Here is a 57671-nt window from a genome sequence, read left to right as displayed (position 1 = left end):
CTTCAGGCCTGCGCAGCCGTTCGTGTTCCAGGGAATCTAGTCACAGGTCGAATGCCAGCAGGTCGTGCCCGGTGGCGGCGCGCACCACGCGCCGGTACAGCACGTTGCCGCTGCCGGCGTTGGTCAGCGCCACCAGCGCGCGCTGGCCGCGGGCGTCGCCCAGCGCGAAGTTCTTGAAGATGCCGCCGTTGCTGCCCGAGTGGTAGAACACCGGGCCGCGCGGCGTGGCCTCCAGGTTCCAGCCCAGGCCCTTGTCGGTCCAGCGGCCGGGCACGTCGATCTGCTTCGTCAGCATCGCGGTACGCGTCGCGTCGGCGATCTGCCATGGCTCGCGTTGCGCGCGCACCATCGCCGCCATGAAACGCGCGTAGTCGACCGGCGTCGTGCGCAGGCTGGCGGCGGCGTTGGCAAGGATGTCGCCAGGCCAGTTCACCAGTCCCTTCGGCGTGATCGCCTGCACCTCGGGCAGCGCGCGGACGGCATCGTCGTAGCGCCATGCCGACAGCGGCTTGCCCCAGCGGTCGGCGACGACCTGCGCCGCGTTCCACGTGTCGCGCAGCATCTGCGGCGGCATGCCGGGTTCTTCGTCCTCGACGGCGCGATGGCCGTAGACCGAACGCGCGGCGAGGTCCCTGCTCCACGTGTAGCTGCTGTCGCGCATGCCGGCCGGTCCGAACAGCAGGCGCTGCATCGATTCGTCCAGGCTTTCGCCCGTGAGTGTCTCGATCACCAGCTGTAGCCAGAAGATCGCCTCGCCCGAGTAGTCGATGCGCGTGCCCGGCTTCACCGCCGGCACCAGTTTCTCGGTGGCGGGATCCTTGCGCCAGTTCGGCAGGCCGGTGGAATGGCGCAGCACGTCGCGCGCGGTCACCAGGTCCACCCACGGGTGGTCGGCCAGGTAGTCCATCCGCCGGTAGCGCACCAGCGGCGCATCGAGGTCGATCACGCCCCGGTCGGCCAGCTGCAGCACCAGGTAGGCGAACACCGGTTTGCTGAGCGAGGCGTCCTCGAACAGCGTGTCGTCGGCCACCGGCGTGCGTGTTTCCGCATTCATTACCCCAAGGCTGCGCGACCACACCACCTCGCCGCGCTCCACCACCGCCATGCCGATGGCGGGCACGCGCAGCGCATGCATCAGGCGGGGCAGGTCGGCGAGGAAGGCATCGGGCGGAATCCAGCCCGCGGCGTCATCGCAGGCGGCGGCACGTGCCACGTGGGGCCAGGTGGCTGCCGCCAGTGCTGACAGGGTGGTGGCCCTGAGCCATTGGCGGCGTGGCAACGAAGACGGCAGGGAGTGACTCACGCGGCTTGGCTCCGGGAGAACGGGTGGCATGCAGGTTGACGAACGAAAGCGCCGGAACCCTGCCCGCGCGAGCTGGAACAGCGCGCGCGGTGTCCGGTTCCGGCGAAGGTGCGCGAATTGTGAAGGGTTACTCGCTGACGGCAACGAAGCGAGTCAGTGCCTGGAGGTCGTGCCGTTGCGCGGACTGTCGCGCGGTACCCGGGGATCGCATGACAGGCGGCGCGAACGTGGATACGGCTGTTGGATGGACTCCGTGAAGGGTGCCGTTCGGTGGCCGAGTCGCTTGAGAAGTGGAAGAGGAATGAACTGATGAAAAGTGTCCACCTTGCGTTGGCATTCGCTGCCGCCGTGTGCATGGCCGTACTGGCGCCCAAGGCGCACGCCCAGGCCGGCATCGGCGTGGAGCAGGCGACCACGTTCACCGGGACGATCGGCTCCAACAAGGGCGACATCGGCAGCGGACCTTTGCGCTGTCCGGCGGGCACGGTGCTGCGCGGGGGGTACCACCGCGACAAGGCCATGACCAATGAGTTCGCTAGCTCGGCCAAGGGCATGACCGTCCGGGTCGGTCTGTACTGCGGAGGCATCACCACCGATGGCAGCACGGTCACGGTGCAGGACCGCTACCCCAATGGATTCCCGGATGTCCGGTCGTCCGTTTACCCGTTTCCTGGCACGGAACAAGACGGGTATTGCCCGGCAGGCCAGATTGCGCAGCGCATGTCCGGCTACGACCGCGACTGGAGCAACCAGTTCCCGTGGTCGTCCTCCCTCCGCCTGATCTGTCGCCCCCTTGTCCTCAATGCCAACTCATGGGTGCAGGTCAATACCGCCGCTGCGGAGACGCCAGTGCAGATTGGCGTCAACGAGACGGTACCCGAATATACCGCGCCACACGTGCTGCGCGGACCCTTCTGTCCCAACACGGCGGACAGCGTGACGTCGGGCCTGTACCTGCAGGCAGGTGGTGTGGGCTGGGACGGCATCAACGTGTTCTGCGGCACCTTCCTGCAGGCGCGGCATTCGGCGGTCATGACCTTCACCGACTTCGCGTGGTCGCGGGCGCTGGGGGGCGCGGGTTGGCTGGTCAACCTGACCCGGGGCACGCTTGGGACCGGCTTGGACAACGGGGCAGGCATGTCGGGCGCGGACCGCACACCGCATGCGTCTGCGGCAGCAAACACCAATGTCTTCCAGAACGGGCGCGAGATCTACGTGTTGCCTGGCAGCAACTACCGGGCAGAGGTGAGCCGGGCGCCCACGGGTGTGGCGGCCAACAGCTACGTCACGTCGGGCACCTGTCTGACCGGCATTGCATTGAGCAACCAGCAGGACGCTTCGTGCACGCTCAACGTCAACGGCCTGCCGGACATCGGCGTGAGCGTGGTCACCACCCCCCTCGACTACAGCTATCCGGGTCAGGCACTGAATTTCACCGTCACCGGTACCAACTACGGCCCGGGTGCGGTGGCAGGGACAGATGGGTTCACCCTGGCCACGACGCTGCCGGCGGGTTTCACCGCCACCGCAGTGCCGGGCTGCACCGTCGCCGGCCAGGTCGTGACCTGCGCCATCACCACGGCGGTGGCCGCAGCCGCCACGCCGGGTGCAAGCGGTGGCAGTGTGTCGTTCACGTTCCCCGTGACGGTGAATGCATCGACCGCCGCAGGCACCTATAGCGCCACCCTGCGGCTGGGCCGCAGCGTGCCCGACAACGATGCCGACCCGGCCAACGACGACTTCAACACCGCGAACGACGTGGCCACCGGTAGCCTGGTCCTGGCGCAGTCCAGCCGCATCAGCCTGCGCAAGGCGCTGCCCAGCGGACGTCTTGCCAGCGATCACCAGTTCACGTTGAACATCACCGCCGGCGCGACCACGGTCACCGCCACCACGACCGGCAGCACGACCACCCCCACCGAAGTCGCCACGTTGGCTGCGGCCATACCGGGGACGGCCTACACCTTGTCCGAAGCCATCACGGCTGGAAGCCTGGCCAACTACACCAGCACCTACAGTTGCACCAATACACGCGCCAACGGGCAAACCCCCAGCGGCAGCGGCACGAGTTTCAGCGTGACGCCGGTGGCGGGCGACAACCTGACCTGCACCTTCACCAATGTCGCCCCGTCGCCGCCGCCGTTCACCTGCGATGCCACGCTCTACCTCAGCCAGGCGGACCGGCTCTACACCATCAACCGCACCAGCAATCCGTTTGCCTACCCGGCGCTGGGACCCGTCGGCACCCCGTTCAATGCCATGGGGTACAACCCGCGCGACAACTATCTCTATGCCTTGAGGAACGGCGGTGCCAATGCCGCAAGCGCCGAGCTCTACCGCATCGGCGGCGATGGCGTGCAGATTCTGCTGGGTGCGGTGGCCGGATTGCCGACCACCGGTGCCTACTTCAGTGGTGCGTTCACTGCCGCAAACGACAACGCGCTGTACGTCATGGACGGCGCCAACGACACCCGGTGGTACCGGATCGATGTCGCCACGCGCGTGGCCACGGCGCTCACGCTGAGCCGGGCGCTCTACGTGGCCGACTTCGACTACGCCAATGGCGTGTTCTATGGCGTAGAGACGAATACCGGACAACTGGTGTCGATCAACCCCGGCGATGGAACCGTGACCAATCTCGGTACCCCGGGACCCAGCGGGGCGATCGGAGCATTCTGGGCCGACAGCGGCGGCCTCTACGGCGCACTCAACGGAGGTGGCTTCTATCGCTACGATCCCGTCAGTGGCGAACGGACCCTGATTTCCAATTCCCCGACCACGAATTCCAACGACGGTGCCCGCTGCCCGCTGGGAACGCCCCAGGCCTTCAATGCCGATCTGGCGATCACCAAGACCGACAACAGCCCCACCTACACGCGTGGAGCGAACGTGGTCTACACCATCGTGGCGAGCAACAACGGTACTTTCGGCGCACAGAACGCACGAGTGCAGGACGCGCTGCCAAGCGGCATCACCACGGCCTCATGGACCTGCGTCGCGGCAGGCGGTGCGGTCTGCCGCAGTGCGAGCGGTACCGGTGCGATCGATGCCCGCGTCGACCTGCCGGTCGGCGGCACGGCCACCTTCGCACTGACGATGGCCGTACCCGCAAGCTTCACCGGAGACCTGGTCAACACGGCGACGGTGACGGCAGGCGCGGGTACGGTCGACCCCTTGCCGGACAACAATTCCGCCACGGACACCGACGTGGCTTCCACCGCGTTGACGTTGCGCAAGGCCCTGCCTGACGGCCGCAGGGACGAGACAGATCAGTTCACGCTGACCATTGCCGGCACGGGTGCGCCGACGCCGCAGACGACGAGCGGCAGCGGAACGACGGCAAGCGGCACGGTGACGCATGCAGCCGCAACCGCGGGCTCGACCTACACGCTGTCGGAGACCGGTGCAGCCGGCGCCATTCTGGCCAACTACACCAGCACCTACAGTTGCACCAATACGCTCCCCAATGGGCAGGCACCCGGCGGCACCGGCACGAGCTTCAACGTGACGCCGGTGACCGGCGACGCTCTGACCTGCACCTTCACCAACGTACCCCGGCGCGCGGATGTCTCCATCCAGAAGACGGCGACGCCGAATCCGGTCGTCAGTGATGGGCTGGTGGAGTTCACCCTGGTGGTGACCAACCATGGCCCTGCGGCGGCCGACGGTGCGACGGTGAGCGATCCCGCCGCGGCAGGGCTCGACTGCATCGCCGCGGGCCTGCCAGCCCCGACCTGTTCGGCGACCGGCGGCGCCGGTTGCCCGGCATCGTTGACGCCCACCGGGCTGCAGTCCGGCGTCGCCATCCCGGCGCTGCCCAATGGGGGCGCCGTCACCATCGGACTCACCTGCCGGGTCACGGCCAGCGGCATGCCATGAGCGATGCCTGCCGCTATCGCATGCCGCGCCGTCAGCCGGGATGGCAAGCCCGACGCTGCGGCGATCACGCGTAGTACGCGGCGGGATGGCATTGCGGCCAGGTCGACCTGGCGTCCCGCGCATGCCTGCGGGTATCGCAACACGCCGCTGTATCCGCCAGCGGATGTCCGGCTTCCGGTCCGCATCGCGACACTACCTGGTTGTCCCAGTCGTTTCCGGGGCGAAGGCATCGTCGAAACGCGATGCGCAATCCAATTCGGGGAGTGTGATGAGAAAGGCGGGTGGATCCATCTTGGACGGGGAGCGGAGTACTTCGCTGGGTCACTGGGCTAACCGGCGCATGCTTCCGGGTTCGCTGGCCCTGCCGACGATGGCGACAGGTTCCAGGGGCAGGAAGGGAATGGATGACTGCGGCACGCACGCGGAAGCGAGCGGGCCGGAGCGCCCCCGGGCGTCAGGACTCGCGCTCGCCGGTTACGTCATGCTGCTGCTCTGCGGCCTGCTGTGGTGCGCACATGCGCAGGCGCAGACGGCCACCTATTCCCACGGCAACAGTGCAACCGCCACGGGCGCCGGCACTGGCGGCACGCCGTCACTCAGCTTCAATGTCCAGGCCGGTCAGAACCGCGTGGTCTTCATCAATGCCGTCTTCGAGCGCGAGCATTGCAGCAACAGCCTCGATCTGGGCGACGAGAAGAACTGTACCAAGCAGGCCAACTGGGCGTCGCCGAGCATGGTGAGCACGAATGGCGCCGATGCGCAGATTACCTTCAACATCAGTGGCCCCGGGGGTTCCCTGTCGTTGCGCAACCCATTGGACACGAGCGAGGGCGATCTCTACTTCGCTTACGCCCATCGTTCGTCGGGCAGTCTTCCCGCGACCATTCCCCTGACGGTGTTCTCGCAGGAAGTCTATCCAATCGTGCTGTACGAGCGTCAGTTGCGGACTCTGCTCGGAGGCGCCACGTCCGGTACCTTGACCATCACCTTGCCGGTCTCTGCCTCGGGCTTCAATGCACCCCGGCGCACGGGAGACGAGGCGCTCCTGTCTGCGTTGCAGTTCAACCATGTCCTCCAGCGCATGGATGGAAACCGCGCCAATGGCGTCGTGCGCTCGGCGGTGGTGTTCGCCAATTGCGGCGCATCATCGGGGAACAACTATGTGGGTGGGCGGGCAGTCCAGAACTGGGTCTGTCCTTCCGGAGGGGCGCTCACGCCCTACGACGCCGGGCAAGCACCGGGCACCGGCGATGGCGTCCTGCAGTTCGGCTTGAACGGCTACTCCCGCAGCGGCGGTCCGCACGGTTTCCAGACCGTATCCGGCTTCACCGAGGTGCACAGTCCTGAGGTGATCAACACCAACGTCGGCACTTGGCTGGGGGGCACCGAAGCGGACGGGTTCAGCACCACCTACCAATGGGCGAACAGCGGCCTGGGCACGGCGGGCGCACCCGCGCTGACCGCTCGCGCGCCATCCGATACCACGGGTGGCTTGCGGACCATTTACACCATCCGCCGACCGCGTGTGGATCTTTCCATCACCAAGACCGATGGCATCACCACGATGCTGTCGGGCGCAAGCACCACCTACACGGTGGAAGTGACCAACCAGGACACTTCCTCCGCCATGGCGTATGCCGACGGCGCGGTCGTGAGGGATCCGGCGGCCACGGGACTGACCAAGACGGCGGTCAGCTGTACGGCAGCCGGTGGCGCGGTCTGTCCCGCGGGGCTGACGGTTGCGGCACTGGAGAGTGGCGTGACCATCGCCACGTTCCCGCCGGGGGGCACGCTGACCTTCAGCGTCACCGCCACGGCAGACGCCGGGACGACGGGCAGCGTGACCAACACGGCCACCGTTGCGCCGCCGACGGGTTACACCGACGTCAATTCGAGCGACAACACCGACAGTGACACCAATACGTTGCTCATCCCGCTGACACTGAGCAAGACCTGGGCCAATGCTGCGGTCAACGACAGGGTGACGATCTCCCTGACCGGCTCACCGGCACCCAGCGGCGGTGCCGCCCTCGTTGCCGTGGCGAACACCGCGAACGAAACGGATACCGGTACGACACCTTACGGCGTGGTGGCGGGACGGACCTATACCATTACCGAAGCCTTCAACGTCGGCGCGGCGGCGGGCTACATCAAGACGTTGACCTGCACCGGCAACACGGGCACAGGCAACGCGCTGACCTACACCGCCAACGCGCTCAGTGGCACGATCAGGGTGGGCAGCACGGCCACGGCCATCACCTGCACCTTCAGCAACACCCGCCTGCCGCAACTGACCCTGGTCAAGACAGTCACCAACGACAACGGCGGCACGCAGTTGCCGGCGGCGTGGACGCTGTCGGCCGCCGGCCCGACCAACATCAGCGGAACGACGGGTTCAGCGGCCGTGACCAATGCAACGGTCAACCCCGGTACGTACGCGCTGTCGGAAAGCGCAACGCCCACCGGCTATGCCGCCAGCACCTACAGTTGCGTGAAGAACGGTGGTGCGGCGGTGTCGGGCAACAGCATCACGCTGGCCGCGGGCGATATCGCGACCTGCACGATCAACAACAACGACCGCCCGGCCACGCTGACCCTGGTCAAGACCGTGACCAACGACAACGGCGGCACGCAACTGCCGACGGCGTGGACGCTGTCGGCCGCGGGGCCGAGCAACATCAGCGGCACGACCGGCACGACGGCGGTGACCAACGCGACGGTCAACCCCGGCACGTACGCGCTGTCGGAAAGCGCAACGCCCACCGGCTATACCGCCAGCACCTACAGCTGCGTCAAGAACGGCGGTGCGGCGGTGTCGGGCAACAGCATCGCGCTGGCCGCGGGCGATACCGCGACCTGCACGATCAACAACAACGACAGCAATCAGACCGATGTGTCGATTACCAAGACGGCTTCCGCCGGCACGGTGGTCCGCGGCGATGAAGTCATCTTCACGCTGCTGGTGCGCAACTTCGGTATTGCCGCCGCACACGACGTGGTCGTAAGCGATCCGGTGGTGGCGGGACTGGACTGCACCGCCGCCGGCTTGGCCGCGCCCACCTGTTCGGCGACCGGTGGTGCCAGCTGTCCAGCGTCGTTGACGGCCAGTGGCCTGCAGTCGGGTGTCGTCATTCCGGCGCTTCCCAATGGCGCCACCGTCAGCATCGGCCTGACCTGCCGTGCCACGGCCAGCGGCATGCCGTGACGTGGCGACGCAGGCGACATCCGCCGCACTACGCATTGGGCAGATCCTGTCGCTGCGCTTGACGCACCGCCGGTGCCGGGCGTAACGTTCGTCCCCGCCAAGGTTTCCATCGCTTCATCCCAATGAAGCGATGGAATTAAATGGGAAGCCGGTGCGGCCTGTTCCATGGGCCAATTCCGGCGCTGCCCCGCAGCGGTATTTGGAAACGAACCTCGCCAACAGCACTGGTCCACGCGGACCGGGAAGCGGCGGGAAGTAGGCCAGCGCACCCGCGCCCGTCCATGAGTCCGAAGACCTGCCCTGGCCGGAGGACACGACTGTCCTCCGATTGACCTGGAGCTTCCGAGGGGAGGTGGCCGGAGCCCGCATCCGTGCGCGCCTGCCCGGATGCGTCCTCCTGCGCCCGACTTCGGCACTCCGGCTCGCCCGCGGGGGCGAAGGTCGCTGGCGTGGCGGGTTCCGGTCCGGTGCGCGGTTCCTTCGTTCCTCATCCGCCACGCATGAGGACACGCACCATGACCACCGTTACCACCCTCGGCTTCCCGCGCATCGGCGCGAAGCGCGAACTGAAATCCGCCCTGGAAAGCTACTGGCGCGGCGACACCACCGCCGATCATCTGCAGCACACCGCACGCGACCTGCGCCATCGCCACTGGCAGCTGCAACGCGATGCCGGTGCCGATGTCGTGCCATGCAACGACTTCTCGCTGTACGACCACGTGCTGGACATCGCGTTCCTGTTCGATGCGATTCCTGATGCCTACCGCACGCTGGCGGATGCCGATCCGCTCGCAGGCTACTTCGCACTCGCGCGCGGCGTGCAGCGCGACGGTACCGACCTGCGTGCGCTGGAAATGACCAAGTGGTTCGACACCAACTACCACTACCTGGTGCCGGAGCTGCACGCGGACCAGGATTTTCGTCTGCGCGGCGACAAGCCGGTGGCGGAGTATCTGGAGGCACGTGCCGCCGGCCATGCCGCGCGGCCGGTGCTGCTGGGGCCGGTGAGTTTCCTGCTGCTGGCCAAGACGGTGGATGGCAGTGATCGCTTCGCGTTGCTCGACCGCCTGCTGCCGGTATACGCGGACCTGCTGGCGAAGTTGCACGACGCCGGCGCCGACTGGGTACAGATCGACGAGCCTTGTCTGGTACTCGATCTGGGCGAGGCGACCCGTGATGCATATCTGCGCGCGTACGCCGTGCTGGCGAAGGGCAAGCGGCCGTCGCTCCTGCTCGCCACGTACTTCGGCCGCCTCGGCGACAACCTGCCGCTGGCCTGCGCGCTGCCGGTGGACGGCCTGCACGTCGACCTGGTGCGTGGCAAGGAACAGCTGGACGAGGTGCTGAAGCAGCTGCCGAAAGGGCGCGTGCTGTCGGCGGGACTGGTCGACGGCCGCAACATCTGGCGTACCAACCTCGACAACGCCTTGATCCTGGCCAGGTACGCGCAGGGCCACGTGGCCGGCAACGCGCTGTGGCTGTCGGCGTCGTGCTCGCTGCTGCATGTGCCGGTCGACCTGGCGGGCGAGAAAGCGCTGCCGGTCGACCTGAAGTCGTGGCTCGCGTTCGCGCGCCAGAAGATCGAGGAGCTGCGCCTGCTCGCCGATGCGCTGCGGGATCCGCGCGCCGCCGATGCAGCCCTGGCGCTGGCGCGCGACCGCATCGAATCGCGCAGGCAGTCCGCACGCGTGCACCGTCCCGAGGTCGCGACGCGGCTCGCGTCGCCGGAGGCGGGCGATATCGATCGCGACTCGCCGTATCCGCAACGCCGCATCGCGCAGGCGTCGCTGCTCGGGTTGCCCGCGTATCCCACCACCACCATCGGTTCGTTCCCGCAGACCCATGAAGTGCGCGACGCGCGCGCGCGCCACAAGGGCGGCAAGTTGACCGATGCCGACTACGAGGCCTTCCTGCGCGAGGAAACCGAGCGCTGCGTGCGCCTGCAGGAAGCGATCGGCATCGACGTGCTGGTGCATGGCGAATTCGAGCGCAACGACATGGTCGAGTACTTCGGCGAGCAGCTCGACGGCTTCGCGTTCACCAAGAACGGCTGGGTGCAGAGCTACGGCTCGCGTTGCGTGAAGCCGCCGGTGATCTACGGCGACGTATCGCGTCCCACGCCGATGACGGTGCGCTGGTCGCAGTACGCGCAATCGCTGACCGACCGGCCGATGAAGGGCATGCTGACCGGGCCGGTGACGGTGCTGCAGTGGTCGTTCGTGCGCGACGACCAGGCGCGTGCGCAGACCTGCCGGCAGATCGCACTGGCGCTGCGCGACGAAGTGCTGGACCTGGAAGCGGCCGGCATCCGCGTCATCCAGATCGACGAGCCGGCCCTGCGCGAAGGCCTGCCGCTGCGTCGCGCCGGCTGGCGGGCCTATCTGGACTGGGCCGTGGAATGCTTCCGCATCACCGCTGCGGGCGTGGCCGACGACACCCAGGTGCATACGCACATGTGCTATTCCGAGTTCAACGACATCATCGATGCGGTGGCGGCGATGGACGCGGACGTGATCTCCATCGAGACCTCGCGCTCGCGCATGGAACTGCTGGACGCATTCGTGAAGTTCCGCTATCCCAACGAGATCGGACCGGGCGTGTACGACATCCATTCGCCGCGCATCCCGACCACCGGCGAAATGATCGACCTGCTGGAAAAGGCGCGTGCGGTGCTGGCGCCCGAGCAGATCTGGGTCAATCCCGATTGCGGCCTGAAGACGCGCGGTTGGCCGGAGGTGCGCGCGGCGCTGGAACGCATGGTGCAGGCGGCACGCGTGTTGCGCAGCGCCTCCGCGCAGGCGGCATGAGAAGCGGCAGGCCCCGGTCGGTGCCGGGGCCTGCAATGGACGGGTCGTCATTGGACTCGCGCAAGGTCGTAAGGCGGCATGCCTGTTAGGCTTCAATGCCCTCCGCGCACATGCATCCGCAATGTCTTCCCCGTTGCCCGCTTCCACTGCCCTGCTGGTGATCGACCTGCAGCCCGATTTCATGCCGGGTGGCACGCTGGCCTGCCATGACGGCGATGCCATCGTGCCGGGCATCGCCGCACTGCTTGCATCCCGCCGATACGGCACCGTCGTGGCGACGCAGGACTGGCATCCGCCGGGGCATGCCTCCTTTGCTTCGAGCCACGCAGGACGCGCGCCGTTCGACACGATCATGCTGCACGGCCAGCCGCAGGTGCTGTGGCCGGACCATTGCGTGCAGGGCACGCCGGGCGCGGCGCTGGCGACGGGCGTGGATTGGACGCCGGTCGACCTGATCCTGCGCAAGGGCACGCGTCCGCAGGTCGATTCGTACAGTGCCTTCCGGGAAAACCATGGCCCGGACGGCACGCGACCGAGCACCGGCCTGGCCGGCTGGCTGCGCGAGCGCGGCATCGAGGACGTCCACGTCTGCGGCCTGGCGCGCGACTACTGCGTGCTGTGGTCGGCGCAGGACGCGGCGGCGGCGGGCTTCCGCGTGCGGTTCCTGTGGGACCTGACGCGGCCGGTCACGCCATCGGGTGACGCGCCTACCCAGGTTGCGCTGGCATCAGGCGGAATCGCGATCGATCGTCACCTCGGGACGGAGCAGGCTACGGACTGAGCATGCGCGCCGTGGCTGCGCGCGCATCGTCAGGGCCACGCCAATGGTCTGGCGACGGCACCGCCGGCCTGCTCGATGTCCTGCCAGCGGCGCTCGGCCTGCTCACGGGAGGCGTTGCAGAACATCGCGCCAACCTGGGAGAGCTTGCGCAGGCGCTTGTGGGCGCTGGCGACACAGAACACCTCGCCGGGAAACACCTCGCCGTTCGGATAGCACGCGACCGGCTCGAAATCGATCCAGACCGGGTTGCTGGTTTTCACGCTGCCGAGCAGTGCGGTCAGCGTGGTCGCGAGGGTTGCCGTACCGGTCGGCGTGCCCGGGAATTCGCGCAACGGCGCATGCAGGACGAGCGGCGTCGGATGGGTGGTCGATACCTGCGCGCTGCAGTAGTAGTGATGATCGGTGCGTGCGGTGGGTGTCGTGGTGCCGGTATCCGGCGTGGCGACGTCGGCCGGCGGCAGCGTGATGGTGAGCGTGTGTGCCTGGCGGTCGCGCCAGATGCGCAGTGGCGCTTCGACGCCGGGCTGCAGCCGGCCGACCGCCGCCGGCAGGTCGGCAGGCGCCACGACGGTCTGGCCAGCGATGTCCAGCACCACATCCATCGGCTTGATGCCGGCCCGCATCGCCACGCTGCCGGGCACCACCTCGACGATCCAGGCGCCCTGTGTCGATGGCAGGCCAAGACCCTGTGCCAACTCCGGTGAAATCGCGTCGATGCGGACCCCGAGGCGACCCTTGGTCGCAGGCGGTGCCGCGATGGCTGCCGGCGTCGTGACGGTCGCTGCCGCGACGGGCCGTCCGGTCGGCCGCCACGCCACCTCGGTGTATTTCATGTTGAAGCCTTTGAAAAGACGCACCAGCTGCTGGTACGCGTGCTGCGCTTCGTTCGCCGTGTCGTAGGGCGTGCAGCTGCCTTGCACCGGCAACCCATGCGCCTCTACCACCGACTGGAACTCGGCGCTGTAAGCGGAGGCCTGCGCATGCATGGCCTGCAGCGCGTCCGTACCGGAGACCGGCATGGCGAACACGCCACTGGTCACCGTGCGGCTGCGGTCGCTGCGGTCCGGGATGTCGACCTGCGTGGCCTGGCAGAGGAAATGCCGCATCACCGGCGCCGTGTTCGCAAGGCGGGTGGCGGGCGCGTAGGCCGCTGGTGTCCAGGCAACCTCGCGCCACTCGCCGATCTTCACGAAGTACAGGCGCTTGTCCCAGATCGAGCGCTGCTCTTCGCGGAGCGCACGCGCTTCGTCCTGGCTGGCCGTCACCGAGCACATCTTGTTGCCCTGGCCACCCAGGGTGCCGACGTGCGCCAGGAACTCGCCCGCCAGGTCCATCCCGCGCCTGAAGCCGCCGGGATCGTCGGCACCGAATGTCACCGGCACGACGGGCGAGGCCCAGATGGTGGCCTGCGCGCGGCTGGTGTCGGTGACGCTGCAGAACGCGTAGCCCTGCTGCGTATCGGGCACCGCCTGCGCGTGGACGGCGCCCGGCACCAGACTACCGGCGACGAGCGCCAGCAACGCGAAACGATGCATGTTCAACCCCCGTGTTGGCGCGCCGCGTGAGCGCGGCGCCATCCCCGCAGCGACACTAGCGCGTCGCGAGCGCGTCCACCAGCGGGGAAAACCGGTCAGTCCTGCGCGATCGCAGGCGCCAGCGGCGGTGCCTGGGTCGGCCGGCCCAGTGGATCGAGTGCGATCATCACGAAGTGGCCGCGCGTGCACAGCTTGCGTTCGCCGGTCAGCAGGTTCTCGGTGATGACTTCCACGTCGACGTTCATCGAACTGCGCCCGACCTTGACCACGCGCGCCACCACTTCCACCAGGTCGCCCTTGTGGATGGGCTGGTTGAAGTCCACCTGTTCCGAGCGCGCAGTGACCACGGTCGTGCGCGCATAACGCGAGGCGGCGATGAAGGCCGACATGTCCATCCACGCCAGCGCCTGTCCACCGAACAGCGTGCCCAGGTGGTTGGTGTGGTCGGGGAAGACCATGTGCAGCAGGCGCGCCTCGATGGGGCGTGCTTCGGCGTTGGGAAGGTCAGTCATGGCGGTGCTCCGGTGTGCGTACTCCCGATGGGAGGATAGCGCGGGCATGTCATGGGCTGGTGTAGGAGCGACGTCAGTCGCGACCGCGATCCGACGGACAACCATGTCGTGCGGTCGCGACTGACGTCGCTCCTACAAAAGAGCCGGCCGTCCCAGGATCGCTTAGCACTCTTGGGCCTCGCATTGCGTGGACCGAGCGGCCGCAGGTAGGCTGCGGGCATGAAGACCACCCTCTCTTTCGCGCTGGTCGCGACGCTCGCCTCCGCCTGCCTGGTACCCGCCTTTGCGAAGGAACCCATCAAGCCGGAAGACATCTACGCGCTGTCGATGGTGACCAATCCGGTCGTTGCACCGGACGGCAAGCGCGTGCTGTTCACCCGCGCCGCGTTCGACCGCGCCCAGGATCGCCGCACCGGCGAGCTGTGGCTGGCGCAACTGGATGCGCAGGGCGCGATCACCGACCGGCGCCTGCTGGTGGCGCGCGACATCGGTCCGCGCGAGGCCGTGTTCTCGCCCGATGGCCGTCGCATCGCCTATGTCGCGACGTCCATCGACAAGCCGCAGATCTTCGTGATGGTGCTGGCCGAGGGCGTGGGTCAGCCCGTGACGACCGGCGAACTGGCGCCGGGCAACCTGCGCTGGTCGCCCGATGGATCGCACATCGCCTTCATCGGCCGGGAAGAGGCCAAGCCCGTCTCGATCCCGGGCATGCCGGAGAAACCGAAGGGCGCCGAGGCAGCGGCGGACGCCAAAGTCATCACCGACCTGTTCTGGCGTTTCGACGGTGCCGGCGAGAGCAAGCCCGGCGCGAATCACCTCTATGCAGTGGAGGTGGCGACGGCCGCCGTCACCCGCATGACCAAGGGCGACACCAACCAGATCGACAGGACCGGCATCGCCTGGATGCCGGACGGCAGGCACGTGGTCGGCAGCCATACCGTCGACCCGATCAACGGGCCGCTCGAAAGCGATCTCTATCTCTACGACGTCGCCGGCAAGGCGCCGAAGAAACGGCTGACGTCGCGTGCCGGCAGCGAGTACGGTCCGGAAGTCTCGCCCGACGGTCGCCGCCTCGCCTTCGTCGGCAACGAAGCGTCCACCGCGTTCTACGACATGCCGCGCTTGTGGACCACGACGCCCACGCCGGATGCGCCGATCAACGCCCTGGCCGCCGACCTCGATCGCCCGGTGGCGGGGATCGCGTGGCGCGAAGACAGCGCCGCCCTGCACACGCTGTACTACGACCGCGGCGTGCAGCGCATCGCGACCATCGATGCCGCCAGCGGTGCGCGCACCCCGGTCGTGGAGGTGGTGGGTGGTACGCGCCTCTATCTTCCGTCGTCGGGCGGACAGTTTTCGGCCGCGCAGGGTACGTTCGCCTACACGACCAGCTTCACCGACCGTCCCGCCGGCCTGGGCGTGAGCCGCGGCGATGGCGAGACCGGCGCGATCGATTTCAACCGCGCGTGGGCCGACGGCAGGACACCCGCACGCATCGAGGAAGTCACCGTGGCCAGCCGCGCCGACGGCCTGCCGGTGCAGGGCTGGATCGCGTTTCCGCCCGGCTTCCAGGCCGGCAAGCGCTATCCGCTGATCCTGGACATCCACGGCGGACCGAATACCGACTACGGGCCGTTCTTCTCGATCACCCACAGCCTGTACGCGGCGGCGGGCTATATCGTGGTGTTCGCGAACCCGCGCGGCTCGATCGGCTACGGCGACCGCTTCGCCAATGCGATCACCAACGCCTACCCGGGCCAGGACCACGACGACCTGATGTCGATCGTCGATGAAGTGGCCAAGCGGCCCTACGTCGACCGCAGGAACCTGTTCATCGGCGGCGGTTCCGGCGGCGGCGTGCTGACGCTGTGGGGCATCGGCAAGGAACCCGACAAGTTCCGCGCGGCCGTGGCCCTGCGGCCGGTGGTGGACTGGACCGACCAGGTCACCACCGCCGACTTGCCGTCCTTCTTCATGAAGCACTGGATGGGTGCCACGCCGTGGGACAAGCCGGAGCTCTACTTCGCGCGTTCGCCTTACAGCCTGGCGGGCCAGGTGAAGACGCCCACGATGCTGATCACCGGCGAACAGGATTTCCGTACGCCGATCAGCCAGACCGAGCAGATGTTCGGCGCGTTGAAGCTGCGCGGTGTCGAGGTCGAGATGGTGCGCCTGCCCGGCGCCGGCCACGGCATGGGCCGGCCCAGCCAGTGGCTGCAATCGGTGCTGGCGCCGATCGACTTCTTCAACCGGCACAAGGCGAAGTAGGCGCCAGTTCGTGCGGCTGTTGTAGGAGCGACGTCAGTCGCGACCGCCCGAATGAAAGGCCCGGAGATCTGAGGGATCTCCGGGCCATGAAGTGCTTGTCGGATACGTACCCATGGCAATGCAGCGCCATGGGGTTTCATTGCTGCGGTCGCGACTGACGTCGCTCCTACAACAAGCAACAGGAGGCGCCTCAGAACGCGTGGTCGAAGCCGACCTCGCCCTGCACGCCCAGCTGGTAGGCGGACACGCGGCGTTCGAAGAAGTTGGTCAGCTCCTGCACGTCCTGCAGTTCCATGAAGGGCAGCGGGTTGCGCACGTCGTAGCGCTTCGGCATGCCGAGCTTGGCGAAATGCTGGTCGGCGCAGTGCTGCAGGTACTGGCGCATGTCGCGCGTCGAGATGCCGGCGACGCCACCCGACAGCACATCCTCGGCGAACTGCACTTCGCACTCGATCGCCTCTTCCAGCATGTCGTAGACCTGCTGCTGCATGCGGTCGTCGAACAGCTCCGGCTCTTCCTCGCGCACGGTACGCACGCATTCGAACGCGAACTCCATGTGGCAGCTCTCGTCGCGGAACACCCAGTTGGTGCCGCTCGCCAGGCCGGGCAGCAGGCCGCGCGAACGGAAGTAGTACACGTAGGCGAAGGCGGCGAAGAAGAACAGGCCCTCGATGCAGGCGGCGAAGCAGATCTGGTTGAGCAGGAACTGCCGGCGCTGGTCGCGCGTCTCGATCCGCTTCATGTCCTGGATGCTGTCGATCCACTTGAAGCAGAAGTCCGCCTTCTTCTTGATCGCCGGGATGTTCTCGACCGCCGCGAACGCCTTGAAGCGCTCGGACGGGTCGGGCAGGTAGTTGTCCAGCAGGGTCAGGTAGAACTGCACGTGCAGCGCTTCCTCGTACAACTGCCTCGACAGGTACATGCGCGCTTCCGGCGCGTTGAGGTGCTGGTACAGGTTCAGCACCAGGTTGTTCGACACGATGGAATCGCCGGTGGCGAAGAAGGCGACCAGCCGGTGGATCAGGTGGCGGTCGGCCGGCGTCATCTTCGCATGCAGGTCGGTGATGTCGATCTGGAAGTTGATCTCTTCCACCGTCCATGTGTTCTTGATGGCGTCGCGGTACATGTCATAGAACTGCGGGTAGCGCATCGGGCGCAGCGTCAGTTCGAAGCCGGGATCGAGCAGCATCTGTTTGGGGTGTGCGGACATGGTGCGGTGTTCCTGTTCTGCTCCTTCCCCCGCATGCGGGGGAAGGCTGGGATGGGGGCGAGCGAAGCGGGTATGCGTCGGTTCGCGTGGAGGGTGGGGAAGGGCGCGTCGGTTCGCCTCCTGCGGCTTCGGTCTGCCCCCACCCCAACCCTCCCCCGCATGCGGGGGAGGGGGCCGTGCACGTGAGGCTGGCGCATCCATGCGCCGGGAACATCCGTGTTCCTGTTCCAAGGTCCGTCGGCAAAAGCCGACGCAGGGGGTCGGCTTACTGGCAGGCCTCGCAGGCTTCCGGGTTTTCCAGCGAACACGCGATGGCTTCGGTCGGCGTGTACTCGCGCCTGGGTTCGGTGGCCGCGACGGTGCTGACCGTGGTCTTGGCGATCTTCGTCGCCGGGCGCGAACGCAGGTAGTACGTGGTCTTGATGCCCTGCTTCCACGCGTACATGTACATGGACGACATCGCGCCGATGTTCGGGCTTTCCATGAACAGGTTGAGCGAGGCCGACTGGTCGATGAAGGCGCCACGGCCGGCGGCCATGTCGATCAGCGAGCGCATCGGGATTTCCCACGCCGTGCGGTAGATCTGCTGCAGCGTGTCCGGCACCTGCGCCAGGCCCTGCACCGAGCCTTCGGACAGCTTGATCGCGTCGCGCGTTTCCGGCGTCCACAGACCCAGCTTCTTCAGTTCGTCGACCAGGTAGCGGTTGACCTGCAGGAAGTCGCCCGACAGCGTTTCGCGCTTGAACAGGTTCGACACCTGCGGCTCCACGCATTCGTAGCAGCCGGCAATCGAGGCGATGGTCGCGGTCGGCGCGATCGCGATCAGCAGCGAGTTGCGCAGGCCGTGCTCCTTGATGCGCTCGCGCAGCGCGTCCCAGCGCTCCACGTTCTCGGGCGTAACGTTCCAGGCGTCGAACTGCAGTTCGCCGTTCGCAGCGCGGGTGTCGGCGAAGGACGGATGGCGACCGCGTTCCTGCGCCAGTTCCACCGAGGTTTCCAGTGCGTGGAAGTAGATGGTCTCGGCGATCTTCGCCGACAGCGCGCGCGCCTCGTCGCTGTCGAACGGCAGGCGCAGCTTGAAGAACACATCCTGCAGGCCCATGCAGCCCAGGCCGACCGGACGCCAGCGCAGGTTGCCGCGGCGCGCGGTCTCGATGGGATAGAAGTTCAGGTCGATCACGCGGTCCAGCTGGCGCACGGCCAGGCGCACGGTTTCGGCCAGCTTGTCGTAGTCGAACCAGGTGCGGCCGGTGTCGGGATCGCGGTCGAAGTGCTTGGCCAGGTTGATCGAACCCAGGTTGCACACGGCGGTTTCTTCCGCCGACGTGACCTCGAGGATCTCGGTGCACAGGTTGGACAGGTGGATCACGTTGCCGGCGCGCAGCGTCTGGTTGCTGGCCGCGTTGCACTTGTCCTTGAACGTCATCCAGCCGTTGCCGGTCTCGGCCAGCGTGCGCATCATCCGGCCGTACAGCTTGCGGGCCGGGATGGTCTTCATCGCCTTGCCCTGGGTTTCGGCCTGCGTATACGCCAGCTCGAACGCCGCGCCATACAGGTCGGTCAGTTCCGGCACCACGCGCGGATCGAACAGCGACCATTCCTGGTCGGCTTCGACGCGCTTCATGAAGAGGTCCGGCACCCAGTTGGCCAGGTTGAGGTTGTGCGTGCGGCGCGCCTCGTCGCCGGTGTTGTCGCGCAGCTCCAGGAAGTCCTCGATGTCGGCATGCCAGGTTTCCAGGTACACGCAGGCCGCGCCCTTGCGCTTGCCGCCCTGGTTGACCGCCGCGACGGAGGAATCCAGCGTCTTCAGCCACGGCACGATGCCGTTGCTGTGGCCGTTGGTGGACTTGATCAGCGAGCCGCGCGAACGCACGCGCGTGTAGCTCACGCCGATGCCGCCACTGAACTTGCTGAGCTGCGCGATGTCGCCGTACTTCGCATAGATGGATTCCAGCGTGTCCTGCGGCGAATCGAGCAGGAAGCACGACGACAGCTGCTCGTGCGTGGTGCCGCTGTTGAACAGCGTTGGCGAACTTGGCAGGTAGTCCAGGTTGCCCATGCGGCGATACAGCGCCAGCGCTTCCGGCACGTCCTCGCTCAGCGCGCAGGCGATGCGCAGGAAGAACTGCTGCGGCGTCTCGATGACCTTGCGCGTGTGCGGGTGGCGCAGCAGGTAGCGGTCGTACAGCGTGCGCAGGCCGAAGTAGTCGAAGTGCAGGTCGAGCGAGGCGTCCAGCGCGTCGTTGAGCTTGCGCGCGTTGGTCTGCACGAAGTTCAGCAGGCGGTCGTTGATCAGGCCGACCTCGTGGCCGCGCGTCACCGACTGCGAGAACGCGTGGATCTCCTGGCCGGCGACTTCCTTGGTGATATAGCCGGCCAGCAGGCGTGCGGCCAGGCGGCTGTATTCGGGTTCCTCGCCGGTCAGCAGCGCGGCGGTGCGGATCGACAGTTCGTCCAGTTCGCGCGTGCTGGCGCCGTCGTACAGGCCCGAGATGGTGCGCGTGGCCACGCGCATCGGGTCGATGGCGTGCAGGCCTTCGCAGTTGCGCTGCACGGCGCGCACGATCTTGTTGAGGTCCACCGGCTCGCGGCCGCCGTTGCGCTTGGTCACGCTCATCGCGGTGGCGGTGGGCGGCGGGGTCAGCGAGAAGGCGTCCTTCTGGGACGGGGTGGTGCCGGCGTCGGCGACGGCGCTGTCGATCTGGGTCACGAGATTCCTCCATGCGTGGTGCACGCGGCGGCCCGTCCCTCGCGGGGGCGCGCATGGCCGGATGGAGAGTCACAGTGGGGAAGCGGCGTCGCAGGGAGCGAGACCACGCAGACGGACTGCGGGCGCCCTGCTTCGCCAGCCCTCTCCCCCCGGAGATTCCGCGGCCGGCACCGCGCGGTGTGCAACGCGCGGCTGTCGGCAGGTCTTCGGACTCATGGGCGCGGAAGGCAGGCCTTCCTCCTAGTCCGCCGCTTCCCGAGGCGTGGCCTCAGTGCTGTTGGCGGGGTCGTTCCCAATTACCGCTGCGGGGCAGTGCCGGAGTGGCGCGAGGCGTCACCGGCTTCCCTTTTCATCCGGAGGCTAGCCACCCCCGGAACCGACAGCCACAAGATAGTGGGGGTATCCGGAGGCGTCAACACCAAATGTAGTGTGGAACAGCGGGCGTCGGCAGGACGCGGGTTTCACGGTTTCCTCATCGAGTCCTTCTCCCCGCTAGGCGGGGAGAAGGTGCCCGAAGGGCGGATGAGGGGCGCGCGCGATGATGCTGCGCACGTCAGGCCCTTCGATACCGGGACCGTTGTTTCGAACCGACGCGTCCAGTGTCCGACTCCGTTCGCCCCTCACCCGCCTTCGGCACCCTCTCCCCGCTGGCGCAGGGCGAGGGGAGAGGCATCACGCCCGCAGCGCCGCGATCGAGGCGTCCTGCGCCCGTGCGTACAGCGCGAACGGGTCGTGGATCGTCGCGCCCAGCGCCGTCTCGAAGGCGTCCTTGTTGGCGTGTGCGTCGTAGGCACGCTGTTCGCCGCCGCCGAGGTTGGACTGGAAGATGCCTGCGGCGCTGACCGGCAGGAAGTCCTCGTAAACGATCGGATCGGCGACGGCGAAGCCGGCGTCGACCAGCGCATCCGGTGTCATTGCCGCGCGCTCGCTGGCGGGCAGGGCGGTGCCGCGGTCGGTCAGGCGGTAACGGAAATAGCCCAGCCCCTCGCGGCGCAGGGTGGCTTCGTCATCGGGAAAGGCTGCGAACGCCTCGGCCAGCCGCTGCGGATAGTCCGCCGAGGTGTTGCCGGCCCCGCCGGTCTGGCGCACCTGTGCCAGCAGGCGATCGTAGAGTTCGCGGCCGGCGGGCGTCAGCGCCAGGCCCCGCTGTTCGATCTCGCCGAAGCGCGCGCTGTGGCTGCCGGGCACCAGCGTGCCGGTGGCGTCGGGGAAGGCGACCTGTTCCTCCAGCGCCTTGAAGCTGGTCTGGCGCAGCAGGATCGGCACCGCGCGGCGCGGCGGGCCTTCGATCAACGCCTTGGCCTGGATGCCGCGTTCCAGCATCGCCGCCTGCGCGGCATCGATGTCCAGCGTGCGCGGCGTCAGGTGATTGATGTGCGGGCCGCGGAAGCTGACCACGTCGGCGACCAGCCGGTGCAGGCCAAGCAGCGCGCGGTAGGTGTCCAGCGGCACGGTGGCGTCGCCGTGCCAGCGGAAGGTCTCCAGCACCTCGGCGACGAAACGCTGCGCATCGGCCTCGTCCAGTCCGCCATCGCGTTCGGCCTGCGCCACCAGCGAACGTGCGCCGGCGGTGAAGATGTCGCGCCGGGCGAGGATTTTTTCCGCTTCCGCACGCAGCGCCTCGTCCGCGATCAGCTCCAGCCGCAGCAGCGAGGTGAAGATGCGAAACGGATTGGCGGCCAGCGCGTCCTCGGTCAGCGGACGGAACGCGGTCGCGTGCACCGGCACGCCTGCCACGGTCAGGTCGTAGTAGCCGACCGGGTGCATGCCCATCAGCGCGAACACGCGACCCAGCATCGCCAGTTCGGCCGGCGTGCCGACGCGGATGGCGCCGTGGCGTTCCAGGTCCAGGCGCTCGGTTTCCGCATTGCGCTGCAGGCGCGCGGTCAGCGCGGTATCCCGCTGCAGTGTCGCGTCGTTGATCTCGCCCACCAGCTCGATCAGGTCGCCGTACAGCGGCACCTCCGTGCGGTACATGTCGGACATGGCCTGGGCGAACAGGCTGCGGATGCGGTCGGGCGTAACGAAGGCGGTCATGGGACTCGGCTGGCGGGCGGCGTGGGGCCGCGAGGGGCGCGTATTGTCGCCGGGCGGACTGGTTCGCGGCCAGTGAGCGTCCGGGTGGCGTCAACCCCGCTGGCGACGGCGCGTTGCCTCTCCCGAGGTGACCCCCCATGACGCTGATCCCGTTGCTCCGCGCCGGCTTGCTGGCCTGTGCCCTGTTGACCGCGTTTCCACTGGCGGCGCAGACCTTCCGCGAACGCCTGCAGCAAGCACGCGAGACCTCGCGCCAGCCGGCGACGCGCACGCCTTCGCTGCCTGCCGGCGCACGCATGCTGCGCGACGTCGCCTATGGCGACGATCCGCGCCAGCGCTTCGACGTCTACCTGCCCGAGCGGCCGCACAACGCGCCGATCATCCTGTTCGTGCACGGCGGCGGCTGGGCCAACGGCAACAAGGACAATCCCGGCGTGGTCGAGAACAAGGCCGCGTACTGGCTGCCGAAGGGCTACATCCTCATCTCCACCAACTACCGCATGCGTCCCGACACCGCGCCGCTGGACCAGGCCCGCGATGTCGCACGCGCATTGGCGGCGGTGCAGAGGCGCGCCCCCGAGTGGCAGGGCGATGGGTCGCGCGTGCTGCTGATGGGCCACTCCGCCGGCGCGCATCTCGCCGCGCTGGTCGGTGCGTCATCCACGTTGTGGCGAGCAGCGGGCGCAACGAAGCCGCGCGGCGTGGTCTCGCTGGACAGTGGCGCGCTGGATGTGCCGCTGACGATGAAGAACCCGCCACTGCGACGCATCTACGATGCCGCCTTCGGCAGGAATCCCACCGACTGGATCGCCGCCTCGCCGTACCACCAGCTCACCCGCGACGCGGTGCCGATGCTGTTTGTCTGCTCGTCGCGGCGGCAGGATGCGTGCCCGCAAGGCCGCGCGATGGTGGAGAAGGGGAAGTCACTGGGCGTGGCGATGGAGGTGCAGCCCGAGGATCTCTCGCATGGAGAAGTGAATCGCGAGCTGGGGGTGCCGTCCGATTACACGAAGGCGGTGGATGCGTTCGTGCGGCGCCAGTTGCAATAGTCCCCGTCGTGGGAGCGACGTAAGTCGCGATGAAGCTTTACCGATAGACCATCGCGACTTACGTCGCTCCCACAACGGGTACCTCACATCGCGCCTTCCCCCTCACCCCAACCCTCTCCCCCGCAGCGGGGGAGAGGGGGCGAAGCCATCACCGCGTGATCCGCACCGGACCCAGCGCTTCCTGCAACCGCGCCCGCGCCGTCGCTTCATCGAACGGGGGCGTGGCGGGCGGGCCGTAGACCTCGGGTCGCGTACCGGCCACCAGCAGGTCGATGGCGATGCAGCGCTCGTCGCGCACGTGGTGACATGCGCCAACCGAGATGAGCCATCGTTTTGTTCAAGCCGCGCAGTGAGGTCACATCGGTGTGAATGAATTTCCAGGGCGCGCTACGAAGAGCGCCCATTCTTGTTGAGTGATGGATTTAGGCGCTGAACCAGGAATTCCTCGAGTGCAGGAGCTTCCCATGTTGCGTCGTCAGGCACCGCCACCGTCATTAGATAGCGCGGGCTTATGCTCCACTCGCCCTTGATGCGACATGTGCGCTCCGGTGTGTAGCCAAAGTAGGAGCTGAGGCGAGCACCCAAGAAGCTATTCATGGAGCTCTTGCCAACGTACAAAAGTGTCATGTCAGAACCGAAGATCGCATACACACCAGCATTAGAGGCGTTTGGCCACGACTCTGGCCATTTGTATGCAAGGTCTGTGGTACTTGGCTGCGTCCCCGGGAGGAGATCGTAGATGCCGGAAATGTTGTAGGCGGCTAGTCCATCCCTCCTGTGCTCGGAAATGTATCGTTGAACTTGATCCAGAAAATCGTGATTGTTCGCCATGTCCGGTGTTCTCCATAGTGTTGCCTATGACTCGATTCGTTCAACATTATGTAGCTCAACCAGTGTGCTCTCAAGGTCGTCCAGCTTGCGAGCGACCGCCGCGTGTGCGCATTGGACCAGCGCTGACCTGACCGGTTCTCTCGGATTGAAAACACCGGGGCCGTCGGACATCACGAGTAAGGTCAAAGCGCGCCGCTGGATCCATAGCTCCATTCCAATGAACAATGGCGGGCGCTTGGTAGCCGCGAATGCCAGTTCATACAGCCATCGCTTGCCATGCCCACCCGCTACGCTGATAACGACGCAGATGTAAGCCCAGAACAGGCGGACCGGCTCTTCCTGGGGCGTCCATGGCGACCAGTCGCCTTCAAGCCTGTAGTGATCGTTCTCGACGATGAAGTAGCGATTCACCACCTCCCCGAGAAATGAGTCTGCGGCAGCCTGATGTCCGGAAAGGTCGCAGGGGACAAAATTGAAGTCGCCGAGCATGTGCAGGAAGACGGCGTCGGGGACGGTTTCCGCCAGTGGCTCTACGAGCGCTTGCCATTTCTGGAGCGGAATCTGATGGCTGATGGCCTGATTGCGAGTCCAGTGGATATACCCATCAAACTCCCGCCCCAAGGCGATCAACATCTCGATATCGCTCGGATCGTGAAGCGCCGTGTAGCAAGAATGCCAGTCTGCCGCTTCCATCAGGCGGATGCTCCGCTCAGCGAAGAATGAGCCTGACGCCTGCCCATTGAAGTACATGTCTTCGATACAGAATCCACACACAGATCTGTTCCTGGCAATAAGAAATCACAGGGATCATGGAAGGAGAATCCCACTCGAACTGCTCGTGATCGTGCGTCGGGCTGCTCTGGCAAGGAGAGTGGGGCACGGTGTTCTCACGGGATGAGATCGTCAAGACCGTAGTGGCGGATCTCGCGGAAAATTCTTGCGCTTGGCAAACCTCGGCGTACGGATTCAACCGACCAGCAGCGGCAAGGCTTCCGCCGCCGTCGCCCGCCAGACATGGTCGACGTCCGCCGACAGCGCGGTGGGTTCCGGATTGATCTCCACCACCGTCGCGCCGTGGCGTCGTGCCAGCGCGGGCAGGCCGGCGGCGGGATACACCAGTCCCGACGTGCCGACCACCAGCATCAGCGTGCAGCGCGTGGCCGCGTCCACTGCCGCATTCCATGCGTCGTCGGGCAGCGCTTCGCCAAACCACACCACGCCCGGCCGGATGCGATCGCCGCAGGCGGCGCAGCGCATCGGTTCGATCCGTTGCGCGCCGTCCGCGTAGTCGTCGAGTGGACCGTCATGCGCGCGTCCGCAGGCGAAGCAGCGCAGGGCGAACAGGCTGCCGTGCACGTGCGCGTCGACGACACTGCCGGCGCGTTCGTGCAGGTCGTCGACGTTCTGGGTGACCAGCGACAGCGGTACGCGACGCGCGAGATCCGCCAGCGCCATGTGGCCGGCATTCGGCTGCGCGTCGCGGACGAGCTGCATCCGCCAGCGGTACCAGCCCCACACCAGCGCGGGATCTTCGCGCCACGCCTCTGTCGTTGCCAGCCGCATCGGATCGAAGCGCGACCACAGGCTGTCGTGCGTGCCGCGGAACGTGGGAATCCCGCTCTCGGCCGACATGCCGGCACCGGTCAGCACGCAGACGCGGCCGCCATTGGCGATCGTCCGCTGCAGTGCGTCGGCGATCGCAGCGGGCACGCGTTCCATGGCTCAGGCCTTGTGCGGCGTGGCCAGGTATTCGGCGCTCTGCATCTCGATCAGGCGCGAGGCCGTGCGTTCGAACGCGCCCTGCAGCCGGGTGCCGGTGTACAGCGTCGTGGGTGCGGTGGCGGCGGTACAGACCAGGTTGACGTGGCGGTCGTACAGCTCATCAATCAGGTTGACGAAGCGGCGCGCCGCGTCCTCGTTCATGCGGTCGAACGTCGGGATGTCGCCCAGCAGCACCGTGTTGAACTCGTGCGCGACCTCGATGTAGTCCGTGGTGCCGCGCGGGCCTTCGCACAGCGCGGCGAAATCGAACCAGGCGATGCTCTTGCCGCGGCCTCGCACCGGGATCTTGCGGCTGTCGATCTCGATGTTGCCGGCTTGCGCGTCTTCGCCGCCGGTCAGCTCGCGCCAGCGCGAGGCCAGCCAGGCATCGGAGTCGCGGTCCAGCGGCGTGCGATACACGGGCGACCGTGTCAGCGCGCGCAGGCGGTAGTCTTCCTGCCCGTCCGAGCGCAGCACCACGCAGTGCTGTTGCAACAGGTCGATCGCCGGCAGGAAGCCCGCGCGCTGCAGGCCGTCCTTGTACAGGTTCTCTGGCGCAGTGTTTGACGTGGTCACCAGGGTGATGCCCTCGACGAACATGCGCTCCAGCAACCGTGCCAGCAGCATCGCATCGCCGATGTCGGTGACGAAGAACTCGTCCAGCACCAGCACGCGCAGCTTGCCGCGGACCTCGCGCACGATCTTCGCCAGCGGGTCGCTCTCGCCGGCGTGTTCATGCAGCCGTTCGTGCACGCCGCGCATGAAGCGGTGGAAGTGCGTGCGGTACTTGCCGCCGCCCTCGCCGTGCGCCTTGTTCTGCGACACCGAATACGTCGGCAGCGGCAGGGTGTCGTAGAACAGGTCGACCAGGAAGGTCTTGCCGCGCCCGACCTCGCCCCAGTAGTACAGGCCCTGCACGGTCTCCGGCGCTTTGCCGAACAGGCGCCCGAACAGTCCGGGCGACGCCGGTTCCGCCAGCAGCGCGGTGTGGATGCGGTCCAGCTGCGCCAGCGCGGGATGCTGCGCCGGATCGTCCTGCCACTGGCGCTGCGCCGCGCCGCGCGCGTACACCTGCGACGGCGTGGTCGCCGCGTTGCGTGCGTCGTCCGCCATCACGCCGGCACGTAGCCTTTCATCGCGTGCTTGATGGCGCCGCGCAGGTCCATCAGCTTGCGGTGGAAGAAGTGGCTGGTCTCCGGCATGCGGATCAGTTCCGGCGGCTGCTTCAGGCTGTCGATCCAGTCGTACACCGCCTGCGGCTCGACGATCTCGTCCTGTTCGCCCTGGATCACCAGCCACGGGCAGGTCGGTGGCGCGATCGAAGCGAAGTCCCAGCGGCCGGCCGGCGGCGCGATCGAGAGCAGCGCATCCGGTTGCAGGTCCGCGCTGGCGCGCAGCGACACGTAGGCGCCGAAGCTGAAACCGGCCAGCCACAGCTGAGCGCCGGGCCGCTGTTCGCGCGCCCACTGCACCACCGCCCGCAGGTCGTCCACTTCGCCATCGCCATGGTCGAACAGGCCACCCGAAGCGCCGGTGCCCCGGAAGTTGAAGCGCACCGTCACCGCACCGAGTTCGCGCAGGCTGCGCGCGGCCATCACCACGACCTTGTTGTGCATCGTGCCGCCCTCGGTGGGCAGCGGATGGCAGACGATCGCGGTGATGGCCTTCACCGGCTCGCCGTCTTCCGGCCAGTCGACATGGGCTTCCAGCGCGCCGTCGGGACCGTCGAGGGTGATCGGGCCGGAGGCCATGGGAAAGGCGGGGTTCGTCATGCGGCCATGATAAGCCCTGGGGTGTGGATCGATGGTCATCCATGGAGACCGTCATTCCGGCGCAGGCCGGAACCTAGCGATTTTCCTCATCTAGCAGCGAAGTCGCTGGGCCCCGGCCTGCGCCGGGGTGACGAGTAAGGAATGGCGGTGTTGATTGCCTGCGACGAAGGTCCGGCAGCATGGTGCGCACCACTGTGCGATCCTGCGCTCCCCACGTCGTCTCCCGCTGCACCATGGCGTTCGATGCCTTCGCCCTGATCCTGGCCATGCTGGCGCTCGGCATGGCGTTCGCGCGCCTGCGCGCCTTCCCCGACAACGCGGGCGATGTCATCAATCGCGTCGTGCTGTACGTCTGCCTGCCGGCGGCGATGCTGACCTACGTGCCGCGCCTGCGCCTGGACACCTCGTTGCTGGGCGTGGTGGTCACGCCATGGCTGCTGACGCTGGCCACCGTCGCATTGGTGGCGCTGGCCACGCGCCTGCTGAAATTCCGCCGCGACGAGCACGCCGTGCTGCTGCTGTGCGTGGCGCTGTGCAACAGCAGCTTCATCGGCTATCCGATGGTGCGCGCATTGCTGGGCGAACACGCGTTGCCCTACGCCGTGGTCTACGACCAGTTCGGCACCTTCATCCTGCTGTCGACGTTCGGCCTGTACGTGCTGGCGCGCTACGGCGGCGACGCGCCGCCGACCGCACGCGAGATCGTCCTGCGCATCATGAAATTCCCGCCGGTCTGGGCGCTGCTGTTCGGCCTGACGCTGATGCCGGAACAGCCGCCGGCGTGGATCGCCTCCGCGCTGCAGAAACTGGCCGACGCCATGCTGCCGCTGGTGATGCTGGCGGTCGGCCTGACCCTGCAGTTGAAGTTGCCGCGCGACGAACTGAAGCCGCTCGCCGTCGGCCTGCTGCTGCGCCTGCTGGTGATGCCCGCGCTCGCGGTGCCGCTGTCGCTCGCGTTCGGCATGCGCGGCGAGATGCTGCAGGCCAACGTGCTGGAATCGGCCATGCCGACCATGATCACCGCCGCCGCGCTGGCGATCTCGCACCAGCTCGCCCCTCGCCTGGCCGCCGCGCTGGTCGGCTACGGCATCCTGCTGTCGCTGGCGACGCTGCCGATGTGGGCGTGGGTGGTGCAGCGGTTGGAGTGATAGGGCGTCACGCGATCAACCGCTTCGCGCGGCGTTGATGCGGCGTGTGTTCCTGCGGGCGCGCAGACCAGGTCTCTGCCATCGCCCGCACCGCCTGCACCAGTTGTTCTTCCGGTTTGGCGTAGGGAATCCGTAGCCAGGTATCCGCGCCGCCTTCCACGCTGAAGACCGGGCCGGGCGCCAGGTGGATGCCCTGGCGCTCCATGTCCGCCGCCAGTTGCGTGGCGCTGCCGTGCGGCATCCGCACCCACAGCGTCAGGCCGCCGTCGGGCAGGCGGAAGCGCCAGTCGGGCAGGTGTTCGCGCAGGGCCTGCGCCAGTGCATCGCGCCGTTGTCGCAGTTGTTCGCGACGCACTGCGAGGAAGGTGTCGGCGCCCAGCATTTCCGCCACCACCAGTTGGTCGAACAGCGAGCTGCCGAGGTCCATCTGCACGCGCGTGGCGATGATGCGGTCGGCGGCCTCGCGCGGCGCGCGGATCCAGCCCACGCGCAGGCCGCCCCAGCACAGTTTCGATGCGCTGCCGATCGTGTACGCACCGGACGAATGCGCCGCGAACGGCAAGGGCATCGGCGTCTCCGACAGGCAGGTGGACTGCAGGGTTTCGTCGATGATGGCGACCGTGCGCGTCGCATGCAGCGCCGCGGCGTAGCGGGCGCGCTGCGCATCCTGCATCAGGAAGCCGGTGGGATTCTGGAAATCGGGAATCAGGTAGGCCAGGCGCGGCGCGGTCTGCCTCAGGGTCGCTTCGATGGAGGCCAGGTCCCAGCCGTCGTCGCCGAGCGGATCGGCCATCGGCGCGCTGACCAGGCGCCCGCCGCCGAGGCGCAGCGCGTCGATCGCATTCGAGTACACCGGCGATTCGATCATCACGCGATCGCCGGGCCGCGACAGCGCCCGCGCGACGATGGCGATGGCCGACAGCGCGCCCGAGGTGATGACGATCTGTTCCGGCGCGGTAGGCAGGCCGCGTTGCGCGTAGCCCGCCGCGACGAGTCCGCGCAACGCCGGCAGGCCCGACGGCAGGTAGCCATCGCCGGCCAGGTACGCGGGCAGCGCGACCATCGCGCGGGCATACGCCGCCGCGACGCCCGGGGTGGCGCCACCGGCCGCGCAATTGAGGTCGATGACGCCGTCCATCGCCTGGGTCGTGTCGGCGGCATGCAGCGCGTGGTCGTGCGCGCGCCGCCGGTCCACGGGCACAGCGGCATACGTGCCGGCGCCCTGCCGTGCGGTGGCGAAGCCGGCCGCCACGAGGTCCGCGTACGCGCGGGTGACGGTGTTGCGCGACACGCCCAGTGCCCGGGTGACGGCGCGCTCGCTGGGCAGGCGTATGCCAAGTGGAATCCGGCCGTCGCCGATCAGTTCCTGCAAGGCCTCACGCAGGCCGCGATAGGCGGGCGCGCGCGGGAAGTCGCCGACCAGCGTGGCAAGACGATCCGGGGCCAATGAACGATCCATGGGGCCACTATCGCAGGATTGGCTCTGGAAGAAAGGGCCAATCCAAGGGATGGTGGACCCATGAAACCGCCCGCCGCGCCCGCCGTACTCGCCAACCTTGGTCCCCTTGCGCAACTGAAAGCCGGCCGCCTGCCGGAACGGCTGCTGCGCCTCCTCGTCGGCCTGTGGCTGTACGGCCTGGCCATCGCGCTGATGATCGAAGGCGCGGTCGGTGCGTCGCCATGGGACGTCTTCCATCTCGGCGTCTCGCATCATCTGCCGCTGTCGTTCGGCATGGTCATGGTGCTGACCGCGGTGGGCGTGCTGCTGGCGTGGATTCCGCTGCGGCAGATGCCGGGCGTGGGTACGGTCGCCAATACGCTGCTGCTCGGCCCGTTCGCCGACCTCAACCTCGCCCTGCTCGATACGCCGGAAGGCCTGCCACTGCGCTGCGCTTACCTGGTAGCCGGCGTGGTGCTGTGCGCGGTCGCCACCGCGATGTACATCGGTGCGCAGCTGGGTCCGGGTCCGCGCGATGGCCTGATGACGGGACTCGCGCGCCGCACCGGCTGGTCGATCCGCAGCATCCGCACGCTGATCGAAGTCACCGTGCTGATCATCGGTGTGCTGCTGGGCGGCGTTGCCGGTGTCGGTACGCTGCTGTTCGCGTTCGGCGTGGGTCCGCTGACGCAGTTCTTCCTGCGCTATCTGGTGGTGCGCCTGGATCCGCCCGCCGCTGCCGTCGGAGAAATGCCATGACGCCCGCGATCCTGCGCTACAGCGCGTTCACCACCGATCCGGCCGGCGGCAATCACGCCGGCGTGGTGCTGGATGCGCGTGGCCTGAGCGATGACGCCATGCAGCGCATCGCCGCCGACGTGGGCTATTCGGAAACGGCGTTCCTGTCGCCGCGTGCGGATGGCGATCTCGATGTGCGCTATTTCAGTCCACTGGCCGAAGTGAGCTTCTGCGGTCACGCGACCATCGCGGCGATGGTCGCGCAGGCGCGTGCGCAGGGTCCCGGCGATTTCGTGCTGCACACGCAGGCCGGACGCGTGCCGGTGACGGTCGATGCCGGCTTCGCCGCCACGCTGACCAGCGTGCCGCCGCATACCGCACCGCTCGACGCGGCGGATCTCGATGTGCTCCTCGCGGCGCTCGCCTGGCGCCGCGACGAACTCGATCCCGCTTTGCCGCCCGGACTCGCGTATGCCGGCGCGTGGCATCCCATCATCGCCGCCGCGTCGCGCGCGCGACTCGCCGACCTGCACTACGACTTCGACGCACTCGCTGCGCTGATGGCCGCACGCGGCTGGACCACGATCAATCTGGTCTGGCGCGAGGACGAGCACACGGTGCATGCGCGCAACCCGTTCCCGCCGGGTGGTGTGGTGGAAGATCCCGCGACTGGCGCTGCGGCCGCCGCGCTCGGTGCGTACCTCGCAGATCGCAACCAGTTGCCCGCGAGCCGTGCCCTCACTGTTCACCAGGGTCACGACATCGGGCGCCCGAGTCTGTTGGAGGTGGAAGTCCCCACCGATGTACGCGACGGCATCCGTGTCAACGGCACAGCGGTGGAGATCGCCGCGGACTGACCTGCTGTTGCATCGTGCTGGACGAACAAGCGGCACGCTGACCCGGGGTAGCGGAAGCGCGCCGCGTCCGTGCATGCCACAAGCCTCTTGTCTTGACGCGCCCTTGTCACGCGATGAATATCCGCGTTGTTATCCCTTGGATCGGGTCTGCAAGCGTTATGTTGCTGGGGAGACTGCGTGAAAATTTGCAAGATCTGTCTCAAGAGCTTCCAGAATCTTCGCTATAGCTCACGGCGCGTCTGTGTTTGCGGACGTTGCACGAACGATCTAAACAAGTACAAGCAGGTTGCTGAGTTCGCCTATGACGAAGCGCGCCAAATGCTTGAGCGCGGGGTTGTACGGAGAGCGCAACTAGATTTGTTATTGCCTAAACCCGCTTGGATTCATGACAAGGCAAGCCGCATTCTCAGCGATCCGACGCACGAGGTAGAGACTGCACTATCTAGTTGGATTAACCGGCTGGTTGCTGATACATCGAACCGCTCCAAGATTTTCAAGATGATCCGCGCGCATCGTCGAAAACTGCTACACCTTGATAGACCTCATCGATGGGGCTACCCCAGCAACTGGGCGGAAGTCGCAAAGACTATTAGGATCTTGGACAAGTTCACATGTGTCGGCTGCGGTGCCACAGGAGTTGAGCTGCATGTCCACCACATCGTTTACGCATCCAACTTCGGCACACACCAGCGGGCCAACCTTGTTACGCTCTGCCGCCCATGCCATGAGCGCGAACATCGCCGTGTTCTCGATTTCGGCGAAAACATGGCAAACACAGATCTACTGCCAGCAACATAACAACTCATTCGAGCCAAACCCGATTCACGGCACGGCATGACAGCCGTCAGGGGCGAGACGACGCTTCTCATACAATCTCAACAACGCAGTAAAACAAAAGGAAAGGGGATTCCACTATGTTCGGCAAACTGATGATCGGCATCGCGCTGGTCTGCGCTGCGCACCTCTGTAACGCCCAGACCGCCGATCCTGCACCTGAGCCGCAAAGCCAGAGTGGCGGAATCTGCCTGTTCACAGGGACGCCGCCCGCCGACTACACCTACACCACGCTCAGGAAACTGAAGTACGGGAAGGGCAGCTACGGCAGCGTCAACGACATTCTTCCGATGGTCATCGCCGATGCGAAGGCGGCAGGCGCCGATGCGGTCATCCACTACAACGGCTCGCAGCGGTTCGGCTTCTGGCCATGGCGGTTCGTGAGGCCGGTCGTCACCGGCACGGCCATCAAGTGGGAACCGTCGCGCGACATCGACTGCGCAGCCGCGGGTGGCCACTACAGCACGGGAACGCTGGCGGAGGCGCCGCCACCGCCCACCAAATGACCTGGAAGACGCGGCGTCCGTGTCGGGCGAAGCGTCCCGACACGGCGCGCAGGATGGGTTGATCCACTTGCGGGTCACACCATCCGGGAGGGCACCATGCACGACCGCGGCATGCTGAAGACGTGGAACGACGAACGGGGCTTCGGATTCATCGAGGTGTCGGGCACGGGCGAGGAGATTTTCGTGCATATCTCCGAGTTTCCAAGGGGCGTGCGCCCCCAGGTCGGTGAGTTCGTTTCTTTCACGACGGTCATCAAGAACGGCAAGCAGCGAGCGGTGGGTGTGGGCCTCCCCGGCCGACCGTCGCGCCAGTCCAGCCACGCGTCACGCGAAGCAGCGTCCGCCGGGTCCGTCTTCGTCTTCCTGGTACCGCTCGTCGTCGTGTCGGTGGTCGGGATTGCCGCCTATCAGGTCATCGGCGCTCTGTACTGGGAGATGAATCCAGCGGCGAAGGCACGCCGTGACCTGGCCACCGACGCCGCGACCGGGCGGGAGCCTGCTTTCCGATGCGACCAGCGCAAACACTGCTCGCAGATGCGATCGTGCGCCGAGGCCGTCTACTTCCTCGACCACTGCCCGGGCGTCATGATGGATGGGGACAACGATCGGAAGCCTTGCGAGGAGCAACTCTGCCTCTGAGGGAGCATGAAGGATGGATGGACTGGTCCGCATCAAGCCGATTGCCAGCCGCGCACTTCGACTGTTCGCGGTGCTTGTCGTTCTTTCGGCGTCTGCCTATGCGCTGGTCCGGTGGCATCACGCCCGCATGGCCCGGTCCTGTACCGCATTCGCACACGACGTGGACGATCCGTTGACCTGCGCTTCCCGTCTTTGGCTCTTCGGGACATCGTGGGAGGGACTCGTGGTTCGGTGGCTTCTCCTGCTCGCGTTCTGCATGTTCGTCTCATGGGGATGGTCTCTGGTCCTTCGCAAGCGACGATGAGCGCCATGGGACAACGCCGGCCACGCGGAATTCTTCATGCCGGCTTCGACGAGAAGCGCTTGGGGCGTGCCGTCAACCCGCGTCGGAGTGACGCATGAAATTCTCGGCGGAAGAACTGGAGATCCGCCGGCCCATCTGGATCGCGCTCAGCGAACTCTACCTCGATACCGAGCCGGACTGGGAGCGCGTCGCGGGATGTTGCTCGCGCTCGCCTTTCGCGATCACCGAGTTGCAACGCATCCTGTTCGACGAAGTGCATCCGGTGGTCCACCTCAATCTTTGGTCGACGGCGGGCGTCTGGGACGGGTTCGACCAGGACTGGCTCATCGCGTCGATCCTCGCGCGCAAGCGTCCACCGGTGTTCCGTCTTCCGTGGCCGGAGGAACGTCGCTACCCTTGGCGCGAACTGAAGCCGCATCTCGTGTCAGCCCGTCAGCGGAGTGCGCACGCACCCTGATGCCGGGCAGTGACGACACCCGATCCGACCGATGCACCCACCCACCCGGAGACGCGCATGGGCATCCTGACCTTCAGCCTCAACCTCACCCTCGATGGTTGCGTCGACCACCAGGAAGGCATCGCCGACGACGAGACGCATGCCTTCTTCACCCGGCTGATGGACGACCACGGCGCGATGCTGTGGGGCCGCGTCACCTACGACATGATGGAGGACTACTGGCCGGCGGTCGCCCGTCGCGACGTCGACGCGCCACCGGCGTTGCGCGAGTGGGCGGAGAAGCTGGAGACCAAGCCGAAGTACGTGGTGTCGTCGACGCGCACGGACTTTCCCTGGACCAACAGCCACCGCATCGCCGGCGACCTGCGCGCCGGTGTGCAGGCGCTCAAGGACGCGACCCCGGCCGGCGTGCTGCTCGGCAGCGGCTTGCTGGCGACCGAACTGGACCGGCTGGACCTGATCGACGAGTACCGCTTCCTCGTCCATCCGCGAATCGCCGGCCATGGTCCGACGCTGTATCAGGGTGGATTGCCGGGCACGCGCCGGCTCGACTTGGTCTCCGCATCGCCGCTGCGCTGTGGTGCGGTTGCCATGCACTATCGGCGTGCGCGGTGACGTCGGTGTTCTTGACCTGACACGTAGGATGGGTGGAGCCGCCTTCGGCTCCACCCATCCTACGACCGCGTGACGAATCGCTTCTTCAGTCGTGCCGCAGCGCCGCGATCGGATCCAGCTGCGCTGCCTGTCGTGCGGGATACACGCCAAAACCCAGGCCGACCACGGCGCAGAAGCCGGCCGACAGCAGGATCGGCAAGGGCGCCCAGGCGACCTGCCAGCCGGCGAACGTGGCGATCAGGTAGGCCAGCACGCCGCCGAACACCAGCCCCAGCACCGCACCGGCGATGCAGATGACCGTGGCCTCGCGCAGGAACTGCGCGATCACGTCGCGGCGACGCGCGCCGAGTGCGCGCAGCAGGCCGATCTCGCGGCGTCGCTCCAGCACGTTGGCCAGCATGATGTTCATGATGCCGATGCCGCCCACCAGCAGGCTGACGCCGGCGATCGCGCCCATCACCACCTGGAAGATGCGCTGCGTCTGCTGGTGTTGCTGGAACAGTTGCTGCGGCACGATCAGCTGGTAGTCCGCCATGCCGGCGTGGCGCTGGTCGAGCACCGCCGACAGCACGCCGGCGCCGGCGGCGAGCCGTTGCGGATCGTCCAGGCGCAGCAGGAAGCGGTCCACTTCGTCCTCCTGCGGCTGGAAGCGGAAGCGCGCGCGTACGCTGGCCAGCGGCGCGTAGATGCGGTTGCTTTCCGAACCGAGTTGCACGCCTTCGAAATCCTCCTGGCCCAGGTCGCGGTCGGCCAGCACGCCGATCACTTCCAGCCACACGTGGTTGACCTTGATCAGCCCGCCTACCGCGTCGCCCTTGGGGAACAGGTCCGCCGCCACCTGGTGCCCGAGCACCGCGACGGCGGCCAGCGCGGCTTCGTCGTCGGCGGTGAACGCGCGGCCGTCGGCGATCTTCAGCGACGACAGGTCGAACCACGCCGCGCTGACCCCGCTGGCCTGCGCATCGCTGCGGCCGCTGTCGCTGAACACCGTGTGCGTGCGCACCTGCTTCTCCGCGGCGTGGCGTTCGGCGCCGGGCACCACGCTGAGCGCGGCGTCGGCATCGGCGACGGTCAGGCCCAGGCTGCGCTCGCGCGTTTCCTTCAACGTGTCCTCGTCCTGCGATTTCGCCTCGGCGATCAGGTTGTGCAGGCCCAGGCCTTCGACCAGCCGCAGCGCTTCGCGCCGGCTGCCTTCGCCCACCGCCTGCATCGCCACGATGGCGCCCACGCCGAAGATCATGCCGAGCAGCGTCAGCAGCGTGCGCAGGCGGCGTCGCCAAAGTTCCTCCACCGCTTCGCGCCAGACGGTGGGCAGGCGGTTGAACAGGCCGGTCATGCGGTCTTCCCTTCGGCATCGTCGCCGTTGCCGTCGCCACCCTCGGCGTCGGTCTTGCCCTTGTCCCCGGCGTCATCGCCGGGCGCGGGCACCTCGACCTGCGACAAGCGCACCTGGTCGCCGGGCTTCAGTCCCGTCAGCACCTGCGAGCGGGCGGTGCCACGCACGCCCAGCGTCACTTCGCGCGCGACATAGTCGCGGCCCTGCTTCACCTGCACCCAGTGGCGCTCGTCGCGCTGTTCGATGGCAACGTTCGGTACCGCCATCGCGTCCTTCGCGTCGAGCAGCACCACCGAGGCGGCGAAACGCTGGCCGGGGATCAGGCGGTAGCGTTCGATCGCGTCGGCCGGGATCGGCGCGCGCATCGAGAGGAACTTCACCGGACTCTCGCGGTTGCGCACCTTGGCGGCGCTGGCCACCCACGAGAGCGTGCTGTCGATGCGCTGGTCGGGGCGGCCGAGCGGATGCAGCACCACCGCGTCGCCGGCCTGCACGCCCTGCGCTTCGATCTGCGGCAGGTCGATCTCCACTTCCATCGTCGAGGTGTCCGGCAGGCTGCCGAACTCGAAGCCCGCGCGCAGGTTGGCGCCGACCATGGGCTTGTCGCCCGACCAGTTGGCGGCCAGCAGCAGCACGCCGTCGTTGGGCGCGCGCAGCTCCAGCGCGTCCATGTCGTCCCTGTGCGTCTTCGCGTTCATGTCGAAGGTGGCGCGCTGCGCGTCCAGCACCGCCAGTTCGGCGCCACCGCGCACGTCGGACTGGTCGCGCTGCCACTGAAGCACGCCCTGCCGTACCTGCAGGTACTCCTTGTCCTCGATCGCGTCCAGTACCTGGTTGCGCGCCACGGTACTGAGGTCGGCATCGGCATAGCGCTGGGCGATGCCGAGTTGGACGGCGACCCGCGACAGGTCGACTTCCACGCGGCCCTGCGTCGATTCCAGCCCGCTTTCCTTCGCGGCGCGCGCCAGCGCGTTGCGCTGCAGGTCGATCATCGCCTGTGCCAGCTGCTGCTCGCCCTCGGGCGAAACGAAGCGGGCCAGCACATCGCCCTTCTTCACCAGCGACCCTTCCGGCACCATCCATTCCACCTGCCGCTGCGCCCAGTTCTTGCCGGGCACGTTCAGCGGCGTCGGTTTGGCCGAGCGCAGTTCGCCTTCGCCCAGCACACGGATCACCAGGGGTCCCTGCACCACCGTCTCGCTGGCCACTGGCGTCTCGTCGCGGCCGCAGGCGGCCAGCGACGCGGCCAGTACCAGCGCCATCATCGGTCGCATGACGCGGGTCATTTCGCACCTCCGGCGATATCAGGCACGGTCAGTTCCACGCGCACCGCCTGGCCAGGACGCAGCTTGGCCTTCGCATCGTCCAGGCGGATCTCCAGGTCGAGCACCGGCACCGGCTGCACCTGCGACTTGCTGCGCACGGCGCGGCCCACGCCGGCCACCTTGCCGTGGTAGGCGCTGCCGCCGCCGCCTTCCACCACGATGCGCGCGCGCACGCCTTCCTTCACCCGCTGCAGGTCGCGCTCCGGCAGCTGCGCGCGCACGGCCAGCGTGGCGGGGTCGGGGATTTCGGCGACGGTCTGGCCGCGCCATACCTGCGTACCGACGTCGAACTTCTCGCCGTTCCAGTTGCTCTTGTGCATGATCACGCCGTCGCGCGGCGCCGGCAGGTTGAGCGCGGCGATCGAGGTCTGCAGGCGATCGACATCGGCCTGTGCCTGCTCCAGTTCCGCATTCACCAGGCGCAGCTCCGCCCGGCGCTGTTCGGCGGCGGCGCGTTCGGCCTGCTGCGCCAGCACGGCGCGGCGCTCGGTGCGGCGGCGGTCCTCCACCAGCTTGTCGTACTCCAGCGCGGCGATCAGCTCGCGCGGCTGCTGCGTCTTGCGCGCGGCCTTGTCGCGTTCGGCTTCGGCTTCGGCGGTGGCCAGGCGCTGGCTGCGTTCGCGCTCGGCCACGTCGAGGGTGAGGTTTTCCAGCTCGCGCTTCTTTTCCTGCAGCAGGCTCTGCTTCTCGGCCAGCTGGCGCACCAGTTCGTTGGTGTCGAAGGCGACCACGATCTCGCCCTTCTTCACCGTGCTGCCGTCGGGCGCCAGCTGGGTGAGGTTGAACTGCCACAGGCGGTCGACCGCGGGCGGCACCAGTTGCGCGCTGCGCTGCGCGTAGACCTCGCCGTCGACGCGCAGCGTGGCCGCGTGCGCGACCGGCAGGCCGGCCAGCCAGGCCAGCGCGAGAACGGATACGCGCTGCCTCATGGCGCCTTCCCCTTGGCAGGCGACGATGCGTCGGCCGGCTTCGCGATCACGCGCACGCTCATGCCCGGCATCAGCGCCAGCGTGTGCGCGTCCAGCGTGATGTCGATGGTGAAGTAGCGGCCCTCGCCCCATTCCGGCCGGCGGTCGGGCGCGCCGGAGATGAAGGCGATGCGGCCGGCGACCTTCTTCCCGGGGACGGCATCGAATGCCAGTTCCACCGGCTGGCCGACGGCCAGGCCGCGGCGGTCCGGTTCCAGCGCCCATGCGCGCACGTCCATGCGCCCGCTGCTGACCACTTCACCGGCCTTGCTACCTGGCATGGTCGAAGCACCCTCGTCGATGCGTCCACCGATCCAGTTGTTGTTGAAGCCGTGTACGACCACGCCGTCGCGGTCGGCGACCACTTCCGAGGTGCGCACCAGCGCGGCGTGGTAGTCGCGCTGCACCACCAGCTTGTCGAGCTGCAGGCGGCCGTCTTCGATGCGCCGCTGCACGGCGGTGCGCGCGGCGTCCATGTCCTTGCGCTTCAGCGCGACTTCGCGGGTGGTGCGGTCCAGCTCGCCCTGGTGGCGGTCGTAGTCCAGGCCGGAGATCAGGTCGGGCGGGATGGTGGCATCGAGTTTCGCGGTGGCCAGTTCGGCTTCCGCATCCACCAGCGCCATCTCGGCGGTCACCGCCTTGACCTGCAGTTCGGCGATGTCCTTGGCGTCCTTGGCGCGGCCCTGTTCGATCTGCGCCTCCAGGTCGGGAATGCGGCTGGCCGACTGGCCGGGGTCGATGCGCAGCACCACTTCGCCCTTCTTCACCCGTTCGCCCTCCGGCACGTAATAGCGGATGACCACCGGTGCGCTGTTCGACTGTGGGGTGAGGATCTGCTGCGCGTCGATCGCCCGCACTTCGCCGGTCAGCACCACGGCGTGGGCGGGTGCAGCGGTCGCCAGCACCACGGCGATCAACAACGCCTTACTGGAGCGCATCGGATTCCACCTTGCCGTCGCGCAGCTTCACCTGGCGCGGGGCGCGCGCGGCGATGTCGTGGTCGTGCGTCACCAGCACCACGGTCTGGCCGCCAGCATGCACTTCGTCGATCAGCGCCAGCACGTCGGCCGCGCTCCTGGAGTCGAGGTTGCCGGTCGGTTCGTCGGCCAGCAGCAGTGCGGGCTGCAGCAGCAGCGCGCGGGCGATGGCGGCGCGCTGCATCTGCCCGCCGGACAGCTCGCTGGGACGGTGGTCGCGGCGTTCGGCCAGGCCGACGCGGTCGAGCAGGGACAACGCCCGTTCGTGCGTGCCCGGCGGCGGCTGGCGGTGGAAGCGCAGCGGCAGCATGACGTTCTCCAGCACGGTCAGTCGCGGCAGCAGGTGGAAGCTCTGGAACACGAAGCCGATGCGGCGGTTGCGCAGGTCGCTGCTGGCTTCGTCGTCGAAGGTGGCGACGTCGCGGCCTTCGAACAGATAGGTGCCGGTGCTGGGCCGGTCCAGGCAGCCGAGGATGTTCAGCAGGCTGGACTTGCCGGACCCCGACGCGCCGGTGATGGCGACGAATTCGCCCTGGCCGATATGCAGGTCCACCCCCGCCAGCGCCCGCACCGTCTGCCCGCTCATGGCGTAGTGCCGCTGCACGTCTTGCAACTCGATCATCGCGTTCCCTTCGTTCCTTCGCTTCATGTCGACCGCCCCGCGCCGCCGGGGTTCCCGTTGCAACCACGGAGAAGCGGGCGATCGCGTGTCCTGCCACGACGGTCGAGCATCCCAGATGCATGCGCGATGTTGCAACCGCGGCGGCGCATATTGCGCACGCGTCGCGTGATGCAGGCCCGTTCAAGGCGACGGGCCTCCGGCACGCGGTGCTACGCTTGGCCCGCGCTGCGGATCGATGCGCGGCCGTGCTGCGCGGATCGCGGCCCGTCGGGCGACACAGGAGATCACATGGCATCGAAACGCTACTGGTTCCGTGCGAAGGCTTATGGCTGGGGATGGGGCTTGCCGCTGGCATGGCAGGGATGGCTGGTCTATGGCGCTGCCGCCGCATCGCTGCTCGCGACCTTCCTGGTCTTTCCGCCGGACCGCCATCTCGTTCCTTTCATGGCCGGGACGTGGGCGACCCTGCTGCTGCTCATCGCGGTGTGCTGGGTGAAAGGCGAGCCGCCACGCTGGCGCTGGGGAAAGTAGGTCGCGCTGCGCGGCGCCGATGACGCGTGGGAAGATCGAGGGCATCGGGGCGATGCCGGGGAGCGTGTGCAATGGCGAAGGTGACGGGAATCGGCGGGGTGTTCTTCAAGAGCCGCCACGACAGCGCGGCGCTGGCGGCGTGGTACCACACGCACCTGGGATTGCCGTTGGAGGCATGGGGTGGCGCGGTGCTGCGCTGGTCCGATGACACCGCCGGCGACCAGGGGCTGACGGTGTGGACGGTGGCGGACAAGGACAGCCAGTGGTTCAGTCCCAGCGACAGCGCCTTCATGATCAACTACCGCGTCGATGACCTCGATGCGCTGCTCGACCAACTGCGCGCCGCCGACGTGCCGATCCTCCAAGGCCCCGAATCGCACGAGAACGGCAGGTTCGCCTGGATCATGGATCCGGAAGGCAACAAGGTGGAGCTGTGGGAACCGATGGCGTGGGATGAGAAGAACAAGAGTTGACGCGCTGACGATGCGCGCGTATCGACTGCGCGCCGTCATCGGCGTGGCCTGCGTATCCGTCCTCGTGTCGGCGGGTTGTATGACGAGCCGCCAACATGGGGTGAATCCGGCATGCGACGTCTCGTGGATCAAGGAGGACGGCCGGCTGTCCTCGCAGCGGGCATGCGAACTGAGGGCGCTCGCCCAGCGTTGCGCGCTGTCCGATCGGTGCCAGATCTCATGCGAGTCGAACGGGGGAATGTCCTCCGTTGGAGGTGGTTGCGCGCATGTCTGCCAGGGTGGAGGGGCGGGCCAGACGGACGAAGACATCAGGCGGAATGGCGGGCCGTACCACACGGACGCGTCGAGCGCCTGTTACAACCGCAGGCACTGAAGACGCCGTCGACCGTTCGCGACTGACGTCGCTACCACGACATCTCGCTTCACGCTTGCCGGAATTGCGCAGCTTTCGCGTGTATCCCTGGATAGACATTCCAGTGGGGTGGCGCGTGAGGGAAGCGAGCATGGGCGAGATGCGGCGCACGGCGGCGCAGACGGGGCGCCCCTACCGGAACATCGGCTTCTTCTTCCTGGTGCTGCTGGCACTGGTCATCGCCGGCTTCACGCCGCCGGTCCCGGATACGCCGTTCTTCGGTTACTTCAGTCGTGCGACGGCGTTGGTGGCCGTGCCGAGGGTGATCCATCTGCATGTCGTCGTGGCGCTGGCGTGGTTCGTGCTGCTGACAGTGCAGCCGTTCCTGATACGCGCCGAGCGTGCCGACCTGCATCGGTGGCTGGGCTGGAGTTCCCTTGCTCTCATCGCGTTGTTTGCAATCACCGCCGTGCCGGTGATGAAGCATGCGTTCGAGCATGGCCTCACGCAGATGTCGCGGAACGCGGCGCTGTCGATGCTGGCGCAGCCGGTCAACGGGTTGTTGCTGCTGCTCGTGGTCTACGCCTTGGCCGTGTGGCGTCGGCGCCACCTGCACCAGCATGTCGCCTATGTGGTGGCGGCCGCGCTGGCCACCGCCACGCCCGGGCTGGCGCGGCTGGGGCTGTACCTGGTGGGCGGCATGCAGGGCATCCTGCTGGTGATCGTCTTTCTCTACGCCACGCTGCTGGGCTTCATGCTGCTGGCGAAGTTCCGCTACCGCCAGCCGGTGGTGAAGGGCCCGTACCTGCCGATCATCGGCCTGTTCCTGCTGGCGCACACGATGGACATCGTGGGCAGCCGGAGCGCGACGTGGCGCGCGATTGCCGAGGGCATCGTGGCGGTGTGGTAATGCAGATGCGCCATCGGTCTGATGGCGTGCGGTCGCGACTTGCGTCGCTCCTGCAGGAAGCACGCCATCAATCGGCGGGAACCGTCCGCTCCCGCGCCCACTCGCGCAGCGACTGCACCTGTTCGGCCATCAGCACCGACAGCGGGCGGGTACTGCGGATCTCGTGCATCACCAGGTCGGTGTCGAGGGGTTTCTGTTCGGCATGCGCGGCATACATCGCGGAGACGATGGCCTGTTCCAGTTCCGCCCCGGAGAAGCCGTTCGCGGCGGCGGCGAGCGCCGGCAGGTTGAAGCCTTCCGGGTCGAGTGCACGCCGCGACAGGTGCACGCGCAGTACCTCGACGCGCGCGTCGGGCGAAGGCAGGTCGACGAAGAAGATCTCGTCGAAGCGGCCCTTGCGCAGCAGTTCCGGCGGCAGGTCCTGCACCTGGTTCGCCGTGGCGACCAGGAATACTTGTTGGGAGCCGGCCTGCCCACTGCCGGCGCTGGCCTTGCGCTCGGCCATCCAGGTCAGCAGGTAGCCGAGCACACGCCGCGAGACGCCGCCGTCCTCGTCGCCGCCACTGGCCAGGCCCTTCTCGATCTCGTCGATCCACAGCACGCACGGCGCCAGCTGCTCGGCCGAGGCGAGCGCGGCGCGCAGGTTCTTCTCGGTCTCGCCGTGGTACTTGTCGTACAGCGTGCCGAAATCCAGTCGCAGCAGCGGCACGCCGAAGCCGGCGGCAGTGGCCTTGGCCAGCATCGACTTGCCGCAACCCTGCACGCCGAGCAGCAGCACACCCTTGGGCAGGTCCAGGCCGGGGGGTGGGTTGCCCGAGACGAACACCGCGCGGCGCTGTTCGATCCAGCGCTTCAGGCGGGTGGCGCCGGCGACGTCGGCGAACCGCGCCGTGTCGTATTCGTAGTGCAGGTGGCCGCTGCGGTTGAGCAGCTCGAACTTCAGCTTGTTCAAGGCCGGCAGGTCGCTGGCGGTCAGCGCGCCGTCGGCGAAGATCAGCTGGCGGGCGATGCGGCGCGCATCGACCAAGCTCAGGCCCTGCAGGTTGCGCACGATCTGCTTCACCGCTTCGCCGTCGGCTTCCACGCGGCGACCGCCGTGTTCGCGGGCGTAGTGCTCGGCTTCCTCGCGCACCATCTTCAGCAGTGCCGGGCCGTCGGGCAGGCGCGGGTTGAAACGGACGGCCAGGGCTTCCAGTTCGGCCGGCAGTTCGATCCTGGCGCCGACCAGCACCACCACGTGCGGCAGGCTGTGGCGGCGTTGCATGATGTCGCGCAGCTGGCGCTGGCTGCTGGCGTAGCCCAGGTAGGGGTGGAAATCGAGCAGCAGGTAGATGCCGCGCTGCTCGGCCTGCTTGATGGCCTGCAGGGCGGCGCTGGCGTCGGGCGGTCCGACGGCGTCGTCCTCGCGGTCCATGTCCAGCCGGCGCAGGCCCTCGGTGATGCTCCAGCGGAACAGCGCCCGCCACACCTGGCCCAGCGCCTGCCGGAACAGCTCCACCACGCGGGCCTCGTCCTGGGTCTCGACGACGATCAGCGGGGTGTTGGCGCGGATCAGCGCGGTCAGGTCCTGCAGCTCGTTCATGGGGCGTCCGGTCCGTGGGGACCGGCACGATAGCAAGCGCCGTACGGAACGGGGAGCCGGAAGGCCCGCGACACCGGGTCGCAGGGCCGGACACGCCGGTTCCCGCTTCACTTGTCGCGGTGTACCCTCCGGGTTCTCCAGCAACGAGGTGCGCGCATGAAGACGATTCTGGTCGCCAGCTCCAAGGGCGGCGCGGGCAAGACCACCCTGGCGACCAATCTGGCCGCGTACTTCGCACTCGATGGCAAGCGCACCGTGCTGGTGGACGTGGATCCACAGCATTCCTCCACCCGCTGGGCCGAACGCCGGGCGGAACTGGAAACCGCCGTCCTTCCGATCGACGCCAGCGGCAAGCGCGCCTGGAAGGCCTGGCTGCCGGAAGACGCCGAGCGCGTGGTGATCGATGCCCCGGCCGGCGCGATGGCCGGCGACCTGGACAGCTTCCTGGAGCAGGCCGATGCCGTGGTGGTGCCGGTGCTGCCGTCGGCGCTGGACATCGAGGCCACGGTCGGCTTCCTCAACACCATGGCCAAGGTGCCGCGCGTGCACAAGCGCAAGCTGCCGGTCGGCCTGGTGGTCAACCGCAGCAAGCCGTGGACGAACGCGTCGCAGCAGGCGGTGGAGATGCTGAAGACCTGGCCGTATCCGGTCATCACCCAGTTGCGCGACACCCAGGCCTACGTGGTGATGGCCGGCCTGGGCCGCAGCCTGTTCGACTACCGCTCGGCACAGGTGCGCGAGCACCAGGCCGACTGGGAACCGTTGTTGAAATGGATCAAGAAGGCCTGATCAGGCCAAACCCGAAGGAGTCGTTGTCCCATGCGTGAACTGATCCTGCTGCGCCACGCCCATGCCGAACCGGCCACCACCGGCCAGTCCGACCTGGACCGTCCCCTGTCGCCGCAGGGCCTGGCCGAGGCCGAGTCCGCCGCGCGCTGGTTGAAGGAACAGGGCCTGGTGCCCGACCGCGTGCTGTGTTCGCCCGCGCGCCGCACGCGCGAGACGCTGGAAGCCGTGCTGGGTGCGATCGGGTACGTGGAACAGCGCCTGGAAGAGCGCATCTACGAAGCCACGCCCGGCACGCTGGCCGACCTGGCCGACCAGCACCGCGAGGCCGAGCGCCTGCTGATGGTGGGCCACAATCCCGGCCTCGAGCAGCTGGCGGCACTGATGTATTCCGGCGTGACCAGCGAATACCGCGGCATGCCGCCGGCCGGCGTGGTGGTGCTGACGCTGCCGCTGGACGTGGCCATCGAACCGGGCGTGGCGCAGCTCTCCGCCTTCTGGTGGCCATGAAGTCGGAATTGCCGCTGGCCGCCTGGCTGGCGTTGCTGTGCCTGGCCCTGCTGTGCGCGGCGCCCGCGTGGGCGCAGGGGCGGAACGATTTCGATCCCGCGCACACGCGGCTGGGATTCGAACTGCGCACGCGCTGGGGACAGGTGCTCGACGGCCTGTTCCCGCGCTATGAAGGATCGGTCGAACACCTGCCGGACGGCCGCCAGCAGGTGCGGCTGCGCATGTACACGCGCGAGGTGGAGATCGTCGACCACCCGCGCTACGGCGACTGGGCGCGCAGCGAGAAGTTCTTCGATGCCGACCGCTATCCGGTGGTGACCTTCACCTCCAAACCGTACGACCCGATGCTGCTGTACGACGGCGGCACGCTGGAAGGGGATCTGAGCATCAAGGGCATCAGCCGGCCGCGCAGCCTGGACGTGGCCGCGGCCACGTGCGCCCGCCCCGCCGTGGACTGCGACGTGGTGGCCACAGGTGCGGTGCGCCGCAGCGACTACGACATGGACGACTGGATGCTGGCGGTCAGCGACCGCGTGGTGTTCGTGCTGCGCGCACGCGTCCGGAGCGCGAAGGCCCCGTGAACAGCCGTTTTCCCGCCATGGCCGCGCGCTGCGCGGTGCTGTGCCTTGCCCTGCTGGGGACGGCGTGCGCCAGCCTGTCCGACCGCCAGCGCGACCGTGCCGCCGGCATCGCCGTCGCCGCGCGGTCGTCGGTGGTCGCCTGCACGCAGGCCGACGCCTGCGCGCTGCCCTCGCCGCTGTACGACCTGGCGGGCCAGGCGGGCGCCGCGTCCACCCCGGCGGCGCCGCGCCACTACGCGGTGATCCTTGACCAGGGTTCGGATGCGCTGCTGGCGCGGTTGAACCTGATCCGCAGCGCGCGCGAACGCATCGACCTGCAGACCTACATCTTCGACAAGGACGACAGCGCACGGCTGGTGCTGGACGAACTGCTCGCGGCGGCGCGGCGCGGCGTGCAGGTACGCGTGCTGATCGACCAGCTGTCCGCCATCGCCGACCTGGAGATTCTGGCTGCGCTGTCCGGCGCGCACCGGAACTTTGCCATCCGCATCTACAACCCCAGCTTCGGCAAGGCCAAGCTCAATTACCTGGATTACGCGGGCAGCGTGCTGTGCTGCTTCCGCCGCTTCAACCAGCGCATGCACACCAAGCTGCTGCTGGTGGACGACCGCATCGGCATCAGCGGCGGACGCAATTACCAGGACGACTATTTCGACTGGGACGCGGAGTACAACTTCCGCGACCGCGACGTGCTGGTCGCCGGACCGGAAGCGGCCGCGATGGCCACCAACTTCCAGGCGTTCTGGGACGCCAGGCGCAGCGTGCCCGCCGAGCGCCTCAACGATGTCGGCCGGACGCTGCTGGACGAAGGCGTGCCGGCGATGCCGGTGCCGCGCTACCTGCGGCCGGAACGCGTGCAGGAGGCAAGCGCGCAGGCCAGCGATCCCGCCGTGATGCGGGCGCGCTTCGTCGAGCCGGCATTCGCGGTCGGCGCCGTGCGCTACATCGCCGACCTGCCGCAGAAGCACCGCCGCGAACGCCGCGACGACGACGCGCCCGCCGCGCCCGAGTTGGAGGCGCTGATCCGCGGCGCGCAGCACGAGGTGCTGCTGCAGACGCCGTACCTGGTGATGTCGAAGCAGGCGCAGGCGATGTTCCGCGACATGCGCAAGCGCCAGCCGCCGCCGCAGGTGGTGGTGTCGACCAACAGCCTGGCGGCGACCGACAACCCGATCGTCTATTCGATGTCGTTCAAGTACAAGCGCCGCTACCTGCGCGAGTTCGGTTTCCGGATCCACGAGTACAAGCCGTTTCCCGAAGATGCGCCGGTCGACTACGCCGCGATGATGCCGGAGGGACCGCCGCTGACCTCGCCCGGCGGCGATGGCGGCAGTGGCATCCGCGGGCCATCGGGTTCCATCGGGCCTTCGTCCGGCGGATCGTCGTCAGGCGCGTCGCCCGGCGAAACCACGCGCCGCCTGCAGCGCACCGAATCGCGGCCGTCGTTCCTCAGCAGCGGCGCCGGTTCCGAACCGCTGCCGCTGAAGCGCGCAGGCGTGCGCATGGGCCTGCACGCGAAGTCGATGGTGATCGACGGCGGCACGGCGGTGATCGGCACGCACAACTTCGATCCGCGCTCGGAGAACTACAACACCGAGGCGGCGGTGGTGATCCAGGACCCCGCGTTCGCACAGGCGTTGGCGGACAGCATCCGCCGCGACATGTCGCCGCGCAACGCGTGGGTAATCGCGCCGCGCGCGAAGCCGCCCGTGTTCTCCGGGCTGGACTACAGCCTGGGCAAGGTGTCCGAGGCGCTGCCGATCTTCGACATCTGGCCGTGGCGCTACGCGACCAGCTACGAGTTCCAGCCCGGCCCGGACTGTCCGTTGCCGGTGACCCCGAAGGATCCCGCGTTCCATCGCTGCTATGTCTCGGTGGGCGACTTCCCCGAGGTCAACGTCGGCGCGAAGTGGCTGTACACGCGCGTGCTGACCGCGTTCGGCGCGGGACTGGTCCCGATCCTGTAGGAGGGGCTTCAGCCCCGATGCTCTTCCGCGACGAGCCGCGATGTTGCGCACCTGATCCGCCAGACGAAAAAGCATCGGGGCTGAAGCCCCTCCTGCAAGTGATGCGTAGAATCGGGGTCTTCTTTTCTCCGATGCCTCATGCCATGGCTTTCCGTGCTCCCGTCGATCTCGCTGCCGTCAACGCGCATGCCGCCAATACGCTGGTGTCGAACCTCGGCATCGTCATGACCGAGGCGGGCGAGGACTGGCTGCGCGGCACCATGCCGGTGGACGTGCGCACGGTGCAGCCGTACGGGATCCTGCATGGCGGCGCGTCGGTGGCGCTGGCCGAAACGCTGGGCAGCGTGGCCGGCAACCTGTGCGTGGACACGACGAAGGAGATGGTGGTGGGCCTGGAGATCAACGCCAACCACGTGCGCGCGATGCGCAGTGGCGTGGTCACCGGCACCGCACGGGCGCTGCATGTCGGCCGCAGCACGCAACTGTGGGAAATCCGCATCGAGAACGACGACGGCAAACTGGTCTGCGTCTCCCGGTTGACTCTGGCGGTGGTGCCGGTCGCCAAGGGGTGAGCCGTGGGCGCGGGCCGCTGGCGCCCTCCCTGCTGCTGCCCGACTCCTGTTATCGTGACAGCATGACGCCGCCCCCTGTTCATGTTGCTGGCGGCAGCGGCGTGGCACGGGTATTCCGTTACGCGTACCGCGTGCCGTTGCTGCTCATCCACCTGCTGGTCTTCCTGCCGATCACCCTGCTGTGCCTGTCGCCGCTGCTGGCATGGGTTCGCGTGGGCGAGGAAAGCATCGGCGAGGTGGCGGTGCGCTGGTGGTCCAGCGGCCTGATGCGGATCTTCGGGTTCCGCCTGCGCCGGATCGGCACGCCGCTGCCTGGCCCGACGATGTTCGTGGCCAACCATGTCAGCTGGATCGACATCGAGGCGCTGCACAGCCAGCGCATGATGGGCTTCGTCGCCAAGCAGGAGATCCGGGGCTGGCCGGTGGTGGGCTGGCTGGCGGCGCAGGGACAGACGATCTTCCACCAGCGCGGCAGCCAGGAGTCGCTGGGCGGCGTGCTGCAGGCGATGATGCAGCGCCTTCGCGAAGGCCGCCCGGTCGGCGTGTTTCCCGAGGGCCGTACCCGCGACGGCCACACGGTGGGGCCGTTCCACGCGCGCATCTTCCTGGCCGCCGTCGAGGCCGACGTGCCGGTGCAGCCGGTGGCGCTGCGGTACGGCACGCGCGGCAGCGCGCAGCCGGTGGTGGCGTTCGGACCGAAGGAGAGCTTCTTCGCCAACTTCGTGCGCCTGCTGGGCGAGCCGGCGCGCACGGCCGACATCTGCTTCCTGGAACCGATCCGCAGCGCCGATGTCGAAGGCCGCCGGCGCATCGCCGACCTGTCGCGCGAGCGCATCGTGCAGGCCATGGCCGAGGCCTGAGCGTCCGGCTTGACGGCATTGCGACGTATTCGAGGGAATACTCCATCCACCGGTGCCACGCTCGTGCCGACGTTGCCGCGATGACCCCATGATCACTGCCGCCGATTTCCGACCGCCGCGCTGGCTGCGCAATCCGCACCTGCAATCGGTGCTGGGTTCCAGTGGGCTGCGCCAGCGGCGCGGGCTGCGCGCGCTGGCCGGCAGCGGGGCGGTGACGCTGGAGCACATCGTGGACGGAGGCGATGGCGTGCGCCTGCAGGGCTTCCACAGCCAGGTGTCCGGGCGCACCTCGCGAGGCCTGGTGCTGTTGCTGCACGGCTGGGAAGGCAGCGCCGATTCCAGCTACATGCGGCTGACGGCCGCGCAACTGCTGGCGCGCGGCTTCGACGTGTTCCGGCTGAACTTCCGCGACCACGGCGATACCCACCACCTCAACGAAGACCTGTTCCACTCCAACCGTCTGGACGAAGTGGTGCACGCCGCGCTCGATGTGTCGCGACGCTTCGCCGGCGAGGTGCCGATGCGGGTGGCCGGCTATTCGCTGGGCGGCAACTTCGCGCTGCGGCTGGCGTTGCGCGCGCCGCAGGCCGGGCTGGCGCTGGCGCACGTGGCGGCGGTCTGCCCGTTGCTGGATCCGGCCACGACGATGGACAGCATCGAGAACGGACTGCCGCTGTACGACTGGTACTTCGCGCGCAAGTGGCGCCGTTCGCTGGAGCGCAAGCGCAGCCTGTTCCCGCAGCGCCACGATTTCGACGACACGGTGCTGGCGCTCGACATCCGCGCGCTGACCGACTGGCTGGTGCAGCGGCATACCGCCTTCGGCACGCTGGACGCCTACTTCGACGGCTATGCGATCTCCGGTACGCGGCTGGCCGGACTCAGCGTACCGACGCACATCCTGATGGCCGAGGACGATCCGGTCATTCCCTTCGACACCTTCCGCGACTGGGCCTTGCCGGCGCAGGCCACGCTGGAAATCGCGCCGTGGGGCGGCCATTGCGCCTTCATCGAGAACGCCGCCGGCGACGGCTATGCCGAGCGCTGGGTGGCCGAGCGGCTGGCCGGCAGCGCCGCCTGAGCGGAGAACGCCCGGTACAATCGGCGTTTGACCGAACGCTGGTAGCCCCATGTACGACTCCATCCTCGATGCATTGCGCCGTGGCGCCGTGGCCGACGCCCTGAGCGCTGCCGAGACCCTGGTGGCCGAGCGCCCCGATGACGCGCAGGCGCTGCGCTGGCTGTCCACCGCGCAGATGCAGGGCGGCCAGCCCGAGGCCGCACTGGCGACCATCGACCGTGCCATCGCGCTGGCGCCCGACAACGCCGACCTGCACCTGGCACGCGCCGGTGTGCTGGTGGGCAGCCGCCGCAACGAGGACGCGCAGGCGGCGCTGAGCCAGGCGACGGTGCTGGATCCCAACCAGTTCACGGCCTACATGATCCAGGGCCAGTTGGCGCTGGGTCGTGGCGACCTGGACGAAGCCGAGCGCCTCAGCCGGCTGGCGGCGCGCGTGGCCCCCGACCATCCGCAACTGGCCGCGATCAACGGCATGGTCACCCTGCGTCGCGGCGACGCGGACACCGCGCTGAAGATCGTGACCGTCGCCATGAACGAGGCGCCGGATGATGTGCAACTGCGCTATGCGCTGGGCTTCATCCACATGGCGCTGGGCCACTGGGCGTTCGCCGAGCAGGCCTTCCGCGGCGTGATCGAGAAGGTGCCCGGTTCCGACAGCCTGCGCAGCCTGATCGCCGACCTGATGCGCCGGCAGGGCCGGCCTGCCGACGCGGCCGACGAACTGGTGCCGCTGGTCGCGCTGAACAATGCGCCGGCGCTGCATCGCTACATCGGCCACCTGCGCCTGGCCGCCGGCCAGAACGATGAAGCCCTCGCGGCCCTGCGCATCGCGCTCGCCGGCCAGCCGCGCGACCGCGACACGGTGCTGGCGATCATCGAGGCGTGGCGCCGCCTGGGCGCGCAGGACGATGCGCGCAACACCCTGGATGCCGCGCTTGCCACCACGTCGGACGCGCACGACCTGTGGCTGGCGCGCCTGTTGTTCGAAGCCGTCGGCAGCGCCGAGGCCCGCGCGGTGGTCGAACGCTGGGTGGCCGCCATGCCGCAGCATGTTCCGGCACTCGAGGCGCAGATGTCGGTGCTGGATGCGGCGGGCGACGAGGAGGCCGCCGAAGCGGTGGCGCGCCGCATCGTCGAGCTGGATCCCGGCCGCGCGAGCGGCGAGCAGCGCATCGTCGAAGGCCTGCTGCGCCGCGATCCGATGGCGGCGATCGCGCGCGTCGGTGAGCTGGCCGGCAAGGCGGAAGATCCCAACCAGCAGCGCAGCCTGCGCGGCTGGCAGGCGTTCGTGCGCGATCGCGCCGGGCAGTACGCGGAAGCGGTGGCCGGCTGGACCGCGCTGGCGCATGAACTCGCACCCTCGCGCCTGCCGTTGTGGGACCAGAGTGGTGCGCAGGCGCCGTGGCCCGCGTTGGCGTCATTTGATCCCGATGCGGCGCAACTGCGTCCGATCCTGCTGTGGGGTCCACCGGGCACCGTGGTCGAATCGCTGGGTGGCGTATTGGGTTTCGTCAGCGAAAGGCTGCGCGGCGACCGTTTCCTGCCGCAGCCGCCGAATGACGGGTTCCAGAATTTCTATGCACCGGCGCGCCTGCTCTCGGGCGAGCTGTCGGGCGAAGCCCTGATCGCCGGTTGGCGTGGAGCATTGCCGCAGCGATCCGTGGATACCGGCGTGATCGACTGGCTGCTCATGTGGGACAACGCGTTCCTCCATGCCTTGCGCCCGTATCTGCCGGAGGCGCTGCTGATCGTGGCCGTGCGCGACCCGCGCGACGCCTTCCTCGACTGGCTGGCCTTCGGATCTCCCGCGCCGCTCGCGTTGGACGACCTGCAGGTCGGTGCCGACTGGTTGGCGGGCCTGTTCGCCCAGATCGCCGACCTGCACGAGCAGGACCTGTTCCCGAGTCGCCTGATCCGCATGGACGCGATCAAGGATGACGCGGGTGCGGTCGCACAGGCGCTGGGCCAGGCGCTGGGCGTGCAGTTGCCCTTGCCGCCCTCGTCCGGCGCGCGCCGCTTCCCGGAAGGCCACTGGCGCCACTACGCAGAGGCACTGGCCGGTCCGTTCGCCGCGTTGGCGCCGGTCGCGGTACGCCTGGGCTATCCGGAAGCCTGATCCCCTTCCCTTCTTGCAGGAGCGACGCATGCGTCTGTGGAGCGACAGTTTCGAGCAAGCGGAACCCATCCCGGCCGAATTCGCGATGGGCCAGCCGGATGGCTTTGCCGCCAACCGCAATCCGCACCTTGCGTGGGACGGCGTGCCGGAAGGCACGAAGTCCTTCGCCCTGCTGTGCATCGACCCCGATGCGCCGACGGTGCCCGGGACCGTCGGTCGCGATGACGTGCAGATCCCGGTCGAGCAGCCGCGCGCGCATTTCATCCACTGGGCGATGGCCGACATCGCGCCCGACGTGCGCGACATCGCAGCCGGCAGCTGCAGCGACGGCATCACCGCGAAGGGCAAGCAGCAGCCGGCGGGGCCTGCCGGCGCACGCCAGGGATTGAACGACTACACCGGCTGGTTCGCCGGCGATGCGCAGATGGGCGGCGACTACTACGGCTACGACGGTCCGTATCCGCCGTTCAACGACCTGCGCACGCACCGGTATTTCTTCCGCCTGTTCGCGCTGGATGTCGGCACGCTCGACCTGCCGGCGCGTTTCACCGCCGCTGATGTCGAGCGCGCGATGCAGGGGCACGTGCTGGGCGAGGCGCTGGTGTACGGCACGTATTCGTTGAACGCCGCGTTGCGCGGTTGACCTCACGCCGCGTCCTGCGGCGTGCGCGACGTCCTAGTCGGCGTCGCGCCGCCAGCGCCATTGCCCGTCGGCATCGATGACCAGGCACGTACCCGACGCCGGGCATTCCCGCGCCACGTGGATCTGTTCCGGCGGAAGGCCAAGCCGCCATGCCAAACCCATCTGGCCGATGGCGTAGAAGCGCTGGTCGTCCGCCACGCTGACGGACAGGGGCGCAGCGACCGGTTGCTGTTCCAGCGACTGCAGGGTCGCTTCGGCCCAGTGCGCGCGGCCGATGAGGCCGGGATGGTCGAGGCGGCGCGTGCCTTCCACCGCGATCCACGACGACACGGCGATCAATGCCGCGATCGGCAGCGCGGCGCCGTCGGCGGCCACGCAGCGCGCCAGCACGATGACGGGCAGGATCGCCGCGATGGCGGCGTAGTACTCGTAGCTGTTCCATGCGAACAGGAAGTACGGCGCGTAGGCGAGTACGGCGAATGCGGCGACGCATCCCCATTGCATGCGGGTCAGCAGGGTGCGGCCGCGCCAGCCGGCGATCGCCCACGCGGCCAGCATCGGCAGCGCGGTGGCCGCGATCCAGGCCAGGCCCTGCATGCGCTCGCCCGCGACCGCCATGCGCATCGCTTCGCGCGGGACATTCAGCAGCCACGCCATGAATGACGCCGCATTGCGCAGGACGTGGCTGCCGAGGCTCATCGCGTACGAAGCATCGGTATTCGCAGTGAAGCGCGAGCGCAGCGACAGCCAGACCGCGACGACCGCGACACAGGCCAGCCACGCGACGAGTTCGCCGCGATCCAGCCGGCGCGTGGCGACGAAGCCGGCGACCACCAGCATCAGTGCGGGCGTCAGCGCCGCCGACTCCTTGCTCAGCAGCGCCAGCGCCAACCACACCGACAGCGAGGCCAGCAACACATGACGCACCACGCCCGCAGTGTCATTGCGCGCGCTGACCCAGGCCGCCAGCAGCAGGCTGGTGAACAGCGTCAGCATCGCGTTGTTCGCCGCCGCCGCCCAATGTACGGGCAGCAGGTGCAGGGTCAGCCCCCCGTACACGGCGCCGGCGAGCGCAGCGATGCGGCCGGCATGCGGCCAGCGGCAGGCGCGTGCCAGGCGGAAGGCGAACAGCGCGACGCCAAGCGTGGCCAGCACATGCAGCATCAGACTGACCACGTGCGCGGCATGGGCGCTGCCGCCCAGCGATGCGTCGATCCAGCGCCAGTAGCCTTCCTGCGACAGCGGCCGCCAGAAACGCGGCGGCGACGACGGCCAGAAATCCGACCACCACGGCGCGCCCGCCGCATTGGTCGCGTGCGCGGCGTGCAGGAACACGTAGTCGTCGCCCCAGAACGGCGTCCGCAGCGCCGGCCACCACATCAGCAGCGCGGAGGCGGCCAGCAGGGCAACGGCGATCCAGGGAAGAGGCGAAGCGTTCCTTGCGGGGTGGTGCATGAGGGCGCGTCTGGTGCGGCGACGCGCCACTATAGCGGCTGACGGATGGTCACGAAGCGCGCCATGCGGGAGGCGCGCTTCGTGCGACGGACTTTATTTCTTCTCGCTGGCCGACTCGACCACCATGTCCAGCGCGTAGGCATTCGAAGACCCGTCGGCAGGCGGGTTCTTCACCGTGTAGCGATCGACGCGCAGCACGTTGCGGATCCCGGGCTCGTGCGTGTAGCCCTCGATGCTGTCGTAGAAGTGCTGGAACTCGCCCGGCGTGCCGACCTTCAGGCCCTTGTCGTCGTACTTCACCTCGCGCACCTGCAGGCACTGCTTGTCGGGGATCAGCGGATGGCTGCACGGCTTCGTCTCCGCCGCGACTTCCAGGAATACACGCTCGCCTGCGCCGCCGTAGCGGGTTTCCGCCGTGGGTTCGCCGGTGAAGGTGAGGACATCACCGCTGGCGGTGGTCAGCGTCAGCGTGGGCGTCTCGCCGTCCGTGGTCGCCAGCGCGAGCGTGCCTTCCAGACGCTTGCCGACTTCCTGGTCCAGCGCCATCACGGCACTGTCCGTGCACGCCATCTGCGTGGAGACCAGGCGTCCGGCCGTCAGCGAGCCATCGGCGAGGGTGTAGGTGCCGCCCATGCGATTGCAGGTGTTGGACACGCCCACGCGGCCATCGCGGAAATCCAGTTGCACCGGCTGATCGGGGCGCGCGAACAGCGCCGCGATGCGTTGCCCCTGCGCGTCTTTCGCTTCGCTGAGCTTCCAGTGGTACTTCGGCAACAAGCCGGTATCGGCTGCCTGCGCGGTGGCGGCGGGCGTGGAGGCGGGGATGGCGTCGGCCGGGGCCGTGGCGGGATCGGCGGGCTTCGCGCAAGCGGCCAGGGCCAGGGGCAGTGCGAGCAACAGCAATCGTTTCATGGCGTTCTCCTGAAGGTGGGCTATGCAAACGCGCCGGAGGTTGGAACGGGGTGAAGGCGGCGGACGCCCCGCATTCAGCTGCCTGCCGGCATCAGCAACAGCAGCAGCGCGCCCAGCACGATGCGGTAGATCGCGAAGCCGGTGAAGCGGTGCGCCTTGATGAAGCCGAGCAGCCACTTCACCACCACGAAACCGGTGACGGTGGCCGCGGCGAACGCCAGCGCCACCTCGCCCCAGTTTTCGCTGCCCAGCGCGTCGTCCTTGACCAGCTCCAGGAACGCATAGCCGCTGGCGGCGAACATGGTGGGGATGCCCAGCAGGAACACGAACTCCGCCGCCGACGAGCGCCGGCTGGTGCCGGCCAGCATCGCCATGAAGATCGCGGCGGCCGAGCGCGAGGTGCCGGGGAACACGCCGGCCACCACCTGCGCCAGGCCGACGAGGATCGCCACCTTCCAGGTGATCGTGGCCACGTCGCCGCGCTTTTCCGCGAAATGCTCGGCCACCAGCATCCATACGCCGCCGATGATCAGCGCCCACGCGATCGGGGTGACCGTCTCCGGCAGTTCCCAGCCGGCCAGGCGCACGGGCAGGCCGACCAGTGCGGTGACCAGGAAGGCGGCCGCCAGCTTCATCGAATAGTCGCGGGCCTCGGCATCGCGCCAGCAGCCGGTCGTCAGCTCCCAGATCCGGCGGCGGAACACCAGGGTGGTCGCCAGGATGGCGCCCGCCTGGATGACGATGTTGAAGAAGTCCGAGCGCTCGCCCAGCCAGTGCTGGGCGATCAGCAGGTGGCCGGTGCTGGAGACCGGCAGGAATTCGGTCAGGCCCTCGAGGATGCCAAGCAGCAGCGCGGCGAGCAGGTCGGTCATGGGCGGGGGCGGGACATGGGGGAGGCGGCAAAGAATAGTGGAAACGACGACGCACCGCGTTGGTTCGTGATGCGCACAAAGCGCACCAAATAAGGGATTTCATGTGGCGGAAGCGTCAGGGTGGTCCATGTAAATCAATGGTTTGGGCGCGTTTCGGGGTTGGCACGGCGATTGCTCTATCAAGACACATTCTTATTCCAACCCGAGGTTCCAAGATGTCGATGGACAACGTTGAGAAGCTGATCAAGGACCACAAGGTCGAGTTCGTCGACCTGCGCTTTGTCGACATGCGCGGTATCGAACAGCACGTCACCTTCCCGGTCAGCATCGTGGACGCCTCGCTGTTCGAGGACGGCAAGATGTTCGACGGCTCCTCGATCTCCGGCTGGAAGGGCATCAACGAGTCCGACATGGTGCTGCTGCCCGACCCCAGCACCGCCTACCTCGATCCGTTCTACGCCGACCCGACCCTGGTCCTGATCTGCGACATCCTCGATCCGGCCACCATGCAGGGCTACACCCGCGATCCGCGCGGCATCGCCAAGCGCGCCGAGGCCCACCTGAAGGCCAGCGGCGTCGCGGACGTGGCGTTCTTCGGTCCGGAACCGGAGTTCTTCATCTTCGACTCGGTGCAGTTCGCCAACGACATGGGCAACACCTTCTTCAAGATCAATTCCGAAGAAGGCGCCTGGAACAGCGGCAAGAGCTACGACGGCGCCAACAGCGGCTACCGCCCGGGCGTGAAGGGCGGCTATTTCCCGGTGCCGCCGACCGACTCGCTGCACGACCTGCGCGCCGAGATGTGCAAGACGCTGGAACAGGTCGGCATCGAAGTCGAAGTGCACCACCACGAAGTCGCCACCGCCGGCCAGTGCGAGATCGGCGCCAAGTTCAACACGCTGGTGCAGAAGGCCGACGAGTTGCAGCGCATGAAGTACGTGGTGCGCAACGTCGCCCACCGCAACGGCAAGACCGTGACCTTCATGCCGAAGCCGATCGTCGGCGACAACGGCAGCGGCATGCACGTGCACCAGTCGCTGGCCA

49 protein-coding genes and 2 riboswitches (1 of these 51 running past the window's edge) are annotated in these 57671 nt (G+C 67.8%); of the genes, 28 read left to right on the top strand and 21 right to left on the bottom strand.

Features of this window, described 5'->3' with window-relative positions:
* Window positions 1-40 carry the 3' portion of a linear amide C-N hydrolase gene (locus V7060_RS12240; RefSeq protein WP_334179525.1) on the top strand. It extends 1019 nt beyond the left edge of the window, so the window shows 40 of its 1059 coding nt (coding positions 1020-1059); its start codon lies off the left edge, out of view; its stop codon occupies window positions 38-40.
* Here the strand turns inward: V7060_RS12240 and V7060_RS12235 are convergent, their stop codons facing one another.
* Window positions 41-1303 (bottom strand): serine hydrolase domain-containing protein, encoded by a 1263-nt coding sequence (locus tag V7060_RS12235; protein WP_334179524.1) that lies wholly within the window; start codon window positions 1301-1303, stop codon window positions 41-43. It lies immediately after the preceding gene.
* Between the two features lie 309 nt (window positions 1304-1612).
* On the opposite strand from V7060_RS12235, the gene V7060_RS12230 reads away from it, so the two are divergent.
* The 4 genes from V7060_RS12230 (at window position 1613) to V7060_RS12215 (ending at window position 11975) form a co-directional block, all read left to right on the top strand.
* Complete coding sequence (locus tag V7060_RS12230; protein WP_334179523.1) at window positions 1613-5182, top strand: hypothetical protein; 3570 nt, start codon at window positions 1613-1615, stop codon at window positions 5180-5182.
* Between the two features lie 481 nt (window positions 5183-5663).
* Window positions 5664-8387: a hypothetical protein gene (locus tag V7060_RS12225; RefSeq protein ID WP_334179522.1), complete on the top strand. Its 2724-nt coding sequence runs from the start codon at window positions 5664-5666 to the stop codon at window positions 8385-8387.
* Between the two features lie 83 nt (window positions 8388-8470).
* Window positions 8471-8705: riboswitch (cobalamin riboswitch) on the top strand.
* A gap of 197 nt (window positions 8706-8902) precedes the next feature.
* A complete protein-coding gene (gene metE / locus V7060_RS12220; RefSeq protein WP_334179521.1) occupies window positions 8903-11194 on the top strand; it encodes a 5-methyltetrahydropteroyltriglutamate--homocysteine S-methyltransferase in 2292 nt (763 codons plus the stop codon).
* A gap of 121 nt (window positions 11195-11315) precedes the next feature.
* Window positions 11316-11975: a nicotinamidase gene (locus V7060_RS12215; protein WP_334179520.1), complete on the top strand. Its 660-nt coding sequence runs from the start codon at window positions 11316-11318 to the stop codon at window positions 11973-11975.
* A 29-nt stretch (window positions 11976-12004) separates the two neighbouring features.
* Here V7060_RS12215 and V7060_RS12210 read toward each other — a convergent pair whose 3' ends face one another.
* Together V7060_RS12210 and V7060_RS12205 are read right to left on the bottom strand one after the other, a co-directional pair.
* Window positions 12005-13510, bottom strand: a complete 1506-nt coding sequence (locus V7060_RS12210) for a PDZ domain-containing protein (protein ID WP_334179519.1) — start codon at window positions 13508-13510, stop codon at window positions 12005-12007.
* A gap of 95 nt (window positions 13511-13605) precedes the next feature.
* Window positions 13606-14022, bottom strand: a complete 417-nt coding sequence (locus V7060_RS12205; protein WP_334179518.1) for an acyl-CoA thioesterase — start codon at window positions 14020-14022, stop codon at window positions 13606-13608.
* Window positions 14023-14241: 219 nt separating this feature from the next.
* Here V7060_RS12205 and V7060_RS12200 point away from each other — a divergent pair, with 219 nt between their 5' ends.
* A complete protein-coding gene (locus V7060_RS12200) occupies window positions 14242-16290 on the top strand; it encodes a S9 family peptidase (protein ID WP_334179517.1) in 2049 nt (682 codons plus the stop codon).
* A 190-nt stretch (window positions 16291-16480) separates the two neighbouring features.
* Here V7060_RS12200 and V7060_RS12195 read toward each other — a convergent pair whose 3' ends face one another.
* The 3 genes from V7060_RS12195 to V7060_RS12185 all read right to left on the bottom strand — a co-directional run bounded on the left by V7060_RS12195 (window position 16481) and on the right by V7060_RS12185 (window position 22247).
* Window positions 16481-17500: a ribonucleotide-diphosphate reductase subunit beta gene (locus V7060_RS12195; protein WP_334179516.1), complete on the bottom strand. Its 1020-nt coding sequence runs from the start codon at window positions 17498-17500 to the stop codon at window positions 16481-16483.
* 265 nt (window positions 17501-17765) lie between these two features.
* Entirely contained in the window at window positions 17766-20117 is a 2352-nt protein-coding gene (locus tag V7060_RS12190) for a ribonucleoside-diphosphate reductase subunit alpha (protein WP_334179613.1), read from the bottom strand.
* A 272-nt stretch (window positions 20118-20389) separates the two neighbouring features.
* Window positions 20390-20606, bottom strand: a riboswitch (cobalamin riboswitch).
* Window positions 20607-20882: 276 nt separating this feature from the next.
* Complete coding sequence (locus tag V7060_RS12185; RefSeq protein ID WP_334179515.1) at window positions 20883-22247, bottom strand: VOC family protein; 1365 nt, start codon at window positions 22245-22247, stop codon at window positions 20883-20885.
* A gap of 137 nt (window positions 22248-22384) precedes the next feature.
* Between V7060_RS12185 and V7060_RS12180 the strand changes: the two genes are divergently transcribed.
* Complete coding sequence (locus V7060_RS12180) at window positions 22385-23296, top strand: alpha/beta hydrolase (protein WP_334179514.1); 912 nt, start codon at window positions 22385-22387, stop codon at window positions 23294-23296.
* Window positions 23297-23444: 148 nt separating this feature from the next.
* Here the strand turns inward: V7060_RS12180 and V7060_RS12175 are convergent, their stop codons facing one another.
* The 5 genes from V7060_RS12175 to V7060_RS12155 form a co-directional block, all read right to left on the bottom strand.
* Window positions 23445-23594, bottom strand: a complete 150-nt coding sequence (locus V7060_RS12175; RefSeq protein WP_334179513.1) for a hypothetical protein — start codon at window positions 23592-23594, stop codon at window positions 23445-23447.
* 557 nt (window positions 23595-24151) lie between these two features.
* Window positions 24152-24820, bottom strand: coding sequence for a hypothetical protein (locus tag V7060_RS12170; protein WP_334179512.1), 669 nt, complete (start codon window positions 24818-24820; stop codon window positions 24152-24154).
* Window positions 24821-25093: 273 nt separating this feature from the next.
* Window positions 25094-25846: an NAD-dependent deacylase gene (locus tag V7060_RS12165; protein WP_334179511.1), complete on the bottom strand. Its 753-nt coding sequence runs from the start codon at window positions 25844-25846 to the stop codon at window positions 25094-25096.
* 3 nt (window positions 25847-25849) lie between these two features.
* On the bottom strand, window positions 25850-27001 hold the full coding sequence (gene zapE / locus V7060_RS12160) for a cell division protein ZapE (protein WP_334179510.1): 1152 nt from the start codon (window positions 26999-27001) through the stop codon (window positions 25850-25852).
* The gene (locus tag V7060_RS12155) at window positions 27001-27660 is read right to left on the bottom strand and encodes an alpha/beta fold hydrolase (RefSeq protein WP_334179509.1); all 660 of its coding nucleotides are present in this window, start codon (window positions 27658-27660) and stop codon (window positions 27001-27003) included. Before V7060_RS12155 ends, zapE begins: the two co-directional genes overlap by 1 nt.
* A gap of 233 nt (window positions 27661-27893) precedes the next feature.
* Here V7060_RS12155 and V7060_RS12150 point away from each other — a divergent pair, with 233 nt between their 5' ends.
* On the top strand, window positions 27894-28808 hold the full coding sequence (locus tag V7060_RS12150) for an AEC family transporter (protein ID WP_334179508.1): 915 nt from the start codon (window positions 27894-27896) through the stop codon (window positions 28806-28808).
* Between the two features lie 7 nt (window positions 28809-28815).
* On the opposite strand, the gene V7060_RS12145 is transcribed toward V7060_RS12150, so the two are convergent.
* On the bottom strand, window positions 28816-30267 hold the full coding sequence (locus tag V7060_RS12145) for a PLP-dependent aminotransferase family protein (protein WP_334179507.1): 1452 nt from the start codon (window positions 30265-30267) through the stop codon (window positions 28816-28818).
* 60 nt (window positions 30268-30327) lie between these two features.
* Between V7060_RS12145 and V7060_RS12140 the strand changes: the two genes are divergently transcribed.
* The 7 genes from V7060_RS12140 to V7060_RS12110 all read left to right on the top strand — a co-directional run bounded on the left by V7060_RS12140 (window position 30328) and on the right by V7060_RS12110 (window position 35196).
* On the top strand, window positions 30328-31005 hold the full coding sequence (locus V7060_RS12140) for a hypothetical protein (RefSeq protein ID WP_334179506.1): 678 nt from the start codon (window positions 30328-30330) through the stop codon (window positions 31003-31005).
* Complete coding sequence (locus V7060_RS12135; protein ID WP_334179505.1) at window positions 31002-31841, top strand: PhzF family phenazine biosynthesis isomerase; 840 nt, start codon at window positions 31002-31004, stop codon at window positions 31839-31841. Before V7060_RS12140 ends, V7060_RS12135 begins: the two co-directional genes overlap by 4 nt.
* A 646-nt stretch (window positions 31842-32487) precedes the next feature.
* Entirely contained in the window at window positions 32488-32679 is a 192-nt protein-coding gene (locus V7060_RS12130) for a hypothetical protein (RefSeq protein ID WP_334179504.1), read from the top strand.
* A 76-nt stretch (window positions 32680-32755) separates the two neighbouring features.
* Window positions 32756-33181: a hypothetical protein gene (locus tag V7060_RS12125; RefSeq protein ID WP_334179503.1), complete on the top strand. Its 426-nt coding sequence runs from the start codon at window positions 32756-32758 to the stop codon at window positions 33179-33181.
* Between the two features lie 96 nt (window positions 33182-33277).
* Entirely contained in the window at window positions 33278-33820 is a 543-nt protein-coding gene (locus tag V7060_RS12120; RefSeq protein WP_334179502.1) for a cold shock domain-containing protein, read from the top strand.
* Window positions 33821-34218: 398 nt separating this feature from the next.
* Window positions 34219-34581, top strand: a complete 363-nt coding sequence (locus V7060_RS12115; protein ID WP_334179501.1) for a hypothetical protein — start codon at window positions 34219-34221, stop codon at window positions 34579-34581.
* Between the two features lie 57 nt (window positions 34582-34638).
* Complete coding sequence (locus V7060_RS12110; RefSeq protein ID WP_334179500.1) at window positions 34639-35196, top strand: dihydrofolate reductase family protein; 558 nt, start codon at window positions 34639-34641, stop codon at window positions 35194-35196.
* Between the two features lie 85 nt (window positions 35197-35281).
* Here the strand turns inward: V7060_RS12110 and V7060_RS12105 are convergent, their stop codons facing one another.
* The 5 genes from V7060_RS12105 to V7060_RS12085 are packed head-to-tail and all read right to left on the bottom strand — an operon-like array spanning window position 35282 to window position 40424.
* Window positions 35282-36532 (bottom strand): ABC transporter permease, encoded by a 1251-nt coding sequence (locus V7060_RS12105; protein ID WP_334179499.1) that lies wholly within the window; start codon window positions 36530-36532, stop codon window positions 35282-35284.
* Window positions 36529-37818 (bottom strand): hypothetical protein, encoded by a 1290-nt coding sequence (locus V7060_RS12100; protein WP_334179498.1) that lies wholly within the window; start codon window positions 37816-37818, stop codon window positions 36529-36531. Before V7060_RS12100 ends, V7060_RS12105 begins: the two co-directional genes overlap by 4 nt.
* Window positions 37815-38786, bottom strand: coding sequence for an HlyD family efflux transporter periplasmic adaptor subunit (locus tag V7060_RS12095; protein WP_334179497.1), 972 nt, complete (start codon window positions 38784-38786; stop codon window positions 37815-37817). The genes V7060_RS12100 and V7060_RS12095 overlap by 4 nt, the downstream gene beginning before the upstream one ends.
* Entirely contained in the window at window positions 38783-39763 is a 981-nt protein-coding gene (locus tag V7060_RS12090) for an HlyD family efflux transporter periplasmic adaptor subunit (protein WP_334179496.1), read from the bottom strand. Before V7060_RS12090 ends, V7060_RS12095 begins: the two co-directional genes overlap by 4 nt.
* Window positions 39750-40424 carry an ABC transporter ATP-binding protein gene (locus V7060_RS12085; RefSeq protein WP_334179495.1) on the bottom strand — a complete coding sequence of 225 codons (675 nt, stop codon included), beginning with the start codon at window positions 40422-40424 and terminating at the stop codon, window positions 39750-39752. Before V7060_RS12085 ends, V7060_RS12090 begins: the two co-directional genes overlap by 14 nt.
* Window positions 40425-40712: 288 nt before the next feature.
* Between V7060_RS12085 and V7060_RS12080 the strand changes: the two genes are divergently transcribed.
* The 3 genes from V7060_RS12080 (at window position 40713) to V7060_RS12070 (ending at window position 42690) form a co-directional block, all read left to right on the top strand.
* Window positions 40713-40955, top strand: a complete 243-nt coding sequence (locus V7060_RS12080) for a hypothetical protein (protein WP_334179494.1) — start codon at window positions 40713-40715, stop codon at window positions 40953-40955.
* A 71-nt stretch (window positions 40956-41026) separates the two neighbouring features.
* On the top strand, window positions 41027-41428 hold the full coding sequence (locus tag V7060_RS12075; protein WP_334179493.1) for a VOC family protein: 402 nt from the start codon (window positions 41027-41029) through the stop codon (window positions 41426-41428).
* Between the two features lie 503 nt (window positions 41429-41931).
* Window positions 41932-42690: a hypothetical protein gene (locus V7060_RS12070; protein ID WP_334179492.1), complete on the top strand. Its 759-nt coding sequence runs from the start codon at window positions 41932-41934 to the stop codon at window positions 42688-42690.
* A 67-nt stretch (window positions 42691-42757) separates the two neighbouring features.
* On the opposite strand, the gene V7060_RS12065 is transcribed toward V7060_RS12070, so the two are convergent.
* Window positions 42758-44272: an AAA family ATPase gene (locus tag V7060_RS12065; RefSeq protein WP_334179491.1), complete on the bottom strand. Its 1515-nt coding sequence runs from the start codon at window positions 44270-44272 to the stop codon at window positions 42758-42760.
* Window positions 44273-44428: 156 nt separating this feature from the next.
* Between V7060_RS12065 and V7060_RS12060 the strand changes: the two genes are divergently transcribed.
* The 9 genes from V7060_RS12060 (at window position 44429) to V7060_RS12020 (ending at window position 53388) form a co-directional block, all read left to right on the top strand.
* Window positions 44429-45061 (top strand): ParA family protein, encoded by a 633-nt coding sequence (locus V7060_RS12060; protein ID WP_334179490.1) that lies wholly within the window; start codon window positions 44429-44431, stop codon window positions 45059-45061.
* 30 nt (window positions 45062-45091) lie between these two features.
* Window positions 45092-45568, top strand: a complete 477-nt coding sequence (locus V7060_RS12055; RefSeq protein ID WP_334179489.1) for a histidine phosphatase family protein — start codon at window positions 45092-45094, stop codon at window positions 45566-45568.
* Entirely contained in the window at window positions 45565-46149 is a 585-nt protein-coding gene (locus tag V7060_RS12050; RefSeq protein WP_334179488.1) for a YceI family protein, read from the top strand. The genes V7060_RS12055 and V7060_RS12050 overlap by 4 nt, the downstream gene beginning before the upstream one ends.
* 17 nt (window positions 46150-46166) lie before the next feature.
* Window positions 46167-48116, top strand: a complete 1950-nt coding sequence (locus tag V7060_RS12045; protein WP_334179612.1) for a phospholipase D family protein — start codon at window positions 46167-46169, stop codon at window positions 48114-48116.
* 143 nt (window positions 48117-48259) lie between these two features.
* Window positions 48260-48688: a hotdog fold thioesterase gene (locus V7060_RS12040; protein ID WP_334179487.1), complete on the top strand. Its 429-nt coding sequence runs from the start codon at window positions 48260-48262 to the stop codon at window positions 48686-48688.
* Window positions 48689-48750: 62 nt separating this feature from the next.
* On the top strand, window positions 48751-49548 hold the full coding sequence (locus V7060_RS12035) for a lysophospholipid acyltransferase family protein (protein WP_334179486.1): 798 nt from the start codon (window positions 48751-48753) through the stop codon (window positions 49546-49548).
* Between the two features lie 88 nt (window positions 49549-49636).
* Window positions 49637-50629: an alpha/beta fold hydrolase gene (locus V7060_RS12030; protein ID WP_334179485.1), complete on the top strand. Its 993-nt coding sequence runs from the start codon at window positions 49637-49639 to the stop codon at window positions 50627-50629.
* A gap of 49 nt (window positions 50630-50678) precedes the next feature.
* Complete coding sequence (locus V7060_RS12025) at window positions 50679-52745, top strand: tetratricopeptide repeat protein (protein ID WP_334179484.1); 2067 nt, start codon at window positions 50679-50681, stop codon at window positions 52743-52745.
* 28 nt (window positions 52746-52773) lie between these two features.
* A complete protein-coding gene (locus tag V7060_RS12020) occupies window positions 52774-53388 on the top strand; it encodes a YbhB/YbcL family Raf kinase inhibitor-like protein (protein WP_334179483.1) in 615 nt (204 codons plus the stop codon).
* A gap of 33 nt (window positions 53389-53421) precedes the next feature.
* On the opposite strand, the gene V7060_RS12015 is transcribed toward V7060_RS12020, so the two are convergent.
* The 3 genes from V7060_RS12015 to V7060_RS12005 all read right to left on the bottom strand — a co-directional run bounded on the left by V7060_RS12015 (window position 53422) and on the right by V7060_RS12005 (window position 56627).
* Window positions 53422-54843: a hypothetical protein gene (locus V7060_RS12015; RefSeq protein WP_334179482.1), complete on the bottom strand. Its 1422-nt coding sequence runs from the start codon at window positions 54841-54843 to the stop codon at window positions 53422-53424.
* A 93-nt stretch (window positions 54844-54936) separates the two neighbouring features.
* A complete protein-coding gene (locus tag V7060_RS12010; RefSeq protein WP_334179481.1) occupies window positions 54937-55755 on the bottom strand; it encodes an META and DUF4377 domain-containing protein in 819 nt (272 codons plus the stop codon).
* A gap of 74 nt (window positions 55756-55829) precedes the next feature.
* Window positions 55830-56627: an undecaprenyl-diphosphate phosphatase gene (locus tag V7060_RS12005; RefSeq protein WP_334179480.1), complete on the bottom strand. Its 798-nt coding sequence runs from the start codon at window positions 56625-56627 to the stop codon at window positions 55830-55832.
* A 215-nt stretch (window positions 56628-56842) separates the two neighbouring features.
* Between V7060_RS12005 and V7060_RS12000 the strand changes: the two genes are divergently transcribed.
* A partial coding sequence (locus V7060_RS12000) for a glutamine synthetase beta-grasp domain-containing protein (protein WP_334179479.1) occupies window positions 56843-57671 on the top strand: 829 nt, incomplete at its 3' end.

It is taken from the genome of Pseudoxanthomonas sp. (genome assembly GCF_036845285.1).
In the GTDB taxonomy this organism is placed as follows: domain Bacteria; phylum Pseudomonadota; class Gammaproteobacteria; order Xanthomonadales; family Xanthomonadaceae; genus Pseudoxanthomonas_A.
Note: the sequence above shows the minus strand (reverse complement) of the source record. Positions and strands in the feature narration are given on the sequence as shown.

Bases quoted from the DNA above. Each gene is read 5' to 3' on its own strand.
- V7060_RS12210 (WP_334179519.1), bottom strand. From the start codon at position 13,510: ATGCATCGTTTCGCGTTGCTGGCGCTCGTCGCCGGTAGTCTGGTGCCG.
- V7060_RS12125 (WP_334179503.1), top strand. From the start codon at position 32,756: ATGTTCGGCAAACTGATGATCGGCATCGCGCTGGTCTGCGCTGCGCAC.
- V7060_RS12140 (WP_334179506.1), top strand. From the start codon at position 30,328: ATGAAACCGCCCGCCGCGCCCGCCGTACTCGCCAACCTTGGTCCCCTT.
- V7060_RS12200 (WP_334179517.1), top strand. From the start codon at position 14,242: ATGAAGACCACCCTCTCTTTCGCGCTGGTCGCGACGCTCGCCTCCGCC.
- V7060_RS12055 (WP_334179489.1), top strand. From the start codon at position 45,092: ATGCGTGAACTGATCCTGCTGCGCCACGCCCATGCCGAACCGGCCACC.
- V7060_RS12130 (WP_334179504.1), top strand. From the start codon at position 32,488: ATGTCCACCACATCGTTTACGCATCCAACTTCGGCACACACCAGCGGG.
- V7060_RS12100 (WP_334179498.1), bottom strand. From the start codon at position 37,818: ATGACCCGCGTCATGCGACCGATGATGGCGCTGGTACTGGCCGCGTCG.
- V7060_RS12090 (WP_334179496.1), bottom strand. From the start codon at position 39,763: ATGCGCTCCAGTAAGGCGTTGTTGATCGCCGTGGTGCTGGCGACCGCT.
- V7060_RS12080 (WP_334179494.1), top strand. From the start codon at position 40,713: ATGGCATCGAAACGCTACTGGTTCCGTGCGAAGGCTTATGGCTGGGGA.
- V7060_RS12135 (WP_334179505.1), top strand. From the start codon at position 31,002: ATGACGCCCGCGATCCTGCGCTACAGCGCGTTCACCACCGATCCGGCC.
- V7060_RS12195 (WP_334179516.1), bottom strand. From the start codon at position 17,500: ATGTCCGCACACCCCAAACAGATGCTGCTCGATCCCGGCTTCGAACTG.
- V7060_RS12085 (WP_334179495.1), bottom strand. From the start codon at position 40,424: ATGATCGAGTTGCAAGACGTGCAGCGGCACTACGCCATGAGCGGGCAG.
- V7060_RS12020 (WP_334179483.1), top strand. From the start codon at position 52,774: ATGCGTCTGTGGAGCGACAGTTTCGAGCAAGCGGAACCCATCCCGGCC.
- V7060_RS12075 (WP_334179493.1), top strand. From the start codon at position 41,027: ATGGCGAAGGTGACGGGAATCGGCGGGGTGTTCTTCAAGAGCCGCCAC.
- V7060_RS12155 (WP_334179509.1), bottom strand. From the start codon at position 27,660: ATGACGAACCCCGCCTTTCCCATGGCCTCCGGCCCGATCACCCTCGAC.
- V7060_RS12185 (WP_334179515.1), bottom strand. From the start codon at position 22,247: ATGACCGCCTTCGTTACGCCCGACCGCATCCGCAGCCTGTTCGCCCAG.
- V7060_RS12170 (WP_334179512.1), bottom strand. From the start codon at position 24,820: ATGGAAGCGGCAGACTGGCATTCTTGCTACACGGCGCTTCACGATCCG.
- V7060_RS12095 (WP_334179497.1), bottom strand. From the start codon at position 38,786: ATGAGGCAGCGCGTATCCGTTCTCGCGCTGGCCTGGCTGGCCGGCCTG.
- V7060_RS12070 (WP_334179492.1), top strand. From the start codon at position 41,932: ATGGGCGAGATGCGGCGCACGGCGGCGCAGACGGGGCGCCCCTACCGG.
- V7060_RS12180 (WP_334179514.1), top strand. From the start codon at position 22,385: ATGACGCTGATCCCGTTGCTCCGCGCCGGCTTGCTGGCCTGTGCCCTG.
- V7060_RS12205 (WP_334179518.1), bottom strand. From the start codon at position 14,022: ATGACTGACCTTCCCAACGCCGAAGCACGCCCCATCGAGGCGCGCCTG.
- V7060_RS12025 (WP_334179484.1), top strand. From the start codon at position 50,679: ATGTACGACTCCATCCTCGATGCATTGCGCCGTGGCGCCGTGGCCGAC.
- V7060_RS12225 (WP_334179522.1), top strand. From the start codon at position 5,664: ATGCTGCTGCTCTGCGGCCTGCTGTGGTGCGCACATGCGCAGGCGCAG.
- V7060_RS12105 (WP_334179499.1), bottom strand. From the start codon at position 36,532: ATGACCGGCCTGTTCAACCGCCTGCCCACCGTCTGGCGCGAAGCGGTG.
- zapE (WP_334179510.1), bottom strand. From the start codon at position 27,001: ATGGCGGACGACGCACGCAACGCGGCGACCACGCCGTCGCAGGTGTAC.
- V7060_RS12120 (WP_334179502.1), top strand. From the start codon at position 33,278: ATGCACGACCGCGGCATGCTGAAGACGTGGAACGACGAACGGGGCTTC.
- V7060_RS12060 (WP_334179490.1), top strand. From the start codon at position 44,429: ATGAAGACGATTCTGGTCGCCAGCTCCAAGGGCGGCGCGGGCAAGACC.
- V7060_RS12035 (WP_334179486.1), top strand. From the start codon at position 48,751: ATGACGCCGCCCCCTGTTCATGTTGCTGGCGGCAGCGGCGTGGCACGG.
- V7060_RS12045 (WP_334179612.1), top strand. From the start codon at position 46,167: ATGGCCGCGCGCTGCGCGGTGCTGTGCCTTGCCCTGCTGGGGACGGCG.
- V7060_RS12165 (WP_334179511.1), bottom strand. From the start codon at position 25,846: ATGGAACGCGTGCCCGCTGCGATCGCCGACGCACTGCAGCGGACGATC.
- V7060_RS12015 (WP_334179482.1), bottom strand. From the start codon at position 54,843: ATGCACCACCCCGCAAGGAACGCTTCGCCTCTTCCCTGGATCGCCGTT.
- V7060_RS12190 (WP_334179613.1), bottom strand. From the start codon at position 20,117: ATGAGCGTGACCAAGCGCAACGGCGGCCGCGAGCCGGTGGACCTCAAC.
- V7060_RS12115 (WP_334179501.1), top strand. From the start codon at position 34,219: ATGAAATTCTCGGCGGAAGAACTGGAGATCCGCCGGCCCATCTGGATC.
- V7060_RS12215 (WP_334179520.1), top strand. From the start codon at position 11,316: ATGTCTTCCCCGTTGCCCGCTTCCACTGCCCTGCTGGTGATCGACCTG.
- V7060_RS12030 (WP_334179485.1), top strand. From the start codon at position 49,637: ATGATCACTGCCGCCGATTTCCGACCGCCGCGCTGGCTGCGCAATCCG.
- V7060_RS12005 (WP_334179480.1), bottom strand. From the start codon at position 56,627: ATGACCGACCTGCTCGCCGCGCTGCTGCTTGGCATCCTCGAGGGCCTG.
- metE (WP_334179521.1), top strand. From the start codon at position 8,903: ATGACCACCGTTACCACCCTCGGCTTCCCGCGCATCGGCGCGAAGCGC.
- V7060_RS12050 (WP_334179488.1), top strand. From the start codon at position 45,565: ATGAAGTCGGAATTGCCGCTGGCCGCCTGGCTGGCGTTGCTGTGCCTG.
- V7060_RS12040 (WP_334179487.1), top strand. From the start codon at position 48,260: ATGGCTTTCCGTGCTCCCGTCGATCTCGCTGCCGTCAACGCGCATGCC.
- V7060_RS12150 (WP_334179508.1), top strand. From the start codon at position 27,894: ATGGCGTTCGATGCCTTCGCCCTGATCCTGGCCATGCTGGCGCTCGGC.
- V7060_RS12010 (WP_334179481.1), bottom strand. From the start codon at position 55,755: ATGAAACGATTGCTGTTGCTCGCACTGCCCCTGGCCCTGGCCGCTTGC.
- V7060_RS12065 (WP_334179491.1), bottom strand. From the start codon at position 44,272: ATGAACGAGCTGCAGGACCTGACCGCGCTGATCCGCGCCAACACCCCG.
- V7060_RS12230 (WP_334179523.1), top strand. From the start codon at position 1,613: ATGAAAAGTGTCCACCTTGCGTTGGCATTCGCTGCCGCCGTGTGCATG.
- V7060_RS12110 (WP_334179500.1), top strand. From the start codon at position 34,639: ATGGGCATCCTGACCTTCAGCCTCAACCTCACCCTCGATGGTTGCGTC.
- V7060_RS12145 (WP_334179507.1), bottom strand. From the start codon at position 30,267: ATGGATCGTTCATTGGCCCCGGATCGTCTTGCCACGCTGGTCGGCGAC.